The 57671-nt window shown below is 34.9% G+C and carries 49 protein-coding genes (2 of these 49 cut by a window edge); 33 read left to right on the forward strand and 16 right to left on the reverse strand.

What is annotated here, in order from left to right; all coding sequences use genetic code 11:
- The 3 genes from hypD to KKG99_00730 all read left to right on the forward strand — a co-directional run.
- Positions 1 to 234, forward strand: the final stretch of a protein-coding gene (gene hypD / locus KKG99_00720; protein MBU1011499.1) for a hydrogenase formation protein HypD. It extends 849 nt beyond the left edge of the window; only the last 234 of its 1083 coding nucleotides appear in the window; the start codon falls outside the window, past its left edge; it ends in the stop codon at positions 232 to 234.
- 15 nt (positions 235 to 249) lie between these two features.
- On the forward strand, positions 250 to 1266 hold the full coding sequence (gene hypE, locus KKG99_00725) for a hydrogenase expression/formation protein HypE (protein ID MBU1011500.1): 1017 nt from the start codon (positions 250 to 252) through the stop codon (positions 1264 to 1266).
- Between the two features lie 328 nt (positions 1267 to 1594).
- Positions 1595 to 1786, forward strand: coding sequence for a hypothetical protein (locus KKG99_00730; GenBank protein MBU1011501.1), 192 nt, complete (start codon positions 1595 to 1597; stop codon positions 1784 to 1786).
- A gap of 33 nt (positions 1787 to 1819) precedes the next feature.
- On the opposite strand, the gene KKG99_00735 is transcribed toward KKG99_00730, so the two are convergent.
- Positions 1820 to 2167, reverse strand: a complete 348-nt coding sequence (locus KKG99_00735) for a hypothetical protein (GenBank protein MBU1011502.1) — start codon at positions 2165 to 2167, stop codon at positions 1820 to 1822.
- Between the two features lie 270 nt (positions 2168 to 2437).
- On the opposite strand from KKG99_00735, the gene hypB reads away from it, so the two are divergent.
- On the forward strand, positions 2438 to 3232 hold the full coding sequence (gene hypB / locus KKG99_00740; protein ID MBU1011503.1) for a hydrogenase nickel incorporation protein HypB: 795 nt from the start codon (positions 2438 to 2440) through the stop codon (positions 3230 to 3232).
- A gap of 205 nt (positions 3233 to 3437) precedes the next feature.
- Positions 3438 to 4058, forward strand: coding sequence for a redox-sensing transcriptional repressor Rex (locus KKG99_00745; GenBank protein ID MBU1011504.1), 621 nt, complete (start codon positions 3438 to 3440; stop codon positions 4056 to 4058).
- A gap of 4 nt (positions 4059 to 4062) precedes the next feature.
- On the opposite strand, the gene arcC is transcribed toward KKG99_00745, so the two are convergent.
- Positions 4063 to 5007 carry a carbamate kinase gene (arcC, locus tag KKG99_00750; GenBank protein MBU1011505.1) on the reverse strand — a complete coding sequence of 315 codons (945 nt, stop codon included), beginning with the start codon at positions 5005 to 5007 and terminating at the stop codon, positions 4063 to 4065.
- A 136-nt stretch (positions 5008 to 5143) separates the two neighbouring features.
- On the opposite strand from arcC, the gene KKG99_00755 reads away from it, so the two are divergent.
- From KKG99_00755 to KKG99_00805, 11 genes are all read left to right on the forward strand, one after another.
- A complete protein-coding gene (locus tag KKG99_00755) occupies positions 5144 to 6670 on the forward strand; it encodes an SLC13 family permease (GenBank protein MBU1011506.1) in 1527 nt (508 codons plus the stop codon).
- 6 nt (positions 6671 to 6676) lie between these two features.
- Positions 6677 to 7576: a DMT family transporter gene (locus KKG99_00760; GenBank protein ID MBU1011507.1), complete on the forward strand. Its 900-nt coding sequence runs from the start codon at positions 6677 to 6679 to the stop codon at positions 7574 to 7576.
- Positions 7577 to 7600: 24 nt separating this feature from the next.
- A complete protein-coding gene (gene mtaB, locus KKG99_00765; GenBank protein ID MBU1011508.1) occupies positions 7601 to 8896 on the forward strand; it encodes a tRNA (N(6)-L-threonylcarbamoyladenosine(37)-C(2))-methylthiotransferase MtaB in 1296 nt (431 codons plus the stop codon).
- 9 nt (positions 8897 to 8905) lie between these two features.
- Complete coding sequence (locus KKG99_00770; protein MBU1011509.1) at positions 8906 to 10069, forward strand: prolipoprotein diacylglyceryl transferase; 1164 nt, start codon at positions 8906 to 8908, stop codon at positions 10067 to 10069.
- A complete protein-coding gene (locus tag KKG99_00775) occupies positions 10069 to 10860 on the forward strand; it encodes an inositol monophosphatase (GenBank protein ID MBU1011510.1) in 792 nt (263 codons plus the stop codon). The genes KKG99_00770 and KKG99_00775 overlap by 1 nt, the downstream gene beginning before the upstream one ends.
- Before the next feature lie 48 nt (positions 10861 to 10908).
- Entirely contained in the window at positions 10909 to 11241 is a 333-nt protein-coding gene (locus KKG99_00780; protein MBU1011511.1) for a DUF2061 domain-containing protein, read from the forward strand.
- A 16-nt stretch (positions 11242 to 11257) separates the two neighbouring features.
- On the forward strand, positions 11258 to 12619 hold the full coding sequence (locus KKG99_00785; protein ID MBU1011512.1) for a nodulation protein NfeD: 1362 nt from the start codon (positions 11258 to 11260) through the stop codon (positions 12617 to 12619).
- Position 12620: 1 nt separating this feature from the next.
- On the forward strand, positions 12621 to 13139 hold the full coding sequence (locus KKG99_00790) for an O-acetyl-ADP-ribose deacetylase (protein ID MBU1011513.1): 519 nt from the start codon (positions 12621 to 12623) through the stop codon (positions 13137 to 13139).
- A 164-nt stretch (positions 13140 to 13303) separates the two neighbouring features.
- Positions 13304 to 15745 carry a carbohydrate binding family 9 domain-containing protein gene (locus KKG99_00795; GenBank protein ID MBU1011514.1) on the forward strand — a complete coding sequence of 814 codons (2442 nt, stop codon included), beginning with the start codon at positions 13304 to 13306 and terminating at the stop codon, positions 15743 to 15745.
- A gap of 256 nt (positions 15746 to 16001) precedes the next feature.
- Positions 16002 to 18446, forward strand: coding sequence for a carbohydrate binding family 9 domain-containing protein (locus KKG99_00800; protein ID MBU1011515.1), 2445 nt, complete (start codon positions 16002 to 16004; stop codon positions 18444 to 18446).
- A 468-nt stretch (positions 18447 to 18914) separates the two neighbouring features.
- Entirely contained in the window at positions 18915 to 22172 is a 3258-nt protein-coding gene (locus KKG99_00805) for a CHAT domain-containing protein (GenBank protein MBU1011516.1), read from the forward strand.
- 25 nt (positions 22173 to 22197) lie between these two features.
- On the opposite strand, the gene KKG99_00810 is transcribed toward KKG99_00805, so the two are convergent.
- Positions 22198 to 22959 (reverse strand): hypothetical protein, encoded by a 762-nt coding sequence (locus KKG99_00810; GenBank protein ID MBU1011517.1) that lies wholly within the window; start codon positions 22957 to 22959, stop codon positions 22198 to 22200.
- A complete protein-coding gene (locus KKG99_00815; GenBank protein MBU1011518.1) occupies positions 22940 to 23530 on the reverse strand; it encodes a sigma-70 family RNA polymerase sigma factor in 591 nt (196 codons plus the stop codon). The genes KKG99_00810 and KKG99_00815 overlap by 20 nt, the downstream gene beginning before the upstream one ends.
- 150 nt (positions 23531 to 23680) lie before the next feature.
- Here KKG99_00815 and KKG99_00820 point away from each other — a divergent pair, with 150 nt between their 5' ends.
- Positions 23681 to 24526: a hypothetical protein gene (locus tag KKG99_00820; GenBank protein ID MBU1011519.1), complete on the forward strand. Its 846-nt coding sequence runs from the start codon at positions 23681 to 23683 to the stop codon at positions 24524 to 24526.
- Here the strand turns inward: KKG99_00820 and miaA are convergent.
- Complete coding sequence (gene miaA, locus KKG99_00825; GenBank protein MBU1011520.1) at positions 24518 to 25417, reverse strand: tRNA (adenosine(37)-N6)-dimethylallyltransferase MiaA; 900 nt, start codon at positions 25415 to 25417, stop codon at positions 24518 to 24520. The two genes, KKG99_00820 and miaA, sit on opposite strands and share 9 nt — an antisense overlap.
- Positions 25414 to 26829, reverse strand: coding sequence for a CCA tRNA nucleotidyltransferase (locus tag KKG99_00830; protein ID MBU1011521.1), 1416 nt, complete (start codon positions 26827 to 26829; stop codon positions 25414 to 25416). The genes miaA and KKG99_00830 overlap by 4 nt, the downstream gene beginning before the upstream one ends.
- A 203-nt stretch (positions 26830 to 27032) precedes the next feature.
- Between KKG99_00830 and KKG99_00835 the strand changes: the two genes are divergently transcribed.
- On the forward strand, positions 27033 to 27494 hold the full coding sequence (locus KKG99_00835; GenBank protein MBU1011522.1) for a hypothetical protein: 462 nt from the start codon (positions 27033 to 27035) through the stop codon (positions 27492 to 27494).
- On the opposite strand, the gene KKG99_00840 is transcribed toward KKG99_00835, so the two are convergent.
- Positions 27481 to 28074, reverse strand: coding sequence for a hypothetical protein (locus KKG99_00840; GenBank protein MBU1011523.1), 594 nt, complete (start codon positions 28072 to 28074; stop codon positions 27481 to 27483). The genes KKG99_00835 and KKG99_00840 overlap by 14 nt on opposite strands.
- A 178-nt stretch (positions 28075 to 28252) precedes the next feature.
- Between KKG99_00840 and KKG99_00845 the strand changes: the two genes are divergently transcribed.
- Genes KKG99_00845 through KKG99_00855 form a run of 3 tightly spaced genes read left to right on the forward strand, consistent with a single transcriptional unit; the run spans position 28253 to position 33010 of the window.
- The gene (locus KKG99_00845) at positions 28253 to 29230 is read left to right on the forward strand and encodes a lipoate--protein ligase family protein (GenBank protein MBU1011524.1); all 978 of its coding nucleotides are present in this window, start codon (positions 28253 to 28255) and stop codon (positions 29228 to 29230) included.
- 4 nt (positions 29231 to 29234) lie between these two features.
- Entirely contained in the window at positions 29235 to 30047 is an 813-nt protein-coding gene (locus KKG99_00850; protein ID MBU1011525.1) for a DUF1338 domain-containing protein, read from the forward strand.
- A 23-nt stretch (positions 30048 to 30070) separates the two neighbouring features.
- Positions 30071 to 33010, forward strand: coding sequence for an FAD-binding protein (locus tag KKG99_00855; protein ID MBU1011526.1), 2940 nt, complete (start codon positions 30071 to 30073; stop codon positions 33008 to 33010).
- Positions 33011 to 33534: 524 nt separating this feature from the next.
- Here KKG99_00855 and rpsA read toward each other — a convergent pair.
- Positions 33535 to 35580, reverse strand: a complete 2046-nt coding sequence (gene rpsA / locus KKG99_00860; GenBank protein ID MBU1011527.1) for a 30S ribosomal protein S1 — start codon at positions 35578 to 35580, stop codon at positions 33535 to 33537.
- Between the two features lie 503 nt (positions 35581 to 36083).
- Here rpsA and ychF point away from each other — a divergent pair.
- The 7 genes from ychF to coaE all read left to right on the forward strand — a co-directional run bounded on the left by ychF (position 36084) and on the right by coaE (position 41885).
- Positions 36084 to 37181, forward strand: a complete 1098-nt coding sequence (gene ychF / locus KKG99_00865) for a redox-regulated ATPase YchF (protein MBU1011528.1) — start codon at positions 36084 to 36086, stop codon at positions 37179 to 37181.
- A gap of 83 nt (positions 37182 to 37264) precedes the next feature.
- Positions 37265 to 38134: a hypothetical protein gene (locus KKG99_00870; protein MBU1011529.1), complete on the forward strand. Its 870-nt coding sequence runs from the start codon at positions 37265 to 37267 to the stop codon at positions 38132 to 38134.
- A gap of 161 nt (positions 38135 to 38295) precedes the next feature.
- Positions 38296 to 39171, forward strand: coding sequence for a gliding motility-associated C-terminal domain-containing protein (locus tag KKG99_00875; GenBank protein ID MBU1011530.1), 876 nt, complete (start codon positions 38296 to 38298; stop codon positions 39169 to 39171).
- A 250-nt stretch (positions 39172 to 39421) separates the two neighbouring features.
- Positions 39422 to 39886 (forward strand): DUF1573 domain-containing protein, encoded by a 465-nt coding sequence (locus tag KKG99_00880; GenBank protein ID MBU1011531.1) that lies wholly within the window; start codon positions 39422 to 39424, stop codon positions 39884 to 39886.
- Between the two features lie 27 nt (positions 39887 to 39913).
- Positions 39914 to 40225, forward strand: a complete 312-nt coding sequence (yajC, locus tag KKG99_00885; GenBank protein ID MBU1011532.1) for a preprotein translocase subunit YajC — start codon at positions 39914 to 39916, stop codon at positions 40223 to 40225.
- A 207-nt stretch (positions 40226 to 40432) separates the two neighbouring features.
- Positions 40433 to 41305 (forward strand): hypothetical protein, encoded by an 873-nt coding sequence (locus KKG99_00890; GenBank protein MBU1011533.1) that lies wholly within the window; start codon positions 40433 to 40435, stop codon positions 41303 to 41305.
- On the forward strand, positions 41298 to 41885 hold the full coding sequence (coaE, locus tag KKG99_00895) for a dephospho-CoA kinase (GenBank protein ID MBU1011534.1): 588 nt from the start codon (positions 41298 to 41300) through the stop codon (positions 41883 to 41885). The genes KKG99_00890 and coaE overlap by 8 nt, the downstream gene beginning before the upstream one ends.
- 117 nt (positions 41886 to 42002) lie before the next feature.
- Here coaE and KKG99_00900 read toward each other — a convergent pair whose 3' ends face one another.
- From KKG99_00900 to KKG99_00925, 6 genes are all read right to left on the reverse strand, one after another.
- Positions 42003 to 43016 carry an LruC domain-containing protein gene (locus KKG99_00900; GenBank protein ID MBU1011535.1) on the reverse strand — a complete coding sequence of 338 codons (1014 nt, stop codon included), beginning with the start codon at positions 43014 to 43016 and terminating at the stop codon, positions 42003 to 42005.
- Between the two features lie 296 nt (positions 43017 to 43312).
- A complete protein-coding gene (yidC, locus tag KKG99_00905; protein MBU1011536.1) occupies positions 43313 to 45271 on the reverse strand; it encodes a membrane protein insertase YidC in 1959 nt (652 codons plus the stop codon).
- A gap of 88 nt (positions 45272 to 45359) precedes the next feature.
- The gene (locus KKG99_00910; protein MBU1011537.1) at positions 45360 to 46967 is read right to left on the reverse strand and encodes a CTP synthase; all 1608 of its coding nucleotides are present in this window, start codon (positions 46965 to 46967) and stop codon (positions 45360 to 45362) included.
- A gap of 137 nt (positions 46968 to 47104) precedes the next feature.
- On the reverse strand, positions 47105 to 48565 hold the full coding sequence (locus KKG99_00915) for a glyceraldehyde-3-phosphate dehydrogenase (GenBank protein ID MBU1011538.1): 1461 nt from the start codon (positions 48563 to 48565) through the stop codon (positions 47105 to 47107).
- Between the two features lie 132 nt (positions 48566 to 48697).
- Positions 48698 to 49564 carry an RNA polymerase sigma factor RpoD/SigA gene (locus tag KKG99_00920; protein MBU1011539.1) on the reverse strand — a complete coding sequence of 289 codons (867 nt, stop codon included), beginning with the start codon at positions 49562 to 49564 and terminating at the stop codon, positions 48698 to 48700.
- 153 nt (positions 49565 to 49717) lie between these two features.
- Positions 49718 to 51178 carry a Do family serine endopeptidase gene (locus KKG99_00925; protein MBU1011540.1) on the reverse strand — a complete coding sequence of 487 codons (1461 nt, stop codon included), beginning with the start codon at positions 51176 to 51178 and terminating at the stop codon, positions 49718 to 49720.
- A 319-nt stretch (positions 51179 to 51497) separates the two neighbouring features.
- On the opposite strand from KKG99_00925, the gene dapF reads away from it, so the two are divergent.
- From dapF to KKG99_00945, 4 genes are all read left to right on the forward strand, one after another.
- Positions 51498 to 52286, forward strand: coding sequence for a diaminopimelate epimerase (gene dapF, locus KKG99_00930; protein ID MBU1011541.1), 789 nt, complete (start codon positions 51498 to 51500; stop codon positions 52284 to 52286).
- Positions 52286 to 52816: a GNAT family N-acetyltransferase gene (locus tag KKG99_00935; protein MBU1011542.1), complete on the forward strand. Its 531-nt coding sequence runs from the start codon at positions 52286 to 52288 to the stop codon at positions 52814 to 52816. Before dapF ends, KKG99_00935 begins: the two co-directional genes overlap by 1 nt.
- Positions 52817 to 52829: 13 nt before the next feature.
- Entirely contained in the window at positions 52830 to 53909 is a 1080-nt protein-coding gene (mltG, locus tag KKG99_00940) for an endolytic transglycosylase MltG (GenBank protein ID MBU1011543.1), read from the forward strand.
- Between the two features lie 184 nt (positions 53910 to 54093).
- Complete coding sequence (locus KKG99_00945) at positions 54094 to 54732, forward strand: HAD hydrolase-like protein (protein MBU1011544.1); 639 nt, start codon at positions 54094 to 54096, stop codon at positions 54730 to 54732.
- A 12-nt stretch (positions 54733 to 54744) separates the two neighbouring features.
- Here the strand turns inward: KKG99_00945 and KKG99_00950 are convergent, their stop codons facing one another.
- Positions 54745 to 55440: a toxin-antitoxin system YwqK family antitoxin gene (locus KKG99_00950; GenBank protein MBU1011545.1), complete on the reverse strand. Its 696-nt coding sequence runs from the start codon at positions 55438 to 55440 to the stop codon at positions 54745 to 54747.
- Between the two features lie 87 nt (positions 55441 to 55527).
- Here KKG99_00950 and recR point away from each other — a divergent pair, with 87 nt between their 5' ends.
- Entirely contained in the window at positions 55528 to 56145 is a 618-nt protein-coding gene (recR, locus tag KKG99_00955) for a recombination mediator RecR (GenBank protein ID MBU1011546.1), read from the forward strand.
- Between the two features lie 238 nt (positions 56146 to 56383).
- On the opposite strand, the gene ggt is transcribed toward recR, so the two are convergent.
- A protein-coding gene (gene ggt, locus KKG99_00960; GenBank protein ID MBU1011547.1) for a gamma-glutamyltransferase crosses the window boundary here: on the reverse strand, positions 56384 to 57671 show its 3' portion. 425 nt of this gene lie beyond the right edge of the window; only the last 1288 of its 1713 coding nucleotides appear in the window; its start codon lies beyond the right edge, outside the window — the gene reads right to left on this strand; its stop codon occupies positions 56384 to 56386.

The following is a 57671-nucleotide window of genomic DNA, read 5'->3' on the forward strand; positions in this document are numbered from 1 at the left end:
TTGAAAATCCGGGATAAATACAGAGAATATGATGCTGTTGTAATGATTCCTGTTGAAGTTGAACCCACGAAAGAAGATCAAGGTTGTATTTGTGGTGAGGTATTGAAAGGACTCAAAAATCCAAAAGACTGTAAACTATTTGCAAAAGCTTGTACTCCCAGTGATCCGGTTGGGGCCTGTATGGTATCGAACGAAGGAGCGTGTAATGCACATTATCGATTTAACAGAGATTAATTGTGAAATAAACTAATGAAAAACAAACAAGTATTACTGGGACATGGAAGTGGTGGTAGCTTATCACACGATTTGATAAGCAAACTTTTTGTTCGGTATTTCGATAATCCAATTTTAAGGCAGCAAACCGATTCAGCATTATTAAATATAAGCAGTAAATATATTGCCTATACCACTGATTCATACGTAGTTGATCCTATTTTTTTCCCTGGTGGAAATATTGGGAAACTGGCTATTGCCGGTACAGTAAATGACTTAGCCGTTAGCGGGGCAACTCCCAAATATATTAGTTGTGGGTTTATCATAGAGGAAGGATTTGCCTTGGACGAACTGGAAACGATCGTCAAAACGATGTCGGAAGAAGCTCAAAAGGCTGGAGTTTTAATTGTTACAGGCGACACCAAAGTTGTTGACAGAGGTAAATGCGATAAAGTTTTTATCAACACCAGTGGCATAGGAGTAATTGATGAAAATCAATTGGAGATAAGTTCGGGTAAAAATATTAAAATTGGCGATCAAATTATCATTAATGGCAGTATTGGCGATCATGGTATGGCTATTTTAAGTGCCCGGAATGAATTAAATATTCGCGCTGCTATCGAATCAGACTGTGCTTGTTTAAATAAAATGATTGGTGAAGTTATCAAAAGTGGGGCACAAATTAAATTTATGCGCGATGCTACCAGAGGTGGTGTAGCCACAGTGCTTACCGAGCTTGCAACCGGCAGTCCATATGGAATTGAGCTTGATGAAGTCAGGTTGGTTGTTAAAGAAACCGTCAGAGGAATGTGTGAAATACTTGGGTTTGATCCATTATATGTTGCCAATGAAGGTAAAGTTATCATGATTGTTGCTGTTGAGGATTCAAATAAAGTGATGCAGATTTTGAAATCAAATGAATTTGGCAAAGAAGCATCCATTATTGGTGAAATAGTTGACAAACATCATGGCAAAGGATGGATAACTACTTCAATCGGAGGAAAGAGAATTATCGATATGTTAGCCGGAGAACAACTTCCAAGGATTTGCTAGTATTTAATCAAAAGAATTCCTCGAAGTTCTGCTTCGGGGTAAGAATCCAGAATTCAGAATTCAGAAGAGGGATTAAAATATCTTCAAAAAAAAATCTGACTACTGACTACTGTATTCTGTATTCCAGATACCTCGCACCTCTGCTGCGGGGTAGTTCATTACCACAATAATTTTCTAAAAAACAGCTCTTTATAGCTGTTTTTTTATTCTTCATCTTCACTTCATAATCAGAGTGCAGTATTGCCTCAGAACTCTTTGATGAGGTTATCGAATTCTCTGATGAAGCTATGAATGATAAGAATTCAGCTCACAGGAATAAAAACAACAGATGGCTTTATTAAAAATTGAATCAGGCACTAATAATTTTGGGCTTGGACTCGCATTGTCCAAAAAAATTAGCGACTATCATCAAATAGAGATCCAAGTTGAATCGAAACTTGATTATGGAAGTACTTTCACTTTGATTTTTCCAAAGAAAAAACAAACAGGTATACCTGTTGAAGGTTTATTAAAAGTATAAAGGCAATTTCCAGTGATTTAATTACAGTAGTTATTAGTCGCCGTAGGTTGCATGAAATTTACGCAAAGTATCTTCCAGATTCTCGATCATTACATAATGACTTTCGCAACCAACCCTTGAACAAATACTTACAACGCCGCCGATCTCAATATTAAACTTTATTACTTTCCCATTGCATTCTTTGCAATCAACATTAGTATTCAATAATTCACGGCAGTGAGGACAATAAATTTCAGCATTACAACCCTGAACCAATTGGATATCTGTCACTTTATCGTAGCATCCATAAGTAGAGCAAAGCCATAATTTGCCTGTTTTTTCACCACATTTAACATTTACATAAATACTTGGTTTACCATTTAATTCTTTGTTGTAATCCATTAAAGAATGGTTACACTTGGTGCATTTTACATTTAAAGATACATTTTTAGGCATAGTGTCCTCCTTTTCTTGAGCTTAATAATCATTAATCAAAATAGTTCTTCTTTAGCTAATATACAAACATATCTTACGAATCCTATTATTCAACCTATATAATTTTGAAATATTGCTATATTTTACTGTTAAAAAAATATCATTGTTTATTTAATAACTTTAAATTATTGATCCGAAAATACTTTTATTGATTAATTTTGTGAAAACTTTAATAATATGTGTGGAACTTGCGGCTGCGGCGACGATTCAGTATCGATTAAACGACCCGGAGAAAATACAAACCTCAACGGATTACTTCCTTATGATCATTCACATGATCACAACTCTGACCATGGTCACAGCCATTCTCATGATGACAAACATAGAACTGAAATTCGTTTAGAAATAGATATTTTGCAAAAAAACAACCTAATAGCCATGAAAAACCGTGGTTATTTTGAAGCAAAAAAAATATTTACACTTAACCTGGTCAGCTCACCGGGATCCGGAAAAACAAGTCTGCTTGAAAGGACCATTAAGGAAAAATACGATGAAATGCCCTTTTATGTAATTGAAGGGGATCAACAAACGATGAATGATGCCAACAGAATTGAAGCTGCAGGAGCACCGGCCGTTCAGGTAAACACCGGAAATGGCTGCCATTTAGAAGCCGACATGGTTTATAAGGCTGTACTAAAACTTCAACCTAAAGAGAATAGTATTCTTATCATCGAAAATGTTGGAAATTTAGTTTGTCCATCAATGTTCGATTTAGGCGAATCTAAAAGAGTTGTGATTATTAGTGTTACCGAAGGCGAAGATAAACCCATCAAATATCCTAACATGTTTCATACATCGGATATTTGCATCATCAATAAAACAGACCTTTTACCTTATGTTGACTTTAATGTTGAGAAAGCTAAAGAATATGCCCTGCAAGTAAATCATCATCTTGAGTTCTTCGAACTATCAGCAAAAACAGGTGAAGGCATGAATGCTTGGTATGATTGGCTCAAAAAACAATTAAAGTAAAGTTTTACTATTTATTAGTTAGGACGAATACCCTTTCACGATCATAATATCTATCAACAGATTTAAGATTTTGTATTTAAAATCTATTGGATTTTTACAAGTTTCTAGCAAGTTGTGAAATTATTAACAATTTTTCTTGCATATTATTATCCCAAAATCTAAATTTGCGAAACTCTATCAAGTTACCAATTAATTTCGCGGTTGAATGAAGCACTTACCACACAAGACTATAGAACGACTAAGCCAGTATCGCAGAGCATTACTTATATGTGCCGCTAAAGGAAAAACACACATTTTTTCGCACGAGATTGCAAAAATACAACACATTACCCCTGTCCAGGTTAGAAGGGACATCATGTTGATTGGATACACGGGCACATTGAGAAAAGGATACAATATTCAAGAGTTAATTGATTTAATTGGGGATATCATCGATACGAAAGAAGGATTGAATGTTGCAGTTGTTGGCATTGGAAATCTTGGAAGGGCCATGATCAATTATTTCAATGGCAAGCGTACAAAATTATCTATTGTAGCAGGCTTTGACAGTAACCCAGATAAAATTGACCGGATTTATTCCGGTGTTAAAGGCTATCACATCGATCGATTAGCTGAAATAATTAAGGAAGAAAATATATCTATCGCCATTATTACGGTTCCTGCCGGTGCTGCTCCCGAAATAGCCGATAAACTTGTAACTGCAGGAATTCAAGGCATTTTAAACTACACTCCAAAACCTGTTCATGTTCCACAGCATATTTATCTTGAGGAATATGATATGATTACTTCTCTTGAAAAAGTTGCTTTCTTTGTGAAAACGCATTAATGGCTTAAACCATTACAATTCTTGTACCCCCATCGTCAACACCAAGTAGAGTACTCTTGGTTATAATTGCATCTTTACCGCTATGTTCAACAAAATGAATTGCCGCACGAATTTTAGGAGCCATGCTACCTTCAGCAAAATGACCTTCTTCCAAATACTTTCTTGCTTCAGAAATCGTAACCCGATCCAAGGTTCTTTCTTGAGGTGTGTTAAAGTTCAAACAAACTTTTGGGACATCAGTAAGAATGAACAATTTATCTGCATTGATCTGCGAAGCCAACAAAGCAGACGCTAAATCCTTATCAATTACGGCATCTATTCCTTGTAGTTTATTTGGTTCGACATAAAATGCAGGGATCCCGCCACCACCAACTGCAATTACAATTTGGCCGTCACGAGCAATTCGCTCAATTGATTTCTTATTTGATATAACAAGTGGTTTAGGGGAAGCAACAACTTTTCGCCATCCCCTGTCCTTTGGATCTTCCGCGAATTTCGAAGATGATTCCTTCATAATTGTTTCAGCCTCTTTTTTGGTATAATATGGGCCAATGGGTTTTGTAGGATTTGAAAATGCCGGATCATCTTTGTTTACCAATATTTGGGTAATAATGGTAATGATATCCCGATCCAAATCATGCAACTGTAAAACATTTCTTAGTTGTTGTTCCAAAATATATCCAATAAAACCCTGAGAATAGGCGACACAAATATCAAGCGGCATTTCAGGTAAACCGAACATTTTATTTCCTGCCTGATTAGCCAATAAAATATTTCCAACCTGAGGCCCGTTTCCATGGGTAATTACAAGATTGTAACCTCTTTCAAGCAAAGAAATCAATCGTTCACCCGATTCATAAGCATTTCTTTCCTGCTCATCAATTGTTCCTTTTTGACCTGCCTGTAATAAAGCATTACCTCCAAAAGCCACAACAGCTAGTTTTTTCATACGAATATCATTAAATTAGAGAAGTGCAAAATTAACAATTTAGCCTAGATTATAATCAACCAAAATAAATTATGAATAAATTTCTAGTTTTATTATCTGGGTAATTTTTCTACATTTGAATTTCAAGCCATTATTTATGCAAATAAAATCGCCACGATTCAATCTTAAAAAAAGCTTCGGTTTGTTCGGAGGTTTATTTTTATTTTTTTTAATTGTTTTTTTTGGTGACCTTGAACCGGGTCATCCTGAAGTAACTTACACCCTTGCTATCGCATTATTAATGGCTATTTGGTGGATCACTGAAATTGTACCTTTAGCTGTAACTGCACTTATACCCGTTGTTCTTTTCCCAATACTGGGAGTAATGGATGGGAAGGACGTTTCATCCACCTACTTCAACCACGTCATTTTTCTATTTATTGGTGGTTTCATTGTAGCCATTGCCATGCAAAAATGGAATTTACATCGTCGGATAGCGTTGAAAATATTGATGTATACAGGAATTAGTCCTGCACGTATTCTGCTTGGATTTATGCTTTCGACAGCCTTTCTATCAATGTGGATATCAAATACAGCCACTACAATGATGATGGTTCCAATTCTATTATCCATTATTCAAAAACTTGAAGAAAATATTGAAAAACAAAAACTTGGAAAATATGCCGCAGGTTTGTTTCTTGGGATTGCTTATAGCGCATCAATCGGCGGAATAGCAACTCTAGTCGGTACACCACCTAACTTATCTTTTATCCGGATTTTTCAAATTATGTTCCCAAATGCACCAGCAATTTCGTTTGCAAATTGGTTCGCTTTTGCAATACCAATAAGCGTTCTGCTATTTCTGGTAACATGGGTGCTTTTATATTATATGTACAGGCCGAAAGAAAAAACTTTATCATCCATTGATAAGTCTGCATTCAAAAATGAATACAAAAGCCTTGGGCCAATTAGTAATGAAGAAAGGATTATACTCATTGATTTTATTGCTTTGGCATTTTTATGGATTTTTCGATCGGATATAACATTGGGTTCATTTAAAATTCCTGGGTGGGCAAATATTTTCTCCAACCCATCATTTTTAAATGATGGAACCGTCGCAATTGGTATGTCGGTTTTGCTATTTTTTATACCAACTAAAAAAGAACATGCTAAAAAGCTCATGAATTGGAACGATACGAAAGATATTCCATGGCATATCGTACTATTATTCGGAGGAGGATTTGCTTTGGCCAGTGGATTTAAAGAATCAGGATTATCATTATGGTTTGGAACGCAACTCAGCTGGGTTGTAAGCATTCATCCCATCCTAATAATTTTAACAATTGCCCTCATGATGACCTTTTTAACTGAACTGACTTCCAATGTAGCAACTACAGAAATGTTACTTCCGGTTTTGGCAGGATTATCAATATCAACCCATACAAACCCCTTACTTTTTATGATTCCCGCTACGCTTTCAGCATCGATGGCATTTATGTTACCCGTAGCCACACCCCCTAATGCCATCATCTTTGGCACAGGAAGAATCAGTATTATAGATATGGCAAGAACCGGGTTTATCCTAAATATCATCGGAGCTATCACAATCACTTTAGCAACCTATTATCTAGGGAGTTATATTTTCGGGATAGACACAAGCATATTCCCAGCCTGGGCAAATTAACTTATGATGAAAAAACAATCGCAGGCATATCTATTTGCTTTGAGTGCAATTCTCTTTTGGTCCACCATGAGCTCTGCCTTTAAAATTACTTTAAGATTTATAGATTATACCTTGCTTTTGCTTTATGCAAGTTTATTCTCACTTTTCATACTGTTCACCATCCTTGTTTTACAAAAGAAAATTAACTTACTGAAAGATTTAAAACTAAAGGATTTTATGAGTTCAGCCATCATGGGCTTTCTGAATCCGTTCCTTTATTACTTTATTCTTTTTAAAGCTTACACCCTTTTGAGGGCTCAGGAAGCAGGGACTTTAAATTACATCTGGCCAATTGTATTAGTCCTTTTTTCAGTTCCCTTGCTTAAACAAAAAATTGGTTATAAAAGCATTATTGCCATCGTTATCAGCTTTTTTGGAATCATCATTATCTCAACCGAAGGTCATGTTTTAACACTTCAATTCAGCAATATCTTAGGAGTTAGTTTGGCTGCCGGAAGCGCTATATTCTGGGCTCTTTACTGGATATTTAACATGAAGGACAAGCGGGATGACATCATCAAATTATTTTTAAATTTTTGTTTCGGTTTTATTTACATTCTTGTTACTTGCCTTATCATAGGCAGATTTCAGTTCCCAACACAAAATGCGTTGGTGGGATCAATTTATATTGGGTTTTTTGAAATGGGAATTACTTATTTTCTCTGGCTCAAAGCATTAAGCTTATCAATCAATACAGCCAAAGTCAGCAACCTTGTCTATCTTTCGCCGTTCCTGGCTCTCATCTTTATCTCAATAATAGTTGGTGAAAAAATTTTAGCATCAACAATTGTCGGTTTATTTTTTATCGTTGGAGGAATTCTTATGCAAAAATATATTGACATCTCGCCTAATAAAATATTGAAGTAAACCATTATCTTTGTGATCAACATTATGAACAGAGTAGCATTTCAGACATTCGGCTGTAAGTTAAATTTTTCCGAAACTTCAAGTATTTCAAAATCCTTTCTGAAAGAAGGATATGAATCAGTTGATTTTAAGGAAGAAGCAGATGTATATGTAATAAACTCTTGCACAGTTACAGGAAATGCCGAAAAAAAATGTAAAACGGCAATCAAACAGGCGCACAAACGAAATCCAAATGCACGTATCGCAATCATTGGTTGTTTTTCGCAAATCCGACCGGATGAATTAGCCGGTATGGATGGAGTGGATTTGGTTTTAGGCAATAATGACAAATTTAACATTCTTGACCATCTCAATAATTTTGAAAAAAACCATCCAACTGAAACAGTTATTTCTACCTCCGATTTAAAAACAGATTTAAGTTTTTATCCTAGTTACTCTTCGGGAGATCGTACTCGTTCATTTTTGAAGGTCCAGGATGGTTGCGACTATTTTTGCAGTTTTTGTACCATTCCTCATGCCCGGGGACGAAGCCGATCAAATACCATAGAAAATACCCTAAAAGTGGCAAGGGAAATTGCTGCAAGCGAAATCAAAGAAATCATCTTGACTGGAGTAAATGTTGGCGATTTTGGAAAAAGAAATAACGAATCATTTTTTGATTTATTAAAACAATTAGATCATATTGAAGGGATTGACCGTATCCGAATTTCATCAATAGAACCCGATTTACTTTCGAACGACATTATCCGATTTGTGGCCAACTCAAATAAATTTTTACCGCATTTTCATATTCCTTTGCAATCGGGCAGCAAGAAAATTTTAAAAGCAATGAAGCGTAAATATACACCTTCCTTATTTGCCGATAGGGTTTCGGTGATTAAAGAAGTAATGCCACATTGCTTAATTGCTGCGGATGTTATTGTAGGCTTTCCTGATGAAACAGAAGAAGATTTTCAAGAAGCATACGAATTTATTAGAGATACTGACATTACATATACACATGTATTTTCTTATTCAGATCGACCGGGAACGCATGCATCAAAGAGCGAGGTAAAAGTACCTCTTCAAATTATTCGCGAAAGAAGCAGAAAACTACAGCAATTATCCAATCGTAAGAAATTACAATTCTACAATGATCATATCGGATTCATCACCAAAGTATTGTTTGAGTCAGATAATAACGACGGCTTTATGCATGGATTCAGCGAGAACTACATTAAAGTAAAAACTCCTCACAATTCTGATTTGATTAACAAAATCATTAATGTAAAGCTCTCAAAAATCGACACGGATGGTGTTTTTCTAATTGATTTTTTATAATACGAAATTATGTATCCCAAGATCAGCGATTTTATAAATGACGTATTTGGAACCAATATTAACCTGCCCATCCAAAGCTATGGATTTTTTGTCGCACTTGCTTTTTTGGTTGCTACCTTAATTCTTTACTATGAGCTAAAAAGAAAAGAGAAGGAGGTTGTAATACCTGTTCGGTTTAAGAAAGTGTTGAAGGGAAAACCAGCCGGCATTATTGAACTTTCGATTTCATTTATCCTTGGGCTTATTATCGGGTATAAAATAATCGGAGCAATTTTAATCTACTCCTCTTTTGCAGAACAACCTGGCGACTATATTTTTTCGTTAAAAGGGAATATATGGGGTGGTCTTGCATTTGGTGCATATTCATTGTATTCGGCTTATCGAAACAAGAAAAAAGACCAATTAGAAGTGCCTATTTGGGAAGATGTAAAAATTCATCCCTATGAACTTACAGCCAGCCTTATTTTTATTGCTGCAGTTTCCGGAATTATTGGTGCAAAAATTTTTCATCAACTTGAAAATATTGATGAATTTTTGGCGGATCCTCTTGGGTCATTGTTATCATTTAGTGGACTTACGTTTTATGGAGGGCTGATCGTTGCCGGCCTTACCCTCTTATTTTATGCCATAAAGAAAAATATTCCGAAAGCACATCTGGCAGATGCTATTGCACCTGTTTTAATGATTGGATACGCTATCGGGCGAATTGGTTGTCAGGTTGCAGGTGACGGTGACTGGGGAATTGTAAATCTGGAACCAAAACCAGAATGGCTCTCTTTTTTACCTGATTGGTTATGGGCCTATGATTATCCTCACAATGTATTGAATATGGGCGTATTTATTGATGGATGCGAAGGAACAAACTGTTTTCGTCTGGCAAATCCGGTTTTTCCAACCCCTGTTTATGAAACCATTACTTGCCTTATCATGTTTTTAGGTTTATGGCTTTCACGAAAAAGAATAAAAATTCCGGGTGTTTTATTCTCAGCTTATTTAATTTTGAATGGAATCGAACGGTTTTTCATTGAAAAGATTAGAGTAAATGAAACTTACACCATTTTTAATTCTCAAATCACCCAGGCAGAGATCATTTCTATTCTGCTAATTATTGCAGGGATACTAAGCATTTTTCTATTTGTAAAGCATCACGATAAAAATAAAATTACTTCCTGATGAATATAAAAATAATCACCAATCAGGTCTGCAATTTAGCCAGGGCTGTAGGAAAGTTTATCCAAATTGAAGCGCATCAATTTCGGATAGCCGACATTGAATTTAAGGGCATACACAATTTAGTGACTTATGTTGATAAAACTGCGGAAGAACGTTTGATCACCGAACTGGCTAAACTCATTCCTGAGTCAGGATTTATAGCAGAAGAAAGCCCAAATATAGAGACAAAAACTGAATTTAACTGGATTATCGATCCACTTGACGGCACAACTAATTTCATACATGGGGTTCCGGTTTACTGCATCAGTATTGCATTAGAATACAATTCAGAAATCATTCTGGGAGTAGTATATGAAATAAACCGGGATGAATGTTTTTATTCATGGAAAGGCGGAAAGGCTTACCTTAACAATAAATTGATACAGGTTTCGCAATCCTCAAAATTAAATGATTCGCTGCTTGCTACAGGATTTCCTTATTACGACTATGGCAGGCTGGATGAATATCTACAGTTGTTCAAGTATTTTATGCAACACACCAGAGGTGTGCGACGATTAGGATCTGCAGCCGCCGATTTAGCCTATGTTGCCTGTGGCCGGTTCGACGGCTTTTATGAATATGGCTTGCAATCGTGGGATGTAGCAGCAGGTTCCTTTATAGTTGCACAGGCCGGAGGAATGAATACAGATTTTAGCGGCAACTCAAATTACATTTTTGGGAAGGAAATTATTTCTACTAACACCCTACTCAATCAAGAATTATTGTCGGTCATCAAACATTATTTTGCATAAATGGCTAAAAAATAGTACCCTTGTATATTATTCTATCAACATAAATCTATGAACAAAGACAAAGAAATAAGTGTAAAACTAGGTAAAGAGAAGGATAGTCCCGCAAGAAGTATGTTAAAAGCTTTTACATGGAGAATTATGGCAGCGGGTGCTACTTTCCTCATCAGTTTTGTAGTATTCGCCAGATATACTGAGAAAACTATTGATGAAAGTATGGAAAATGCAGGTTTGATAGCCGGTATTGAATTTATAGGGAAAATATTTCTTTATTATATTCACGAAAGATTATGGACTAATATCCGCTGGGGTAAATACTGGAGCAAGGAATATTGGCGACAAAGAGCATGGAGGAAACTATACAAAAATAAACACAAAGATTAATTTTAAAAATAATTCTATGAGAACGCTATTTAATTTTTTTACTCATTGTTTGGTGGTGATTGCTTTTGTTTTTACTTCCACAAATGGTTATGCACAAACTGATAGCATTCAAAAGATATATAAATTCGATATTAAAGAAGAAATTGCCCCCCCTATCTGGCGATTAACTAAAAATGCTTTTAAAGAAGCAAGGGAAATAAATGCTGATTTGATTCTGATACACATGAATACCTACGGCGGCATGCTTGATGCTGCAGATTCAATACGTACTATCATTCTTCAATCCGAAATCCCTGTTTATGTTTTTATTGATAATAATGCCGCATCAGCAGGAGCGCTTATTTCCATTGCTTGTGACCGAATTTACATGAGATCGGGAGCGAATATCGGAGCTGCAACCGTTGTTGACCAGAGCGGAAAGCCATTACCGGACAAGTATCAATCATATATGCGATCGCTCATGCGATCGACCGCCGAAGCTACAGGTCGCGATCCTGAAATTGCACAAGCCATGGTTGATCCTAAAATATATATTGAAAATGTAATTGATACAGGAAGCGTACTCACTTTTACCACCTCAGAAGCAATTGCAAATAATTACTGCGAGGGTAAAGCCGAAAACATCAACGAAGTATTACGCTTGGCAGAGATTGATAATTATGAAATAATTGAACAAACCATTTCTTCGCTTGATCGCATCATTGGATTTTTTATAAAGCCATATATTTCAGGTATTTTAATAGTAATTATTATCGCTGGGGTTTATTTTGAATTACAAACACCCGGTGTTGGGTTTCCATCCTTTGCAGCTATAGCAGCAGCCATTTTATATTTTGCACCTCTTTACCTTGAAGGTTTAGCCGAAAATTGGGAAATTGTTCTCTTTATTATAGGTTTGGTTTTAGTGGCAATTGAAATTTTCGCCATTCCAGGATTTGGATTTATCGGGATTTCAGGCATCATATTAATTGTTGCAGGGCTTACCCTGAGCATGGTTGATTCAATAATATTAGATGGACAACTTGTTAATTTCACCAGGCTGTATGAAGCCTTCTTCACAGTCGTAACTGCTATCTTTTTATCGGTTGTATCTTCGATTTGGTTTAGTAAGAAGTTATTTACATCTACGATATTTGGACATTTAGCTTTGGATTCTACACAGAAAACCGAAAATGGGTTCAGTACTTCAGATGCTGAATACAAACAAATGATTGAACGCTTGGGCGTGGCCCAGACTAATTTACGACCTGCCGGAAAAATTCAAATTGACGATAAATATTTTGATGCCACTGCATTGACCGGATTTATCGAAAAAGGCACCAAAATAATGGTAGTAAAATACGAAACAGCGCAATTATTTGTTGTTAAGGCTGAATAAAATGGGCGTTTCAATACAATTACTTCAGGGTGACATCACCAAACTTAAGGTTGATGTTATTGTGAACGCTGCCAATAACAGTTTACTTGGAGGTGGTGGTGTAGATGGAGCCATTCATAGAGCAGCCGGGCCTGAATTGCTTAAGGAGTGTAAAACCCTTAATGGTTGTGAAACAGGCAAAGCTAAAATCACAAAAGCTTATAAATTACCTTACCTTTATATTATTCATACAGTTGGGCCAATTTGGACAGGTGGACAATCAGGTGAAAGAGAACTATTAAAAAGTTGTTATCATGAATGCCTGAAATTAGCTAAAGTGATGGGATTTAAAACAATTGCCATCCCTAATATTAGTACCGGAGTATATGGATTTCCGAAATTGGAAGCTGCTGAAATTGCTTTAAAGGAGGTTAGCATTTTTACCAAACTAAATGAAATTCCACTCACAATTTACTTCGTTTGCTCTGACATCGACAATTATGAACTTTATAGACAAAAACTATCTTCTTTTCGTCTCTAAAATCATACCTTAAGTCTATAAGATTTACATATTGATATATCTCTATTTCTTATTCAAGAAAGGAATAATGAATTCCTTTACCTTTGCAACTTTAACAGAGTATTCAAGTTGCATTAGCACAATTATTTCAAATAAAAATCAAATACAGATCCTGTTTTTTGGATATGGACAAACTCTTAATCAGACTATCAATTTTAGGTATTGCCATTTTATTAAGCCTGCCCTCTTATTCAATAATTATAAGAAAAAAGCTTTTAGTCAATAGAACCATTGAAGTTCCAATAATAGATGGAGTTCTTAATGATAAGGCTTGGATAAATGCTGCGGTGGCAAATAATTTTGTACAAGTAGATCCATACAACGGTGCCCCAAGTACTTTAAAATCTGAAGTTAAATTCATCTATGATGATGAAGCAATTTATATTGGAGCTATGCTGTTTGACACAGCACCAGATAGCATTATGAATGAATTATCTAAACGCGATGAGTTAGGTGTTTCGGACAATTTTGGGGTACATATTGATCCCTTTAATGACGCTTCAACTACGTATAGTTTTTTTATTAACCCTGCAGGAGTTCAAATGGATGGAAAGCTGGCAGCAAACAGCAATCATGAAGATAGAAATTGGGATGCGGTATGGGAGAGTACAACACAAATTGTGGAAAATGGATGGGTGATTGAAATAAAAATCCCATATGCTGCCTTACGCTTTCCAAAAAAAGACATTCAACTTTGGGGCATTAATTTCTTCAGGGAAATTAAAAGGTACAGAGAAAAAAATTCCTGGAATTTTGTAGATAAAGGAATTTCAGGTACAACAACTCAAGCCGGTCAGGTGGAAGGTATTACAAACATTATTCCACCACTGCGATTATCGGCAGTACCATATATATCAGGATATATTGAAAATAATGGCGAAAATGTTGGTTGGGGGAAATCTTATGGATATGGGATGGACATAAAACTTGGAATTAATGAAAGTTTCACACTAGACGCGACACTTGTTCCTGATTTCAGTCAGGTCCAATCCGATGATAAAATTGTGAACCTTTCACCATTTGAAACATTCTATCAGGAACGACGGCCTTTTTTTACTGAGGGCACAGAATTATTTAACAGACAAGATCGCCTTTTTTATTCTCGCAGAGTAGGAAGTCAACCGATTAATCGATCAAACATTTACGATGAATATGATGATGATCAAATTTTGTCAAACCCTGATGCAAACCAATTAATTAATGCCAGTAAAATTTCAGGAAAAACAAAATCTGGACTAGGATTGGGAATTTTCAACGCGATGACAAGCAATACTTATGCAAAAGTGGTTGAACCAAATGGAGATGAAAAACAAATTATAACACAACCTTTCTCGAATTACAACATGGTGGTTCTTAACCAATCTTTAAATAACAATTCATTTATTTCCTTCTATAATACAAATGTATACAGAGGGAGGCATGAATACATGGCCAATGTTTCTGGAACAGAAGTACGGTTGGTTGACAAAAATAATTTCTATGCACTTAGTGGACATTTCCATTTAAGTCAAAAATACTATCCTGATGATGATAATATAATTGGGCACAGTTATCGAATTAATCTTGGTAAAATCAGCGGTAAATTCAAATACAATTATTCACAATCTGTGATGAGCGATACATACGACCATAATGATTTGGGATACCTGAGAAATAATAACATTATCAAACATCGACTAAGTTTTGATTATAATGAATATAGTCCTCTCTGGAAAGTAATGAATATGTATCATAATGTGGCATTTGAATACTCTTCTATTTATCGTCCAAGGGAATTCGCATCTTTTCAGATTAGTACAACGTCGCATACAACACTAAGAAACTATAATTCACTGAGCTTACGCACAGAATTTGAACCTAAAGGATCTGAAGACCATTTTGAACCAAGAGTTGATGGTTGGATATATAAAAGGCCAGCCACCTATCAAATTAATTTTTCAAGATCGCCCGATTATCGAAAAAAATTCTCGACAGACTTCAGATTTACATATGAAGGGACTAATGAAGCTGGAAGAGAAAATATTGATTTTAGCTTAACCCCGAGGTTAAGAATTAATGATCAATTTTCAATTAAACTTACTTCTTCACTGAAATTCAATAATAAATCATACGGCTATGTTACAAACAGTTTAGGGAGTAATGATGAACAACTTATCGTTTTTGGTCAACGCGACGTGCAAACAATTACAAATACTTTGGAATCAAACTATATATTTAATAACACCTCTTCGCTGAGCATACGTATGCGCCATTATTGGATACGGGCTACCTATAACAATTATTATTATCTACAGGAAGACGGGACTTTAGAACAGAATGAATATGCCGAAAATAATGATTTTAATGTAAATGCTTTTAATATTGATATGGTTTATACCTGGAATTTTGCCCCCGGGAGTGAGCTTTTATTGGTTTACAAAAACGCTATATATGCCAATGTTGACAGCTCGATAACCAATTACTTTGATAACTTGAAATACACTTTTGATTCACCAATCATCAATAGTTTTTCGATTAAAATTTTATATTATATTGATTATCTAAAATTAAAAAGAAGATCAAAATAAGTATACTAAATCTGATCTTTAGTATGTAAGATTTCAATATTCGTCTATCTCTTTATTTGAATTAACTTTAACCACGTATTTAAATTAGATTTTATCCTAATTTCAAGGCCAATTATAAAAATCGGCATCATATCTTATTGGTTCTGGGCGAAACTTAACTACTAAGGATAAGATCCTGTATTTTTGAACTTTATAAAATATTTTATGCATTTAACCTTCGGAAACAAAAATGACAAACCTTCACTCAAACTTAATTATGATCAACAAAAGTCTTAAGATTTTCATTTTTGGGATTGCCATTCTGTTGAATCAACCCACGTACTCACTGAATCAAAAAAAAGTCTTACAAGCAAAAAGAACGAATGAGGTTCCTATAATCGATGGTGCATTGAACGATAAAGCATGGGTAAGCGCGACTATTGCAACAAATTTTATTCAAATTGAACCTTACAATGGTTCGCCTGCTTCACAAAAATCGGAAGTAAAATTCATTTATGATGATGAGGCTATATACATAGCCGCGATGCTGTATGATACAGCCCCCGATAGTATCGTGAGCGAGCTATCAAAACGAGACGATTTGGGTATCTCCGATAATTTCGGGATACATATTGATCCATTTAATGACGCCTCCATTGCTTATAGTTTTTCGGTAAATCCAGCCGGGGTGCAAATGGATGCCAAGGTTGGGGAAGATAGCCGTCATGATGATAAAACCTGGGATGCTGTTTGGGAAAGTAAAACCCAAGTTGTGGAGAACGGATGGATTGTTGAAATCAGGATTCCTTACTCCGCTTTACGATTTCCAAAAAAGGATATACAGCGTTGGGGTATTAACTTTCTCAGAGAAATAAAACGGTATAAAGAAATTGACTCATGGAATTTTGTTGATAAAGAAATTGCCGGAACAAAAACCCAAGCCGGTGAAATAGAAGGTATTTCGAACATCATTCCTCCTCTTCGACTATCTGCCGTCCCATATTTATCAGGATATATCGAAAATAATGGTGAAAATATTGGATGGGGCAAATCGTATGGCTATGGGATGGATGTAAAGCTGGGCATTAATGAAAGTTTCACACTTGATGCTACTTTAATCCCCGATTTCAGCCAGGTTCAATCGGATGACAAAATAGTCAACCTGTCACCATTTGAAACCTTTTATCAGGAACGTCGGCCATTTTTCACCGAAGGCACTGAATTATTTAACAGGAATGATCGTATCTTTTATTCGCGAAGGGTGGGTACTAAACCGATCAACTATAACAGTGTAAAAAATGAGTACGATCAGGATAAGGTTATATCAAATCCGGAAACGACCCAATTAATCAATGCAACTAAAATTTCGGGAAAAACACATTCAGGGTTAGGATTGGGAATTTTTAATGCAATGACATCAAATACTTATGCAAAAGTGATTGACGAATTGGGAAATGAAAAACAATATCTTACTCAACCTTTTACCAATTATAATATGGTTGTTGTCGATCAATCCCTTAAAAACAACTCATTTGTTTCATTCTATAATACCAATGTATATCGTGGAAGTAATGAATACATGGCCAATGTGACGGGGACAGAAGTGAGATTTGTAGATAAAAGCAATTATTATGCTGTAAGCGGTCATTTTCATCTAAGTCAAAAATACAATCCAAAGCAAGACAATGTGTTTGGGCACAGCTACCAATTCAGTGTCGGTAAAATAAGTGGTAAATTTAAATACAATTATTCTCAATCGGCTATGAATGATACATACGACCATAATGATTTGGGTTATTTATCACACAATAACAATCTTAATCATGACTTAAATTTTTCTTATAACGAATATCGACCTTTCTGGAAAGTAATGGACATGTCGAATAGTATTAGTTTTGAACATTCTACGCTATACAAACCCAGAAAATTTTCAAGATTTTCAATAAGTACAAGGTCACGGACTACACTTCGTAATTACACTTCACTGAATCTAAATACTACTATTGAACCGAAAGGATCTGATGATTATTTTGAGCCAAGAGTTGATGGCTGGGTTTACAAAGAGCCTGCAAGTCATAATTTCAACTTCTTCATATCACCAGATTATCGAAAAAAATATGTAACTGATATCAAGTTTAATTATACCGGAACAACAGAAAAAGGGAGAAATAGTATTCTGTTTAGTTTAAGTCAAAGAATAAGAATTAGTGATCAGTTTAATATGATAATAACTTCTGAATTTAAAAATGACAATAAATCATATGGATACGTAAATGACAGTATAAATACCAACAATAATCAGGTAATTATATTTGGACAACGGGATGTAAGAACAGTAACCAACACCATTGAATCTAGTTACATTTTTAATAATAAATCTTCTTTGAGTTTACGTTTGCGACATTATTGGATTCGAGCTCAATATCATAACTACTATGATTTGCAAGTAGATGGATCCTTAATTCAAAATAATTTTAAGGAGGATAACGATTTTAATGTAAATGCTTTCAACATTGATATGGTTTACACCTGGAATTTTGCTCCCGGAAGTGAGCTTTTATTAGTTTACAAAAACGCTATATATGCCAATGTTGATAGCTCGGTAAACAATTACTTTGATAATTTAAGATATACTTTTGATTCACCAATCATCAATAGTTTTTCGATCAAAATTCTTTACTATATTGACTACCTGAATATTAAAAAAAACAAACGTAAATAGAATTCACACATAATATAAAAGGGGTATAAATATTCCCCTTTAATATTATCCCCAACATGGAAGAGGTTATTCTTCATCGGGTGGTGGTGGTGGTGGTGGTGGTGGTGGATCCGGAGGAGGTGGTGGTGGTGGATCTGGAACCAGATTCAAGATTTTGGCCTTTCGCCAAATTAAATAATTCTCTTTCATGGCAATTGATTTAAATATTTTTCTACTCTATCCTAGCTTTTCGAATTCCGCTAAAAATGCTGACATTTCATAGTTTTATACCCTAGTTCGTCATTTGTCCACAAAAACCCCCATGTATTTTCATTACAAAATTATAAACGGCACATTATCTGCGATTAAGATAATTTTGCTTTAAAACACACATGCAACTAACTTAAATATAGGAATATTATATCTTGCTAAAAAAAAAATTATAAATTAGCCTGCCAAAACCTATTTTGATTCGCTAACATGATATTTATGATCCCCCAGATAAAAAGATCAGTCTTTTTGATAAGCATTTTGTTTTTAATGTTTTATGGATCGAACTTAAAGTCCCAAAATAATCATCTTGACACGCTCAGATCAGTCAGTTATTTTATTAAAAACCAATCGGGTACACTCAAATCTAATCCCGATTCAATAAAAACTTATTACTATAACACTTTGGGGAAAGCTTATTTATTAAATGATAAAGATTTTCAGCAATTAACATTATCTTATATTGCACACTTTTTTGTACAATTAAGGATTCCGGATTCTTGTCGAAAATACGTTGATCTTGCCACTTCTTATACTCATCAAAATAAGATAGTAATCTCTGCAGCCAATTATGAACTGAACAGATCACTCTACACCTCCTTTTTTTATTTACAAGACTACCCTAAAACAATTCAGTACATAAAAGAATCTTTTAAATATCCAATTCACAACTACCCCAATAAAGAATATGAAAAACTTACAGCATTTGAGCTCTTAAGCAGTTCATTTGAGAAGCTTGAGAAATATGACTCTGTGGCTGTTTATGTTGAAGAATCGGATAAAATCCTGAAACTTATGCAAAATCCATATAAAGATTTTCTTTTAAGAAACATATGTAAAAAAGGAAGTATTCTAAGTGCTAAAGGTAAAAGTCATGATGCTCTAAATGAATTATTAAAATCAGAATCATTAATTGATAATCACAATCCATCCCAATTAGCTGCATATATTTATAATAAAATCGGAAATATTTATTATACTATCAGAGAATTGGACAAATCTATTCAATATCACGAAGAAGCCCTTCGTATCTATCAACTCTTGAATTTCCCCCTGAACTCTTATTATACTTCAAAATATTCGGATATAGCCCGTTCATACCTTTTAATGAATAGAAATGAAGAAGCCTTATCTTCATTTATAAAGGTTATTCCGATAAAATCCGAATTAAGTGATCCGACTATTATGCATTCTTATCAAAATATAAGTGCGGTATATATGCAAATGGATTCACTGGAACAAGCCAATAATTATCTAAAAAAATCTATGGTTGTTCTGAATAAATATTATAAAGGGAAGTCTCCGATTACCTATGCCAACGCCATATTTTATTACGGCCATTTCTTAATTGAACGACTTTGTAATCCTGAAGGCGTAAAATTAACAAATCAAGCAATAAAAATCTACAAGGAGCAATTTGGAGAAAAACATCCTGATTTAGCGGATTGCTACCAATATCTTGGCTTAGCCAAATCACTCATTGATCAGGATATAGACAGTGCACTTTTTTATTATCAAAAAGCACTAATTACAAATGACTTAACATTTAATGAAACCTCATTATTTCAAAATCCAAAAGTTGAAAATGCACTATCTAAAAAAATCCTACTTAATATTTTACGAAATAAGATTGATGCACTTACTATAAAAATCCAGAAATCGAAAAATTTACAAGAAAGTATAGCTTATACAGAAGTAATGAATTCAACCCTATTGCTGGCTATAGAAACTGTTGGGAACATTCGTAATTCTTTTACATCCCTCGATAGTAAATTAAAGATGAATGAGAAGTCAGAATATTTTTTTTCAAAATTGATTGCCTCATCCTTTCTTCTTCATAAACTTACCAATGAAAATAAATACTTGTATGATGCGTATGTATATACTGAAAAAAGTAAGCTCGCCACATTAAATGAGTTAATTAATGAGAATAGCGCTAAAATATCCGGGGGCGTTGCACCTGAATTGATAAAACAGGAAAAAGATTTACGGATTAGAAAAGGGGAACTTACAAATGAATTATACAATGCTCAAATATCAAATAATTCTGATCAAAAAAGAAAAGAAATATTATCAAATGAGTTGTTTATTATTGATCAGAAAATAGATATTCTAACGTCGAGATTAGAAAATCAGTATAAGAATTATTATAAATTGAAGTATCAGAATCGACAACTTGATATTGAATCAATTCAAGAAATGATAGCAGATGAACAAGCGATTATTGAATATTATCTTTCTGATTCTATAATCTATGAATTTATAATTACAAAAAATGATTTTTCAGTATTTGAAAAGAAAATTGATTCAACTTTTCTAAATAATATTTATGCTATCACAAAAATCTTTAAGACCAATACTTTTACGCACTTTGATTTAAAGCAATTTTACACTTTTAAAGAAAAGTCATTCCAATTATATCAAATCCTGATTGAGCCATTAGGTACAATAATAAAAGATAAAGAACTTATCATCATACCGGATAAAGAATTATTACAATTACCATTTGAGGTTCTCCTTACAGATCAAGATTTGAGTATTTCAAATTTTCGTGGACTTTCTTATTTAATAAAGGATTATCCTATTAGTTATTCATATTCAACTGAATGGTTATTTGTTCAGAGAACTGTGAATATAGCAAAAAAGAATCTATTAGCGATTCTCCCTTCGTACGACAAGTTAATTGATTATGAGAGTTTAATTCTACATGAGAACAAAAACTTTGAGAAAGATTTGTTTCAACCTATACCTGCTGCTATTGAAGAAGTTAAAAATATCTCCAAATTGATTGATGGTAAAATTCTTGAATCAGAAAATGCAACAGAAGAAAATTTTAAAAGAATGGCTGGAAATTATTCAATCTTGCACTTTGCAATGCATACTGTTATTGATAATAATAATCCAATGTTCTCAAAGTTGGTTTTTACTCCTCAACCAAACGACTCTGCTACCAAAGAAGACAATTTGCTTAACACCTATGAAATATTTAATTTAAATCTTAATGCGCAAATGGTTATCCTTAGTTCGTGCAATACAGGAAATGGAAATTTGCAGAAAGGCGAAGGTATCATGAGCATGGCCAGAGGATTTATGTATGCCGGATGTAAAAGCTTAGGGATTACCTTATGGTCGGTTGATGACAATTCAAGTGCTGAATTAATGAGTTACTTTTATGAATTTCTAGCCAACGGAATGACTAAATCGATGGCTTTGCTATCGGCAAAGAAAAAATATCTTCAACTTGCCGATCCAATTAGCACCCATCCTCATTTTTGGGCTTCACATATTATAATTGGAGATACAAAACAACTTGAACTAAGAAACAAAAGCATGCTAAAATACCTTGCCATAAGCATTTTTATACTGGTATTCCTTTTAATCTGCCTTTACATTCTGCTTCGGCAGACGAGAAGTGGTGTCTTAAGTCCCCGAAGCTTGCTCAGGAAGAAAGGGTTCATATCTCGCCCTGGGGTTTAATACCATTTGTTATTCAGAAAAAGAATTATTGGAGTTCTGAAATAATTTCTTCAGCAAGAGTCTGGTAATAGCCTTTTCGATTTGCAATAAGATTAAACTGATCGATCGCACTCTTTATTTCACCTAATTTTAATGTGCCCAAAGCTTTATACCATTCCGAATGCTCAAGGTAATACTGGTCATTTGAAACAATAACAGCGTCAAATTGAATAATAGCACTATCTATTTCGTTCAATTCGATGTATATCGCACCCAAATAAAACTTTGCTGCAAAATTTTTGGGTTCAAATCTTATTAAGGATTCAAATACAGGCTTTGCCAAACCATATTCATTTGATTTGTAGTTTTGGTATGCCGCAGCAAATTTAGACTCATAATCAGATTGTTCATATTCACGGGTAGTATATTCAGGAGCATATTTTTTATAATATTTAGTAAAGATATTCTCACTTTTTGATGAGCCTGAACCGTTCATTATCAAAAAAAAGCTTAACGAGATTAATAATAGAAGGGAGGCAGCGATGAGGGTATATCTATTGAAGCTAATACTCCTTTTTCTTTCTGTAGATGGAGCAACTTCTTTATGAATATTATCAAGTTCGTATTTAAATTGCTCTAATTCATCATCCATGATGATGGTATTTACTTTTTTTTGGAATACCAATTCCCGCTTCAGCGAATTATTTTGAGCCACCTCTGCTTCAAATTCTTCTCTCTGATGAGGTGACATCTCATCAGCTAAATAAACCTGAACCTGTTCAAAATAATTAATCTTCTTTTTCATCATCTTCAAAATCATTAAAGCGGGGGTCGCCTTTAATTCGTTTTATTAATAATTCTTTGCATCTGTATTTCTTTTTCCTGGCCATTTCCCCATCCGTAAAGTTCAGCCTTTCTGCTATTTCATCATACGATACCTTTGCAAGGGTCATTTTTAGCAAATCTTTGCAAATCGAACTCAGGTTATGAAAATGCCAACGATACAAAAAATATTGAACACTATAATCGTATTCCTTCTCTACTTCAACAATTACTTCACCTTCCTCCATTTCTTCAGGCTCAAGACTTGTCGTGTTTTCTATCTTTTTCTTTCTAAGTTCCTTCAACCATAGATTCTTGCAAATTGAATACAAATATGTTTTAAAAGAACAAGTTAATTCAAATTCATTGTTTCGAACTTTCTGAAAAACAATTAACATCGCCTGCTGAATTAAATCTTTAGCATCATCTGCTTCTCCATTATTATGAGTCACATAACGTAAAATCACAGGCAAATGAATTGCGTAAAGATTTCGAATGAACGAATGATCATTTTTTTTAAAAGCATGAATAATTTCTTCTTCCGAAATTCGAATCACTCTTCTTATCTTTATACCTGAATACTAAAAATGTCGCACAAATCTATGAAACTTTAACAATTAATCTAACATTTTACAGATTTAACTGGCTAACCCATCAATCAAACCATTGCAATTACTAACTTTGATGTAAATATAACAGATAACAATATGCATATAATAGCTGATAGTGGATCCAGCAAAACGGAATGGGTTTTATGCGACAAAAACCGGGTTACTAAGAAAATAGAAACGATAGGATTCAACCCTTACTATTATGCGTCTCATGTTTTAGAGGAAATTATCCATACTAACCTCCAGCCGATCATTCGGGATAATCCGGTTTCAGATATTTATTTTTACGGTTCCGGTTGTTCCACTGAAAATAATCAGAACATTATCATCAATGCTCTAAGACCATGTTTTCAAAACTCAAAAATTCATATTTATCACGATCTGATAGGGGCTGCCCGTTCATTATTTGGCAATGAAGCAGGAATTGCAGGAATACTGGGTACCGGGTCTAATTCTTGTGTTTATGATGGAACCAACATCACGCACAATATTCCGTCCTTGGGCTATTTTTTTGGGGATGAAGGAAGCGGAAGCAATATTGGCAAACGATTTATAAACAATTACTTAAAAGGAGATTTACCCGATTCATTAAAAAAAGATTTCGACAATCATTTTGCTTATTCCTTCGAATATATCCTAAATCAGATATATAGTAACGAGGGCCCGGTTAAATTTTTTGCTTCTTTTAATCCTTATATAAAAGATCATATCAAGTCGAAATATTACAAAGATCTGGTGTACTCCTCATTCAGCGATTTTTTTAGATTAAATATCTGCAAATACACTGATTATCAAAAATTGCCAATAAAATTTATTGGCTCAATTGCATATATTTTTTCTGATATTTTGAAAGAAGTTGCCTCTACATATGGAGTTATAATTCAAGGAATAGATAAAAATCCAATGGAAGGTCTGATTAAATTTCATTCAACATCAGAATAACCTGATCACTTTTTCAAATTCTGATGGATGGAACCATTGGTAAGATGGGTCTTTCCTAAACCAGGTTAATTGGCGTTTCGCATATCTCCGACTGCTGGTTTTAATATTTTCTATCGCTTTTTCAAGGCCAATACTACCTGAAAAATAATCGAATAATTCCTTATAACCTACCGTATTAAGGGCATTCAAATTTCGGTATTGATATAAATTTTTAGCTTCATCAACTAAACCTTCATTAATCATCTGATCAACGCGCAAATTGACTTTATCATACAATATATTTCGGTCCAAATTCAATGCAATTTTAATAATTTCGAATTCCCTGTTCTTTTTATTATTGGTTCTTTGTTCCGAATACTTTATTCCCGTTGCCATGCAAACTTCAAGTGCCCGAATGATACGTTTTGGGTTGGATTGATCAATGATTTTGTAAAATTCAGGATCTAATTCTTTAAGTTTGTTTCTGATAGAATCAATACCCTCTTTTTTATATAAAAGATTTAGTTCTTTTCTCAATTCTTCATCTACATCCGGTAAGTCATCAATTCCATTGCAAACTGTATCGATGTATAAACCCGAGCCACCAACCATAACTAAGTAATCATGATTTTTAAATAAGGAGCTTAATAAATTTATCACTTCCAATTCAAACCGTGCAGCATTATAATAATCATGAATTGAGATATTGCCTACAAAGTGATGTTTTACCTCTTTTAATTGCTCTGCATTAGGTTTTGCAGTTCCAATCGATAGTTCCTTATAAATCTGACGGGAATCTGCTGAGATGATTTCTGTTTTAAGGTACTTGGCAAGTTGAATGGCAAAATCTGTTTTACCAACCGCTGTTGGTCCAGCGATGACGATTAATTTTTTTGAATGGTTCGAATTCATTTTGTTCGCGCATCTGTTAAACCCAATTCCTTTCCTATTTCAAGCATCAATGTAAATGCAGCATCAAAATCATTGTGTATAATTCCGTCAAGAATGGCCTCACGGATATCTTTTTTAATAATTCCAACTTCCTTACCGGGCATAATATTGAAGGTTTCCATGATAATTTCACCAGAAATGGGTGGTTGCCAATTTCTCATTTTATCCTTCTCTTCGATCTCAACCAATTTCTTGCGAACAAGTTCAAAATTCTTCATATACTTTCGAACTTTTGTCTCATTCTTAGAGGTTATATCGGCTTCGCATAAAGTCATTAAGGCATCAATATCGTCGCCTGCTTCGTATAAAAGCCTTCTTACCGCAGAATCAGAAACTATTTCTTCGGCAAGTACAATTGGCCTTAAATGCAATAACACCATTTTTTTGACAAATTCCATTTTTTCATTCAATGGAAGCTTCATTTGCTTAAATATCTTTGGAACCAATTTGGCCCCTAAAAATTCATGTGCATGAAAGGTCCACCCAACTTTGGGATCGAATTTTTTAGTTGCCGGTTTTGCGATATCGTGCAATATAGCTGCCCATCTTAACCAAAGATCATCTGTTTTTTCCGCAATATTATCAAGTACTTGTAAAGTATGGTAGAAGTTATTTTTATGCCCTTTTCCATCAATAATTTCAGAACCTTTTAAATCCATAAATAATGGGAAAATAATATGCAATAATCCCGATTCATCAAGCATTTTAAATCCTCGAGAAGGCTTATCAGATAATATAATTTTGCTTAATTCCTCATTAACGCGTTCATTTGAAACAATCTTAATTCGATTCACATTTCGCTTAATCGCTTCAAATGTTTCAATATGAATATCAAATTTAAGTTGACTGGCAAAGCGAATGGCACGCATCATCCTCAACGGATCGTCCGAAAAAGTAATATCAGGGTCAAGCGGAGTTCTGATGACTTTATCGTGAAGATCCTGTAACCCGTTAAACGGATCAATCAGTTCTTCATAATTCTCCTTTTGCAAACTCATCGCCATCGCGTTGATGGTAAAATCGCGCCTGTTTTGATCATCCTCCAGAGTTCCACTTTCAACAATCGGCTTTCTTGAATCGGCCCGATAGGATTCTTTTCTGGCGCCCACAAATTCAATCTCCATCCCATCATATCGAAGCATGGCTGTTCCAAAATTCTTGAAGTATTTTGGTTTGATATCAGGATCAATTCTGTGTGCAAGTTCCCGTGCAAAATCAAGTCCATTTCCCAATACTAAAATGTCAATATCCTTTGATCTTCTTTTTAACAATAAATCACGAACATAGCCTCCTATAACCCAAACCGGGGTTTTAGTTTCGAAGGATACTTCCGAAATCAGTTTAAAAATATTATGATTTAAGTGATTTATCAAAACGATTTTATTTTCAGCTACAAAGCTATTAAAAAACTAGTAGTTAGATTGTGTTAAAATATTTTTTCGATGTTTTACTTTTCTACACACAACAAAAGATTAAGGTATAAAACTTCTTAAACAAAATTAGCATTTATCAATTTTTACTTCAATCGAATTTAATTCCTAATTTTGTAGTGATTTAATTTTAAACTTAATGATCGATGGACGAGGAACAAAAAAATTCTTTAAAAAAGAATATGGATGAATTAATCCGTTTATTCAAAAAAATAAAGGATAAAAGTGTTTTTCATAATTTGCCCGGGATCGATAAAATGTTTATCCAAAATTTCGACCTTTTGGTTCAAAATTATGATGAGATAAAAGACGATCTTTCAGAACAACTATTAAGTCAGTTCGGTGCTCCTATTCATAAAATGATTGCTGATATTGTTGTAAAACTAAAGAAAGAATTGGGTGAAAATTTAACGGAAGAGATTGAATTACCCGAAAAGAAACTCCGCGAAATAAAAAAGATTTTAATCACTCCGGAGCCCTTAAATATTGATATCGAGATTAAATCAATCGACAGCCAACTGAACAAAGTAGGATTAAGCCCTGAACAAATTGACCGATTACTCGACAGGCGTTCTGATCTGGCTAAGAAAAAGGCTAGTAAGAGTTGAATTCATTCTTGATCGTAATATAACCTGGATAAACAAGTTCTCTTGTACCCACCATTATTGTAGGTTTTGCCCTTAAACTTAAATGACTTGGTTCGTTGCCTGCACCAACCAGATTAAAAACCAGATTTAACAAACTATTTCCCGATTCTTTTTTAAATACTTCTTTCAAATCAAAAGTCAATAATAAAGGTAAGGTCCCTGTTTCATTGGCCGGTATTTCCAATCGTTGAGACAAAACACCCTGTGTTATTTCGGTTTCATCAATAAACAATTGCCAATCCAACCGATTCATTGCAGCCTGATTTTGATTCGGATTTTGAACCTGAATATTCAGAATAAAGCTCATCGGCAGTTTATTTGATGAAAGTGCTGCAGTTAATTTGGCAGCATCCAAAAAACTTAAATCCGACATTGATTTTTTTTCCTGAATATTTACCCCTGCTAATTTCAAGTTTTCGATGGTATGCAAACGAAACTTGCAATTCACAAAAGAAGTTAATTCTGTTGCCTGTTTCAGCACATCACATGAAACCGATGTTACAAGCAAAGCAATAATTACGATGATTCTAAATTTTGTCATGGCTATTTCAGTTAAATATTCCGACCTAAATTAATACTAATTAAACTGATTTGGCAGAAACCGGTCTCAAAATTTCATTTTTATTTTGTTGTTGGTATACACCCGTTTCTTAGCTTTGTGTATCAGAGATCTATTATTTGATCACCATTTTAATGACATTTTAAAATTCGCTCAGTCAATGCTGTACATCTCACGATCAGAAACCGACCCCTATTTCAATATTGCGGCCGAAGAGTATGTTTTAAAAGAACTGACGGACGATGTATTTATGTTATGGCAAAATGAGCCATCAATCATTGTAGGTAAACATCAAAACACGCTTGCCGAAATAAATTACGAGTACGTTCAGAAACACAAAATCCCTGTAATTAGAAGGATTACCGGAGGAGGAACAGTTTATCACGACCTGGGGAATTTGAATTTTAGTTTTGTTAAAAGTGGAAAAAGGGACGAGCTTGTGAATTTCAAAGCTTTCACCGACCCCATTATTGCTGCATTAAAAACCATGTCGGTTGATGCCAGATTTGAAGGCAAAAACGATTTACGTGTGCAAGGGAAAAAAATTTCAGGAAACGCCGAACACGTTTACAAAAACAGGGTACTTCATCATGGCACCTTGCTTTTTTCGTCGGAGCTCGACAAATTAAATGAATCCATATTGGCTTCAACCAATAATTTTGAAGACAAAGCCGTAAAGTCGAATCGCAGTGAGGTAGCCAATATCATCGATTTTTTACATTCACCAATGAATATTCAGGATTTTCGAGAGGAGATTTTAAAACAGGTGATGATCAATGACAAAGAAGCTAAGATTTATACTTTTACGGATGAAGACAAAAATAAAATTACAGAATATGTAGAATCAAAATATTCACGTTGGTCGTGGAATTATGCCTATTCTCCCAAATACACACTTACAAAAAACATACGGATAGCCAACTTTAAGGCTCCTATTCAAATAATTGTCAAAGATGGAATCATCATAGATATTATATTTGATAAAAGAAATTCTATAAATCAATTTGCGAAAGAACTAAAAAAAGCATTGATCGAATCAAAACATGAGCCGGATGAAATAAAATCGCGGTTGATGTCTGCTTCATCTTTATTTAGCAGCGAATCAGAAATTTTAACTTTATTACAAACTTTATTCTAACATTATGGAACCAGATCATATATTTAATAAATTATGGAATGATTACGCAAAGCTTAATCCTTCTGTAAAAAGAATAAAAGAATTATTTGAACAGGAAAACGAAACGGTATTAAACGACCATATCGCGTTCAGGACCTTCGATCATCCCTTAATGAATTTAGATGTATTATCCGCATTATTCCTGAAGCATGGATATCAAGAAAAACAGGATTATCATTTCAAAGAAAAGCATCTTTATGCAAAACATTATGAGCGCAAAGATATTCCAAACGCACCACGTGTATTTATCAGTGAGTTAAAGCTGAAAGAAATGAGCAAACAACTGCAGCAATTAGTGAATGACGTCATTAAACCTGTGCCTCCTAAAACTTTTGCATCCGAAGAATTGCTTTTCAGTGGACGTGTTTGGGAACTTCCTTCTTTTGAAGTTTACAATACTTTAAGAATTGAATCGGAATACGCTGCCTGGCTTTATGTTTTTGGGTTTAGGGCCAATCATTTTACGGTAAGCATAAACGCTTTAAAAACATTAAATTCCGTTGAAAAAGTTAACGAATTTTTAAAACTTAAGGGTTACCTCATCAATGATTCAGGTGGTGAAATTAAAGGTTCACCTGCCGAACTTTTAGAACAATCAAGTATAAAATCTGAAACCATTAAGGTAGATTTCAAGGAAGGGATTTTCGATATCCCCGGCTGTTATTACGAATTTGCAAAACGCTACCCCGATACCGATGGTAAATTATATTCAGGCTTTATTGCTAAATCTGCAGATAAAATTTTTGAGAGTACCGATTTTTACAGTAAGGAAGATTAATATACGATTCAGATTTAAATACCATGACTGAAGAAAAATTTAATCAGCTTCAAAATCAATTTAAGGGTGATATTTTCAGGGATGAGTCTATGCGCATCTTATACGCTACCGATGCCTCCGCATACAGGGAGCTACCACTGGCCGTTGTTCGCCCTAAAGATGATGCCGACATAAAAACCATCATTGATTTTGCAAAACAGCATGGCACATCACTCATTCCCCGAACAGCCGGAACTTCTCTCGCAGGGCAGGTTGTTGGTAAAGGAATTGTTGTAGATGTATCTAAATACATGACCCAAATTATCGAATTAAATGAATTAGAAAAATGGGTCAGGGTGCAGCCAGGTGTAGTTTTAGATGAACTGAATCAGCTTCTTGCTCCCAAAAATTTATTTTTTGGTCCTGAAACTTCTACTGCTAATCGATGCATGATCGGAGGCATGGTTGGGAACAATGCCTGTGGTGCCCACTCACTCATTTATGGAAGCACCCGGGAGCATACAATATCTGTTAAAACCATTTTAAGCGATGGTTCGGAAGTTGAATTTGGGGAGTTAAGCAAAGCAGAGTTTGCTAAAAAGTGTGAAGGTGATTCGCTTGAAAATAAAATTTATCTGCAAATTAATAACATACTTTCCAAGCCGGAAAATCAGGTTGAAATTCGCAACGAATTTCCTGATCCGGATGTGGAACGCAGAAATACAGGCTATGCCATTGATTTACTCCTCCAATCAAATATCTTTAGTGAAACCCATGAAAACTTTAATTTTTCAAAACTTATTGCAGGTTCAGAAGGAACACTGGCATTTATTACCGAGATAAAGTTAAATCTGGTTCCACTACCCCCAAAAGATAAAGTACTGGTCTGTGTTCATTTTCATACTTTAAGAGAAGCGTTGAAGGCCAATGTTCATGCATTAAAGCATCTTCCTGCAAGTATCGAATTGATGGACCATACCATCCTGGAATGCACCAAAGGCAATATCGAGCAAAATAAAAACCGCTTTTTTATTGAAGGTGATCCCGGTGCAATTCTGATAATTGAATTTATGGCGGGCTCTCGTGAAGAAATAGCGGAGAAAGCGGAACGCTTAATTCAGGATTTTAAAAAGCATCGGATTGGCTATCATTATCCTTTGGTTTGGGATGAGCATATTCCAAAAGTATGGAATCTGCGGAAGGCCGGACTCGGACTGCTTTCAAACATTCCGGGCGATGCAAAAGTTGTTTCGGTAGTTGAGGATACAGCCATCAATCCAAAGGTATTGCCTGAGTTTATTGAGGAATTCAAACAGATGCTGGACGCTCACAATCTAAGCTGTGTTTACTACGGACACATTGCCACCGGTGAACTGCACCTTCGTCCGATGCTTAATTTAAAGGACCCGAAAGATGTTGAACTGTTCCGGACCATCGCACTTGAAACTGCCAAACTTGTCAAAAAATATAAAGGCTCGTTAAGTGGAGAACATGGCGATGGACGGCTTAGGGGCGAGTTCATTCCATTGATGTTGGGTCAACACAATTATGATCTATTAAAGCAAATTAAAGATACCTGGGATCCCGATCATATTTTTAATCCTGAAAAAATAACAGACACCCCTCCCATGAATACCGGTCTTCGTTATGAGGCAGGGTTAAAAGAAAAACCGATTAAAACCGTTTTTGATTTTTCAAAAGAACAGGGAATTTTGAGGGCTGCAGAGAAATGCAACGGATCGGGCGATTGCAGAAAATCGGAACTGATTGGCGGCACCATGTGCCCCAGTTTTATGGCTACCCGGGATGAAAAAAACTCAACCCGTGCAAGGGCCAATATTTTACGTGAATTCCTTACTAAATCAAATAAACAAAACCCATTCGATCATCAGGAAATTTATGAAGTGATGGATTTATGCCTTTCGTGCAAAGGATGTAAATCCGAATGTCCTTCAAGTGTGGATATTACAAAGTACAAAGCTGAATTCTTACAGCATTATTACGATGCAAACGGAGTTCCGATTCGAACCAGATTGATCGCCTATATTTTTTCAATTAATAAAATCGGAATGTTATGGCCCGGATTATTTAATTTTTTCATTTCCAATCCGGTATTATCAAAATTGATAAAATCAATGCTGGGGTTTGCACCCAAACGGAGTATTCCTAAACTGTATAAAATCACTTTAAAAACCTGGCTCTTAAAGGAAAGCAAAAATAATCAACAGGAATTTAACAAAGGGAAAGTCTATCTTTTTGCCGATGAGTTTACCGATTATAACGATGTTGAAATCGGAATTAAGGCTGTGAAATTATTGAACAAACTGGGTTATGAGGTGGTTATTCCCAGACATACCATCAGCGGAAGGACTTTTCTTTCAAAAGGATTGCTTAGGAAAGCTAAAAAGTTCGCGAACAAAAATGTGACTCTTTTGAGCAATTTAATTTCTCAGGAACATCCCCTTATTGGCATCGAACCTTCAGGGATCCTGACATTCAGAGATGAATATCCTGAACTGGTGGATGAACATTTGGTTGAAAATGCAAAAAAACTAAAAGAAAATTGCTTGCTTTTCGATGAGTTTTTTGTTAGGGAAATAGCAAAGGGCAATATTAAAGCCGGTGATTTTACAAATGAGCCATTAAAAATTAAAGTTCATGGTCACTGCCATCAAAAATCGTTGGCAAGTATGAAACCAACTCATCAAATGTTATCCTTGCCGGGTAATTATGAAATTGAAGAAATAAAATCGGGTTGTTGCGGAATGGCCGGATCATTCGGCTTTGAAAAAGAGCATTATGACTTATCGATGAAAGTTGGAAGATTGGTATTATTTCCTGAAATAAATAAAGCTGATGACCCTATTATAATCTCAGCTCCCGGAACGAGTTGCAGGCATCAAATTAAGGATGGTACCGGAAAAACCGCTTATCATCCAATCGAGATCATGTACAAGGCCTTGGCAGATAACAATGATGAATGACGAATGATTAATGATTATTGAAATCCAAAATTAACAATCAAATACTTTCATGTCACATCGAAACGGCCGTTGAGCATCGTAGAAATGAGTCGAGATGTGATTAAAAAAAGTTCCTGACATTTATCCGCCTTTGGCGGAAGCTCATTCGGTCCGATTAAAAAGCCTTTTTGGACAGCAATTATTTTGATTAAAGTTTTGAGAAGTCCCATTTGTAAATGAGAGAAGTCCCATTTTGAATGAGAGAAGTCCCATTTTGAATGAGAGAAGTCCCATTTCTATTTTACTCAAAAGGTATTTCCAATTTACCCAATTGGCTTGAGGCTATAAGTAAAAAGAAATTCTTTTGTATGCATTGCCTCAGTACAAAAATAATTTATCAATTGTAAAATATTAGTTTCATTAACATCAAAACTTACATTAAATATTTTGACTTAACATAGAACCTCAACCTAACAGGGAAAATATAATTGGCAAAAAAAAGTCCCGACTAAAAATCGGGACCTTTATAGTATGTTAGAAGAATTTTACTTTTCTTCTTTCTTTGCTTTCTTGGCAGCAGCTTTTTTCTCTGATGCTTCCATTTCAGTTTTCAAATTAGCAAGTGCATCAAGATCGCCCAAAGTGGTTCGCTCGATATTATCGCTCATTTTCTTAACCGCTTTTTGGTTTGAACGTTCAGTAGTTTTAGCCTTTGCATTTTCTTTTACCTTTTCAGCAAATGCCTCATCCTGATGAATTTTCGCATGAGAAAGAATGATTTTCTTACTTTCTTTTGAAAATTCGATCACTTTGAATTCCATTGCTTCATCAACTTTAGCAACCGATTTATTTTCTTTTGCTAAATGACGTGAAGGCACAAAACCTTCAACACCATAAGGTAATGAAATTACAGCGCCTTTATCATTCATTGAAAGAATGGTACCGCTATGAACTGAATTCAAGGTAAATACGGTTTCGAAAACATCCCATGGATTTTCTTCCAATTGTTTGTGACCCAGACTTAACCTTCTGTTTTCTTCATCTACCTCAAGTACCAGAACTTCAATTTTCTCACCGATTTTTGTAAATTCAGCAGGATGTTTGATTTTCTTGGACCATGATAAATCTGAAATATGAATCAATCCGTCAACGCCTTCCTCTAACTCAACAAAAATACCGAAGTTGGTGAAGTTTCTCACGGTTGCAGTATGTTTTGAATCTTTAGGATATCTCTCGGTAATGTTTGACCATGGATCCGGGATTAATTGTTTCATGCCAAGTGACATTTTACGCTCTTCACGATCAAGGGTTAAAATTTGTGCTTCGATTTCATCACCAACTTTCAAGAAATCTTGTGCAGTTCTTAAATGTTGTGACCACGACATTTCAGAAACGTGAATCAAACCTTCAACACCGGGAGCTATTTCGATGAAGGCACCATAATCAGCAATTACAACAACCTTACCTTTAACTTTATCGCCAACCTTCAGGTTTTCGTCGAGTGCATCCCATGGATGAGGAGTTAATTGTTTCAAACCAAGTGCAATACGTTTTTTGTTATCGTCAAAATCAAGAATAACAATTTTCAATTTTTGATCAAGTTCAACAATTTCTTCAGGATGGTTAATTCTACCCCATGACAGGTCGGTAATGTGAATTAATCCGTCAACGCCACCCAGATCAATAAATACACCATAAGATGTAATATTTTTAACTGTTCCTTCCAATACCTGTCCTTTTTCCAGTTTAGAAATAATTTCAATTTTTTGGTGTTCAAGTTCGTCTTCAATTAAAGCTTTATGCGATACAACAACGTTTTTGTATTCGTGGTTGATTTTAACAATTTTAAATTCCATTGTTTTGTCAACATAAACATCGTAATCGCGAATTGGTTTCACATCAATTTGTGAACCCGGAAGGAATGCTTCAATTCCAAAAACATCAACAATTAAACCACCTTTGGTACGGCATTTAACATAACCATTGATAACTTCTTCTTTTTCGAAACAAACATTGATTCTGTCCCAAGATTTTAAAGTACGGGCTTTTTTATGAGAAAGGATTAACTGTCCGTTTGGATCTTCCTGACTTTCAACGTAAACTTCAATTTTATCGCCAATTTTTAAATTTGGGTTATAACGCAATTCACTCAATGGAATAACGCCGTCCGATTTAAATCCAATATTAACAACAACCTCACGTGCATTTTTTGCAACAACGGTTCCGTCAACAACTTCATGTTCTACTATTGCACTAAATGTTTCATTGTAAACATCTTCAAGCCTGGTTCGCTCTGCAGCTGAATAGGCTTCATGTTTTTTACCGATAGAATCCCAGTCAAATTCGGCTGGTACCTTTACTTCGGCTTTTTCTTCTTCAACTTCTGTTGCTTCTGGAACTACCGCTTCAATTTCTGTCTCTACTGCTTCTGTTTCAGCTTTAGCAACTTCTTCTTCTTTAGCTTCGGCAACTTCCACTTCATTCACTTCTTCAGCAACTACTTCAGCAACCTCTTCTTGTTTTGCTTCTTCTACAACTTCAGTTACATCTTTTACCTCATTTTCTACTTGTTCAATACTCTCTTCAGCCATCACTTTTTCAGTTTCTTCAGCAGCATTCTCGAGGTTTTCTTTAATTTCTGTCATTTAATTTACTTTTAACTTCTGTTTACAATTGTCCGGGTAGTTGTTTCCAGAATGGGTTAATAATCATTTTTAAGTTTTAAGATTTTGGGAACGAGTACGTTCTCACAATTCCGGGCCTCTCAAAATTAGGGTGCAAAAATAAGCAATTTATTCGTGAAACTAAATTTTTATTAGCGAAAGTGCAATAAAAATTCTAAGCTGAACGAATCCCGATAGTGAAACGTATCGGGATTAATGAGACTAACCTGCCAGCCGGCAGGCTGGTACTCCGCCACCTGCCGGCCGCAGGCGGGCTTGTGGCGAATAGATTTAATAATACTCCTATGGATAACCCGATGCTTGCCGCGGGGTAGTTCATTTTGTATTCAAAAATAATCAGGCACTTAATATCGTAGCTACAAATACTTTATCTTTGTGGCCTTATATTCACTCACCAAATTCTAAATATTATGGCATTAAATTGCGGCATTATTGGGATCACAAATATTGGAAAAACCACTATATTTAATTGTATATCAAACACCAAAGCCGAATCCAGTAGTTTTGCATTCAGTGCCACAAAATCGAATATTGGAAAAGTGGATGTTCCCGACGATCGCTTATTCAAAATTGATGCTCTCATTCATTCCGCTAGAGTAGTTCCTGCCGTTATTGAAATTATTGATTTACCCGGGCTTGCTAAAGGAGCCAATAAAGGTGAAGGGGTCGGGAATAAATTCCTTGCAGATATTCAACAAATGGATGCACTGATTCATGTTGTGAGATGTTTTGATGATGATAATCTTGCCCATATTGAAGGCTCTGTAAATCCTGTAAGAGACCGTGAAATTGTAGAACTTGAGCTTCAAATCCGTGACTTGGATTTGGTTGAGCGAAAAATCCAACGCCTTGAGAAATTGCTTAGAGCCGGTGATAAGGATGCAAAAAAAGGAATTGAAATTTTGAATATTTACAAAGCACATTTTGAAGATTTTCAGAATGCCAGAACTGCACACGTTTCGGAGGATGATCGCAGATTTATTGAAGATTTATATTTGTTAACAGCTAAGCCTGTTATTTACGTTTGTAATGTTGATGAAGCTTCGGCTTCGACCGGGAATAAATACTCACAAGCTTTTACTGAAAGTGTAAAAGATCAGGACTCGGAAGTATTGATTATTGCCGGTGCTTTAGAAGCTGACATTGCTGACCTGGATGACGAGCAAGATCGACTTGCTTTTTTGCAGGATGCAAACTTAACAGAACCCGGGGTGAATAAACTTATCCGATCGGCTTATAAAATTTTAAATCTTCAGTCTTTTTTTACAGCAGGGCCAATGGAGGTCAGGGCCTGGACTATTAAAAAAGGGATGACAGCCCCGCAAGCAGCAGGAGTAATCCACAGTGACCTTGAAAGAGGGTTTATCAGAGCAGAAGTAATGAAGTATGATGATTTTATCAGTTTGGGTTCCGAACAGGCTTGCAAAGATAAGGGCAAATTTCACGTTGAAGGTAAATCCTATATTGTTGGTGATGGTGACATTTTACATATTCGTTTTAATGTTTAATATTGTTCGTCTATTTTATCACGGTTAGTTCCCTGTATGCCGACAGGCAGGCATCTGACCGTTAAGAAATAAAAAATAAACAGATGAAAAAGCTATTGATCCCTTTCTTTTTGTTTTCCTACGTATTATTACAATCGCAAACAGGAACTGAAATTTATTTATTTGATTTGAAGGTTGAAAATAATCAAATCACCTTATCAAATCCACAAAATATTACCGGGCACGAAGGTTATGACAATCAGCCCAGTTTCCATCGTACCGAACCTGTTATTTATTACGCTTCGTTCGATAATGAAGGTAGAAGTGACATAAAATATTACAATTATCAAACCCGGGAAACAAAAAATTTGACTACTACTCAGGAAAGGGAGTACTCACCTACCCTTACCCCTGACGAGAAATTTATTTCATGCATCATACAGCGCGACAATGGCGCTCAGGATTTAGGGAAATATCCTGTTGAGGGAGGTCAACCCATCATTCTCAGTAACAAATACCTTATTGGCTATCATGCCTGGATTGATGAATCCAAACTATTGGCCTACGTTTTATCAGAGGACATGGGCGAATTGCACTATATTGATTTAAAATCAGGAGAAGATTTAATAATCACCACAAAAATCGGACGATCCTTACACAAAATTCCCTCTCGAAATACGATGAGTTACATTGATAAATCCTTGCCTGAGAATTGGCGAATTAATTCATTTGATCTTATAACAAGGAAAACCTCTACCATCGCATCCACCCTCCCATTAAGAGAAGATATGTGCTGGACCCGAAACGGACTAATAATCATGAGCGATGGTAATCAACTCTACTTTTTAAATCCGGAATCATCCAACGAATGGAAACCGGTTCAAATTAAAGGTGAGATTTTTGGGATAAAAGGGATCACACGTCTAGCAATTAATTCAGAGAACAACAAATTGGCCATTGTTGTAAGTGAGTAAATATTTTGGATTAACTTATCTAAATTAAACTACATCCATTATTAAACGATATTTCATTTTCTGTAATGAATAAATAGAGCATAAATAAGGATTGATAATAAACATCCTCGTTTTTTCGTTTAATAATTGTTAAATTCGCATTATAATCAATCAATTGCCACATGATTAAATATAAATTAGTCTGTACGATTTTTTTATTTTCATTTTTAGTTTCCAACGCTCAGTTAAATATCACCTTTACTCAATTGAAAATGGGATGCTCAGGTATTTGTGATGGCCAAGTTAAAGCCACGGTTAGTGGAGGAATGGCTCCGTATCGGTATGATTGGGGTAGTGCTTCGGTCAGTGTAAATGATTCGACGGTAGCGATAAATTTATGCGAAGGACGATATAACATGAGTGTTTACGATGCAATAAATAATCGACTTGATACAAATGTTTATGTAAAAGTTTACAGGGCTCCGAACATTGAACTTTCAACAGATCCTGAAGATCCCTGGTATATTCAAAATCCGACAGGTATCTTTCGATTCACAAATCTTTCAGAAGATAGCATAGTTGTAGAAGGATGGAAATGGGATTTTGGTGACGGTGTTACATCCTTTGACCAATCTCCTTCGCATACTTTCGATCATATTGGAAATTTTGATGTTGTTTTCACTGCGAAATATCAAACGAGTTGCGACACTAATTTGTATTTTTCTATTGCTGTAAAAACCGTTAGATTGATCATTCCTAATATTATTACACCAAATAATGATGGGGTAAACGATGTTTTTATCATTACACAGGATAATCCGGGTTCAAATCTTAAATCCGGTTCTGATTATCCCAAAATAAACGACTTTTACAAAAGCAATGAATTGATTATTTTTAACCGTTGGACACAAAAAGTTTATGAACAGAAAAATTATCAGAATGATTGGGATGGAGGGAATTTGAAAGATGGGGTATATTTCTATGTACTAAAATGTCAGGGAGAATTTGAAGATGATGTTTTTAAAGGATCTTTAACCATAATGGGTAGTGGTAAATAATGAAACTCCTCCCGCAGAGCAACAGGGTATCCTTTGGAATAGTATTTAATTTTTACGTCACAAGCCTGCCTGCGGCCGGCAGGTGGCGGAGTACCAGCCTGCCGGCTGGCAGGTTAGACTCATTCATCCCGATAAGCTACGCTATCGGGATTCGTTCAACTTAGAATTTTTATAGCGCTAGCACTTATAAAAATTTAGTTTCACGAATAAATAAGGCTTCTAATTCAATGATAATTTATACTTTTGCATCATGAAGCGAAATAACACATTTTCTTTTCTTTTTATTTTCTTGATTTTTCTATTGACCATGGTTGGATGTAATTCTCAATCGCAGCGTTCTGAGAAAAATGTGGATTCAGCAAATGCTCAAAACAGCTCAAATGAAGCTGTTAATTCAGATGAACCACCAAAAATAGTATTTATTGAAAACGAATATGATTTTGGTGAACTTAAGGAAGGAGAAATGATAACACATGCTTTCAAATTCAGCAATTCCGGTGGTTCCGACCTGATAATCTCTGATGTAAAAACATCCTGCGGATGCACGGCAAGCGACTTCCCGAGAGAACCCATAAAACCTGGAGGAACCGGTGTTATTAAACTTACCTTTGACAGCCGTGCGCAGATAGGGTATCAAAACAAAACGGCAACCATTGAAACAAATGCTTCACCAGACAAGGTTTTTATTCGAATAAAAGCAACCGTAAGAAAGTAATAAATTAAACATAAAACAAAGTTCACAATGACAATCTCAAACATCTTATTATTCATGCCTCAAGAAGGCCAAGAAGGAGGCGGACTTATGTCATTCCTCCCGTTAATTTTAATTGTAGTCGTTTTCTACATGTTCTTCATTCGGCCACAAATGAAAAAGACAAAAGAACAAAAGAAATATCGTGAGTCGCTAAAAAAAGGGGATAAAATAATTACTATTGGAGGAATCCATGGGAAAATCCTTGAAGTCCGGGATAAAACTTTCATCATTGAAGTTGATGGGGGAAACAAACTTACTATCGAAAGATCTGCAGTAGGTGGAGACGCTCCATTAGCCTAATCTTAACTACAAACAAATTCCATAATCAGGAATTCTATATTGTTATAGGATTCCTTTTTTATTAACTTGCAGAAAAAAACAGTGAAACTAGCCATTTCATATATATTGGAGAGTGCAATGAGAATGAAGAATTTAAGAGACAAAGCCCGTCTTTCTATTTTTCTTATCTGCCTTTTAATATCTGTATCCATTTGGCTATTAATTAAGATGTCAAAAGAATATTCATCTGACGTTCCCTATGAAATTAATTTCGTTAATCCACCTTCCGATCAGATCATAACAAAAGCATTTGATTCAGTTGTTTATCTAAAAATTGATTCCAGAGGCTCTGATTTATTAACTGAGATTTATTTTAAAAAGAAAAAGTCTCTCATTATTGATCTGCAAAATGTAAAAATTTATAATACCGGTTCAGGCTTTGGCTATTATATTCTAAGTTCATCGCTATTTAACCAAATCAGAAATCAAAATGAGTTTCCAAATTCCATCAGCAAAATTTCACCTGATACGCTTTACATAAATCTTGAAAAAACCATCAGTAAACAAGTGGATGTTCTTCTTAACATGGATATAATTCCTAAGCAACAACATTATGTTTATGGAAAGATTACGCAATCAGTACAAAAGATTACGATCAGTGGGCCACCATCATTGATTGATTCCATTAATTCTATATCAACCGAATATATAAAGCTTGTCAATATTCAAAGTGATCAATTATTTGGACTCAAACTTGTTAATCCATATAGAGAAACCCAAGTTCATCTTTCATCCGATTCAGTTCAGGTGCAAATTCCAATTGAACAATTTACTGAGAGTTCTATGATTGTTCCAATACAAATATTTGAGAAAAACGATTTACGAATTAAATTATTCCCTGAAACTGTTACCGTCAAATTTTTGATAGCGCTAAAAGATTTTGACAGAATAACCCCTGACATATTTTCTGCTGTTATTCATTATGATGAGCGATCATTAAACTCTCAGAAAATAGAGTTAGAACGTTATCCAACCTTTATCGAAATTATTGATTTTCAACCAAAATCTGTTGAGTACTTAATTCTGCTTAACAATGTTTAAGATAGGATTAACCGGAAATATGGGCAGTGGTAAGACAACTGTTGCCAGGATTTTCCAAGTGCTAGGCGTACCAATATTTTATGCCGATATTGAAGCAAAAAAAGTGCTTGAACGTGAAAGTATCATTCTCCGGTTAAGTTCTTTTTTTGGGTCGAATATTATTGATAACAGCGGTAAAATTGACAGGAAACAGATGGCTTTATTGGTATTTAATAATAAAAATGCTTTAGATTTTCTTAACAAGATAATTCATCCGGAAGTAGCCAATTTATTTCAAAGTTGGATTATTACCAATTCAAAAGCTCCATATATTATTCATGAAGCTGCCATACTTTTCGAAAGTGGGTTTGATAAATACATGGATACCGTGATATACGTTTACGCGCCTGAAATAATGAGAATAGAACGAATTATTGATAGGGATAAGATAAGTTCTGAAGAAGTGAAACAAAGGCTGGGAAATCAGTGGGATGATGAGAAAAAGCTATCGTTTTCCGAACATATTATTAAAAATGATGGCAATAATCTTTTAATCCCCCAGATTTTAAAAATTCACAAAATATACCAAAGTAATATTTAGTTGAGGGCTTAAATCAATTCTGAGATTTTTATGGTATAATCATATTAACAATATTTAATAATGAAAAAAGGCTGCATTTCTGCAGCCTTTTATTATAATTATCTTTATCTACTTTAATTAAGGAGCCTGATAAAGGTTTCCTGAAGTTCTAAAAACACCTTCGGTAGTAATAGAATACCAGTTAGTATAAAGAGTACCTCCGCTTTCTGCCCAAGCACCAAAACGCAAATAAGCCCAATTAATGTCTATACTTTCTCTAGGATATTCAAAAATCCCAGGAATATCAAGTACCCATGGATAATTTTTACGTGTTTTGTAAGTGCTGTTTGTCAAAGGTTGAGAATAATCATCAGCAGTCATAAATAAGCCAACGTCAGCTAAATCAGTTGGAGGATAATTAACTTTATGTACTTCACGACCTCTACCTTCATTTATAAAATCAGCAATCAAGAACGGATTAAAATTAGCTTGGTTGATGAGGAAGTCCGTAGAAAGTTTTTCAACACCAGGTCTTGGTGTAATATGAATCTCTAAAGTATCATTTGGTGCGTAGATACTATTACCTGTACCGTACTGTGTATTATTAGCCCATCTTGGCATAATATCACTAACATTATCGGTTACGATAACAACTGGATTTGTTTGTCCATTTTCCCAACCATCTGTTGTAGTAGTATAACCGGCGAGTACAGAATTTCCAGTAACGACAAATCCTGTTGTATCCAAGCCTGTTAATTCGAATCCGAATCCATTATCGGTTCCGGCTCCTGTAGCTCTAAAAATAAATGTACCAACAATATCAGTAATAAAATTACTGGCATTGGTAACAGTTCTAAATTGATACGATACCACTAGGTCATTAAAATCATAATCGCCTTTAGCAGGCCATAAATCTTCAAATGCCAATGTTGCGTAAGTGCTCGGATAGTAAGAAGATCCGTCTTTCAGGGTACTGGTGGAATTCATCGGAATTCTCCAATCAAAATTTGCGGGTATAATCAAATCCTCCATATTCTTTACTTGAATATCAAGGTTTTCATCTTCCCCAATCTTATGAACATCTTTATTACAAGCACTCAAAACTATCGCAAAAACAACTAAAAGATAAAGAAATGGTTTGAGAGTTTTCATAAGTTTAATTTTAATCTTAATTAATAACTATTGTAAATTAACTTGTAAAAGTATAAAAATATATAATACAATGCAAGAAATTCTATAAGTATTTTACCTATAAACCAAAAAAAAATTAGGTAAATAACCTATTGCAATAAATAAATTTTTCTAAATTTATTTTAAATGTCTGTATTTCATTAGGATACCCTTATCAACTGGGATTTATTCTAATCATTAAAAACAATGGTAAACTCCATCAAAAAAGGAAAAAAATAAACTTACTACTGACCAAAACCTACAACTAATATTTTCGGTTATTTCTTTGGAGATGAATAGCCTCGTTTTTTGGCTGCGTCCTCCAATCTTTTCTGAAAGTTTGATTTCACAACAGGTTTTTTCTTATTAAGTTCGATTTGTTTTAATATTTTCTTCTCATCTATGGTAGCCCTGATCACGTACATTTGTCCGAAAGTGATGACATTGGCAAGGAAATAGTAATAACTCAACCCCGAAGCATATCCATTGAACATCCCTAAAAACATGATCGGCATCAGGTACATCATGGTCTTCATTCCGGGCATTTGCTGACCTCCTGAGGCCATCATATCATTATTCATTTTTGTATAGATGATGGTAGATACCGTCATTAACAATGTAAACAAACTAATGTGATTACCATAAACACTGCTTAAAATTGGAATTTGAGCTGTCCATGAAAATATTGAATCATAAGAAGATAAATCGGTTGCCCATAAAAAGGATTGCTGCCTCAATTCGATAGATGAAGGGAAAAATCGAAACATTGCAAACAAAATAGGCATCTGTAAAAGCATAGGTACGCAACCTGCCATAGGATTAACCCCTGCCTTTTTATAAAGAGCCATAACAGCTTGCTGCTTTTTCATGGCATCTTCCTTCTTTGGGAATTTCAAACCAAGCTCATCAATTTCGGGCTTTAAAACCCTCATTTTAGCCGTTGATTTGTAAGTTTTATAGGCTATTGGGAAAAGAACCAATTTTAACAGAATAGTCAAAACTAAGATTATTATTCCATAGTTCCACCCAAACCCACCTAAAAAGTTGAACACGGGTATAACAGCATAAATATTTATCCATGCTAATGGTGCGAAACTCCAACCTAAAGGAATTTGTCGTTCGAGTCCAAGATGATATTTGCGCAGGATACTATACTTATTTGGGCCGAAATAAAATGACATTTGAATTGATTGGTGGTCCGAAACAGCGTAAGGAATTCCTATTGTCGATTTCATGGATTTCAAATACCTTGGATCATTTGCATAACCAGGATCGGTGAAACCACTAATTTCAGCATTTACAAATGCATCATTGGCAATGAGTGCTGTAGAAAAAAATCGCTGTTTATATGAAATCCATTTTACCTTTGATTTTAAAACTTCACTATCGTCCTTTGTTTCCGAGAGGTAATCCACATCATCGCTGGCATATTTATAAAAAACGGTTGGCCCATTCCAACGATCAATGCTTCTTTCCTGTTTAAGAATATTGGTTTCCCACTCCAGATTTAGATAATTAGCATTTGTTGCTAATACGTCCTTTAATCCAACTATGTTGATTTTATAATCGAACATATACTTATTTCCCGAAATTGTATATAAAAACTCAATATACCGGTTCGGGTTATAGGCTCCTTCTCCATTATCAGTGTATAAACGCATACCAAACGACACGGACTCATCTCCTTTTATTTTTATAACATCTTCGCCTGAATGATCCACATCGGGCCAAAAGGGTTGAAAATAAAAATCCTGTGTATTCAAACGATAATTGTCTATAAAAAATGATATCCCGAATTTATTGGCATCTGAATCGAATAAAATAAGGGGTAGTGAATCATAGGTTTGATATCCGGTTAATTCAGCAGATAGGATACGTGCGCCTTTATTTGTGAATTGAAGTTTGAGAAGTTCGTTTTCAATGGTAGTTATTTTTTCGTCACCAATTGCCGAATTGGCAAATACACTGTATTTTGATTTCTGAACAGAGGTAAGAACCTCTTGACTTCCAGAAACATTTGCAATCTTAGTATCCGTATTTTGAGATTCACCCGTAGGTGCAATTTTCGTTTTATTGATAGAATCCTGCCGCAGATAATTAGCCTGATTTACCGCCGAGATCGAATCCTGAACTCGTTGCCTTTCATTAATTTCTTCTTTAGATGGTTTTAGTAAAATACTCCATATGATAAATATGGCTCCAAGGAGTAAAACTCCAATTATATTATTTTTATTCATTTATTCTAAAAGTTTGACCAGGTTTGTTGCCTATGCTTAAAAAATTCAATTATATCAAGAACTGTTCCTTTGTATTTATTATGCCAAATCATGATTTACCTTCAAGTGCTGCTTTTACAAAATTTACAAAAATTGGATGTGGGTTTGCTACAGTACTGCGAAACTCAGGATGAAACTGTACTCCTATATACCATGGATGATCTGACAGTTCTATAATTTCCACCAAATTATTTTTTTTATTAATACCACTGGTTTTCATCCCGGCAGCAATAAATTCGTCGAGATATTTATTATTAAATTCATAACGATGTCTATGTCTTTCGGATATTTCTTCCTCACCATAAACACCGAATACCTTTGATTTTTTAGTGATGCTGCAAGGATAAGAGCCTAAACGCATAGTACCACCTAAATTAGTGATCCGTTTTTGTTCTTCCATTAGGTCAATTACCGGATATGTTGTCTTGGGGTTCATCTCTGTTGAATGTGCATCTTTATATTTTAAGACATTTCTGGCAAAATCAATAACAGCACATTGCATTCCTAAACAGATGCCAAGAAATGGTACTTTATTTTCACGGGCATATTTGCATGCTAAAATCTTACCTTCAATCCCACGATCACCAAAACCCGGAGCAACTAATATCCCATCCAAACTACTCAGTTTTTTTAAAACATTCGTTTCATCCACTCCTTCTGAATGTATCATTTCCAGAATGACTTCACATTCATTCATAGCACTGGCATGCACAAATGATTCAGTAATCGATTTGTAGGCATCTTTTAATTCAACATATTTGCCAACCAATCCAATGGTTACCTTTTGCTTAGGGTGTTTTAACTTATACAGGAATTTTTCCCAATTCACCAAATCAGGCTCATTTTTAAATGGAGTGAGCGTTTTATTTAAAACCTCTTTATCAAGTCCTTCTTCTCGCATTAAGACCGGGACATCATATATTGTTTCAGCATCAATTGATTCAATAACAGCCGATGGGGTAACATTGCAAAATAAAGCGATTTTCCTTCTAAGTACCTCATTAAGGTGCCTGTCTGTTCTACAAACTATAATATCAGGTTGTACTCCCTGCTCTAACAATGCTTTTACCGAGTGTTGAGTAGGCTTTGTTTTCAACTCTCCTGCAGCAGCTAAATATGGTACCAAAGTCAAGTGTATAACTGCACAATTTGCCCCTAACTCCCACCTCATTTGTCGAACCGTTTCGATATAAGGCAAAGATTCAATATCCCCAACAGTTCCTCCTATTTCAGTGATAACAAAATCAAATTTACCCGACTCACCTAGCAACTTGATGCATCTTTTTATTTCATCGGTAATATGTGGGATGACTTGAACAGTAGAACCCAAATAATCCCCTCTTCTTTCTTTATTTATTACTGTTTGATAAATTCTTCCTGTAGTAATATTATTTGCCTGTGAGGTTGGAACATTTGAAAAACGCTCATAATGACCGAGATCAAGATCGGTTTCGGCTCCATCTTCAGTTACATAACATTCGCCATGTTCATAAGGATTTAATGTACCGGGATCTACATTGATGTAAGGATCCAACTTCTGAATGGTGGCACGAAATCCTCTTGCCTGCAACAACTTGGCTAATGATGAAGAGATAATCCCTTTACCTAATGAAGAAGTTACACCTCCCGTTACAAATACATACTTTGTGTTTGACATAATAAAAATATTTTCAACATTTTTATGAAATAACCCTATTTCATAAAATAAAAATTACCCCTTGGGGTATTTTGTTGGCAAAATTATAAAAATACAGAGCCTTTTGAAAGAAAGGCTCTGTATTTTTCAATATATCTTTAATAATATCTGTAACTCTTGACTTTAGCGATGTGTTTTGCCAACCTGATAACCTGAATAGTATACCCAAATTCATTGTCGTACCAAAGATAAACTACGATGTTTTTACCATCGGATGAAACCTTAGTGGCAGGGCTGTCGAATATACATGCAGCTGAATCGCCAATAAAATCTGATGATACAGCTTCTTCAGAACTGGAATATCTGATCTGCTCTACCATCGTACCTTTTAACGATGCGTGCAAGATCAGGTCATTTAATTCTTTGACTGAAGTTTGTTTTTTTACGGTCAGGGTTAGAATTACCAATGAAACATTTGGAGTTGGAACACGAATTGCATTCCCTGTTAATTTACCGGCTAAACTTGGGATTACTTTTACTGCTGCCGAAGCTGCTCCCGTATCAGTAATTACCATATTCGTAGGAGCTGACCGCCCTCTTCTGACCTTGCTATGAAAATTATCTAGCAGGTTCTGATCGTTCGTATACGAGTGAATAGTTTCGAGGTGCCCCCTTTCTATCCCAAGACTTTCCTCCAGCACTTTCAGAACAGGAACTGCCGCATTTGTGGTACAAGATGCTGCCGACCAAATCTTATAATCATCCGGATTATGTTCACGATGATTCGCTCCGTAAACAATATTTGGAATATTACCTTTCCCTGGTGCTGTGAGTAAAACTTTTGCAATACCCTTTGCTTTTAAGTGACGCGATAAACCATCATAATCTCTTAAAATACCTGTGTTATCAATCAATAAAGCATTTTCAATTCCATATGCAGTATAATCAATATCTTCAGGACGACTGGCTTCTATCATTTTGATGGTATGTCCATTGGCAAAAATGGTATTATCATCAACATTCTCAATTGCAACACCTCTGAATGGACCATGAATCGAATCCTGACGAAACAATGAAGCCCTCTTTTTCATTGATTCACCGGTGTTATTTCTCGCCACGATTGCCCGAACCCGCAGTTGTGTTCCATTACCCTGAATAATTAATTCACGAGCAACCAATCGACCGATCCTGCCAAATCCATACAAAACTACATCGACTGGTTTATCATAAGTTGGTTTTTTACCTATCAAGTCCGACAACTTATCTTGTATAAAATCGTCGATGTTTTTATAATTTGCTTTTTCTTCAACCCATTCAAAGTTCAAACGACCTATATCGATTCGAGCATTTATAATATCAGCTCTAAATATAGCTTTCGCCAAATCCAAAGAATCTTTAACCAACAATGTTTTTGCTACAATTTGTATGGATTTAAAATGTTTTAACAAAACTTTACTTGCGGTTCTATCAAGCAATTGACTTCTGAATATGATTAGCTCAACAGCTTTATCATAAAACAATTGACTAATAATTGTTATGAATTCGTTAGCAATCTTCTCATCACTTACCCATTTATTTAACGATTTTTCGAAATGATGATTCTCATTTGACTGGTTCATGTTTAGTTAGGTTTTGAGGTTAATATTTGATCTTAAGAATGAAAGAAACACACACCCAAAAATAAACAAAAAAGGATTACCAATAAAGAATTTTATTAGTAATCCACTGTTAATAAGTTAATAAAAACCCACCTATTCTCCCAAATATACTTTTAGTAATTTGCTTCGAGAATTATGCTTTAATCTTCGTATTGCTTTTTCCTTAATTTGACGAACTCTTTCTCTTGTAAGGTCGAATTTAGCCCCGATTTCTTCCAAAGTATACTCATGGTTAGTACCAATTCCAAAATACAAATTGATCACGTCTCTTTCTTTTTCAGTGAGGGTTGCCAATGATCGTTGAATTTCTCTGCCCAATGATTCTTTCATCAGAAAAGAATCGGTAGGCAGGGTATCTTCAGGCATAAAAACATCCAAAAATCTCAGATCATCATCATTGGTTAACGGAGCATCCATTGAAACATATTTTGTTGAAATTTTAAGTGCTGCATCAATTTTATGTCCCGGCATTTCCAAAGAATCTGCAATTTCATCAGCTGATGGTGATCGCTGAAGTTCTTGCTCCAATCTGGAAGAAACCTTTTTAATCTTATTTAGTGAACCAACCTGATTTAATGGCAACCGCACTATTCTTGATTGCTCAGCCAGTGCCTGTAAAATAGATTGTCGAATCCACCAAACTGCATAAGAGATAAATTTGAAACCCCTTGTTTCGTCGAATCTTTTGGCAGCCTTAATTAAGCCCAGGTTACCTTCATTGATACAATCCGGTAAACTTAAACCTTGGTTTTGATATTGCTTTGCAACAGAAACCACAAAACGTAAATTTGCTTTCGTTAATTTTTCAAGTGCAACCTGATCACCTGCTTTAATTCTTTGAGCTAAAATTACTTCCTCCTCAGCAGTAATTAATTCTTCCTTCCCTATATCCTGTAAATATTTATCGAGAGAAGCCGTTTCTCTATTTGTTATTGACTTCGTTATTTTTAATTGCCTCATGTTTTCCTTTTTTATTCAAAATCTCCTATCAATCAGTACATTATTTAATAATTACCGATTTAAACAAATATAATGAGAAATATGCAGACTTGAAAGTTTTAATTCAATTATTTTCAATAAAATACAGATTTATTTATAATTGATCCAAATAAATTAATTGGTAAATCCATATATAATGCGCATTCCGTTAGGATAAATACCTTCAATTTGATACACTCCGTTTTTTGACTCGGAGATCGCTGTTTCTAAGTCGGGTTTTGAATTGATTTTATAATTGTTAACCCTTAAAATTATAAACCCTTCCCTTACTCCACCATCCTTCAATTTTCCTTTATTTAATTGTGTTATTACCAACCCATTCTCAATATTTAATTTAGCCTTGACTTCAGTTGAAGCCTGCTGGAAATAAGCACCAAATTCTTCAACTAAAAATTTCTCATCAGATTTAATAACTCCCAAATCTCCATTCTCATTTTGTAATGTAACCGTAAAAATTTTAGGCTTGTTTTTTCTTAATACCTTAACGCTAACTTTGTCACCAGGGTGATGTTGACTTATTGTTTCCAGTAATGCAGATGAACTCTTAATTTCAACATTATCAATTTGTACAATGACATCTTCGGCAATTATTCCTGCCTTGTCGGCTCCGCCATTCTTAGCAACTGAATTAATATAAACTCCTTGAAGGGTTTCAATGCCATGCTCTTTTGCAAGTGCTGGGGTAATGTCTTGAATTGAGACTCCAATATATGCTCTTTGAATTTCACCATAATTAAGCAGGTCATCCATCACTTTTTTGACAATATTAACAGGTATTGCGAAAGAATATCCTTCATAAGAACCACTTCTTGAAGCAATTGCAGCATTTATACCAACCAATTGCCCGCTTGTATTTACCAATGCACCACCACTATTCCCCCGATTAACTGCCGCATCGGTCTGAATAAATGATTCGATAGAAGCAGTGCCTCCAAGAATATTTATATCTCTGGCTTTTGCACTTACTATCCCTGCAGTGACTGTTGAAGTTAAATTAAAAGGGTTACCAACTGCTAAAACCCATTCACCAATCTGAACTTCATCAGAATTTCCATAAACCAAAAATGGCAAATTCTTGGTTTCAATTTTAATTAAAGCAAGATCAGTTGAGGCATCCCTTCCTATGAGTTTAGCTTCAAATAATCTTTTATCATTAAGGGTTACCTCAATTTTATCGCCACCTTCCACAACATGATTATTTGTAACAATATATCCATCTTCAGAAATAATTACACCCGATCCATATCCTACCATGGGAGTTGATTGACTAGGCCGCTGTCTACCTTCCAGATATTCTCTCAGAGATCCAAAAAAGTCATCATAAGTATCAGTTTTACGTTTGAATTGAGTGCGAATATGCACCACTGCATGAACTGAACGATCAGCAGCTACTCTAAAATCAGGTCCTGTCACCGCATCTGCAGCATTAAATGATGTTTGAGATACGGGCAGATTGGATTGAATATTTTGCCGGTGAACTGTGTCATCCTCTTTTTTAATTATCACAAAAACTATAATAACTGCAAATAATGCGCTCAAAAGTGCAACTAATGTAAATTCTAAAAACCTTTTCATCTGTTACTGAATTTTTGATTGAACTACTAATTGGTAATCTTCCATTTTGGCAGTATAACCAACGTCATTTATCATTTTTTTAAACTTTAACAAAAAACGTTCCTCATTGTATAAAAGTATTTTGAATTTCTGTTAAAAATTGTTAAGATCCATTCCCAGGTTCATCTATCTGAATAAAAGATTTATGCTTATCTTTGTTATCATTGTATATTTAAGTAATTTACTACTTAAATTTTTATGCTAAATTAAAAATCGGAAACACCATATTTTTCAACGATATTTAATTTAAAATTATCAAACATGACATTTTAACATAAACATGACATTAGCTTTTCATAAATATCAAGGTACCGGCAATGATTTCATTATTATTGATGGCAGAGATGAAAGCCTTCCCATAAGCAATTCCATAATCAAAAAACTTTGCGACCGAAAATTTGGAATTGGAGCCGATGGGTTAATGATTTTAAAGAAACATAAGGATGTTGATTTCAGGATGATTTACTATAATGCTGATGGAATGGAAGGCAGTATGTGTGGGAATGGAGGAAGATGCATTCTTGCTTTCGCAAAAGAAATTGGACTCGCCAAAAATTATTTTCATTTTATGGCTTTTGATGGACTGCATGAGGGCGAAATACTGGAATATTATGCACCAGAATCAATGGTTAGGCTCAAAATGTCGGATGTAAATGAATTCAAAAAAGAGTCAAATTACTATTTAACCGACACCGGATCACCACATTATATTGAATTCCTAAACAATCTCCAATCAAAAGATATATACAAAGATGGGAGCGAGATAAGAAACAATGAACAATTCAGAGAAAAAGGGATCAATGTAAATTTTGTTGAAGAGTCATCGGATCACCTGTTTGTTAGAACGTTTGAAAGAGGTGTTGAAGACGAAACACTTTCGTGTGGAACAGGAGTTACTGCCTCGGCACTAGCATTTGCCATTAAACAAAATATCAAAAAAGGAAGTGTACAAATTCAAACTTTAGGCGGCAAACTAAAAGTTAGTTTCGAAAGAGAAGCAAATGTCTTCAAGAACATTTGGCTGGAAGGTCCTGCAACTTTTATATTTAAAGGAGAAATCTCAATTTAATGGAATTAAAAAAAGGCAATATCAGTTTTAGGGCCGTCGAACCGGAAGACGTGAAAATCCTTTTGAAATGGGAAAACAATGTTGACACATGGCATCTGAGCAGCACCCTTATCCCTTTCTCACGATTTGATATCGAACAATATGTAATGAATTCCAACAAAGATATTTTTACAATTAAACAATTACGATTAATGATTGATCTTTCAGAGAAGGATCAACAGATTACAGTTGGTTGTGTTGATTTATTTGAGTTTGACCCCATCCACAAAAGAGCAGGGATCGGAATTTTAATCGATGAAGCTTATCGTAGAAAAGGAATTGCTGCTAACTCCTTAGATTTACTATCTGACTATGCTTTCAACATATTAAATCTTCATCAACTATTTTGTAATATTGAAGAAGACAATAAAAACAGCCTTTCCTTGTTCCAGCATCATGGGTTTAAAATTGCAGGGTTAAAAAACGACTGGAATTACAAATCGGGCAATTGGATTAATGAATACTTATTACAACGAATCAATAACAAATAAACTATCTAAAACCATGGCCTATTATCATACAAAGTATAGTTCATTTAGGAAAAAATCAAAATTTCACCGAACAATCATATTTATTCTCCTCCTATTAATTATTATAGCATTAGCTATTGGTTATTTTATTTACCAAATAATTAGCGAACCAAATGTTTGGACAAAAGATGAAACAAAAGTTTCAATTTATATTCCCACAGGATCAAGCTTTGATGAAGTCAAAACAATCCTTTATAAAGACGGTTTAATTATTCATCGTAAGAATTTTGAATGGTGGGCCCAAAAGAAAAAATACCCTGAAAATATTAAGGCCGGTAAATACCTTCTTCTCAATGGGATGTCAAATAATGAATTGATCAACCATCTCAGATCAGGTAACCAAGAACCGGTAAAACTGATCTTTAATAACATCAGGGATATTGAGCAATTAGCGACGAGGGTTTCTGAACAGCTGGAGCTTGATTCGGCTTCAATTATCAACTTATTAAATGACAGTACTTATATCTCAAATTTAGGATTTAACAAATTCACCATCTCAAGTTTATTCATCCCTAACACCTATGAGTTTTTCTGGAATGTGAGTGCTGAAAATTTTATCAATCGCATGATTCGTGAATATGAGAATTTCTGGAATGATAAGCGAAAAGCCAAAGCAGCTGCATTAAATATGACTAAGATGGAAGTTGTAATACTGGCCTCTATCATTGATAAAGAAACTCAAAAAAATGACGAAAAGCCAATTATTGCAGGAGTTTACATCAATCGAATAAAGCGAAACTGGTTACTCCAAGCCGACCCGACTCTTATCTTTGCATTGAACGATTTTGGTGTTAAGCGGGTATTAAATGTTTATAAAGACATTGATTCGCCCTATAATACTTATAAATATCCGGGGTTGCCGCCCGGACCGATATGTATTCCTTCAATTGCTTCGATTGATGCCGTATTAAATTATCATGAGCACGATTATTTATACTTCTGTGCCAAAGAAGACCTTTCTGGCTATCATAATTTTGCCAGGACCAACAGTGAGCATAACCGAAATGCTCAAAACTATCAAAGAGCTTTGGATAAATTAAGAATCTTTAAATAAGATTATATTTATTCCTTTCATGTTAACTTCATTTTCACCTGCCGATTTTCTCTATATTTGCGTTTGAAATAAATAATATTAAAACCCAGGGCAAGTTCTGGGCCCTTTCTTCCGGATCACGCTCCGGGGAATTAAACCACCCTTTCTCGTCTGCCGAAGCGGAACGCGAAGGCAAATTAAAAATATGGATGGAATAAAAACAATTATTTGGGATTGGAATGGAACTTTGCTGGACGATACTATCATTTGTAAAAGTATCATCAACAATTTACTTGAACAACGAAATTTGCCAAAACTAAGCCTTCAGAAATATAAAGAGATTTTTACATTCCCGGTCAAAGATTATTATCATAAAGCCGGATTTGATTTTACTCAAGAAGATTTTGAAATTCCTGCAAATGAATTTATTGTCAGTTATACCGATAAAGTCAAACTCGCAAAATTACATCAAGAAGCTACTAAAGTTCTTGAATATTTCAAATCCGGAAACATCAAGCAATTCATCCTCTCTGCGATGGAGCAAAACTCACTTAAAAAATCAATTGAGCAATATGGGATTTATCATTATTTTCAAGCAATTTATGGGATTAGCGATCATTATGCACATAGCAAAACGGCAAATGCAAAACGGTTAATCTCCGATTATGATTTAAATCCTTCTGAAGTTTGTTTGCTTGGCGATACGGTTCATGATCATGAAGTTGCCGAATTGATAGGCTGCCAATGTATTTTAATTGCCGATGGGCACCAAACAAAAAACCGATTGATCGCAACAGGAAGAATTGTGTACGACAGTTTAGGTGTACTTAAACAGAATTTTTGATCTTGATCTTTGTCAGATTTTTAATTTTCCATTTTGATAATATTCTTCTTTATTTACTTTTCCATCTTCCGAAAAAGATTTCCAAATTCCTTCTTTTAATGAATTTAAGTAATTACCGCTGGTTTCAACCTGTCCATTCGGGTAAAACATTTGAATAAGCCCTTCCTTTAAACCTCGCACATAAAATCCTTCGAGTTTTTTAGTACCGTCGGTATAAAACTGCTTCCACTCCCCGTCTTCAACATCATTTTTATAATTAAGCTCTTCTGCAACATTTCCATTGGGGAAAAACTGCCGCCAAAGTCCATTTTTCTGATTATTTATATAAATCTCTTCCGACAATAAAACCCCATCATATTCGCTATAATATCTCCAAACACTATCTTTCTTTTGATTTAAATAGTTGCCTTCAGCCATCAACTTTTCGTTACGATGAAATAATTTTGCATATGATTTCTTACCCTCATTATAAAAAACTGACAGCGCCCTTAATTTGCCATCCGGGTAATAATATTTAAAAGTATCGATCGGGATATCATTTTTAAAGGTGCCTTCATATTTTAAATACCCCATTTCATCAAACGACTTCCAGTAACCTTGTTTACGGCCCAGATCATCCTTATTATTTAATTGGGTTTGATTTTGACTCATCACTGAAAAGCAAAAAAGGACGAAAAGAATTAAAAAAGAAGATTGTTTAAGTAACATGCTTTAACATTTTAATGATTCATAAAATTAATCTTTTTACCAGAATATGTTTTAAGTTAACTTTGTTTCAATCTTAAAATGCCATAAATAGTGAATAGTTACTCCTCAAAACTACTTGAAGATGCAGTGAATGAGTTTGCAAAACTACCCGGTATTGGCCGTAAAAGTGCATTGCGGCTTGCACTTCATCTATTAAAACAACAAACTGACGATGTCGAACAATTTGGGAAAAGCATCATCAGAATGCGAAATGAGATGAAGCAATGTACTGTTTGCCATAACATATCCGATGTGGATACCTGTGAAATTTGTGCAAACCCCAAACGCGATCGTTCAATTATTTGTGTGGTTGAAGATATCAGGGATGTAATGGCTATCGAAAACACCTCTCAATTTGTTGGCTTGTACCATGTTTTAGGAGGCATTATTTCCCCGATGGAAGGTATAGGCCCTGACGACCTTCAAATTAGAAGCCTTGTTTCACGAGTTCAAAGTGGTGAAATTAAAGAAGTAATCATGGCTCTGTCAACTACCATTGAAGGAGACACCACCAATTTTTATATTTTTAAGAAATTAAAGGATACCCGGATTAAAATTACAACCATTGCCCGTGGTATCTCAATTGGCGACGAACTCGAATATGCGGATGAAATTACGCTTGGTCGGTCTATTTTAAACAGAACGCCATACCATTCAGGTCTGTAAAAGGTATTTAGCGTGAGTTCGACATAATATAAAATCATGATATTAGACGCTAGACATTAGATGTTAGATGTTAGATTTTGACTATTGATTAAAACCCTTCTTGAATCTTGTGTCTTGTGTCTTGTGTCTTGAATCTTGAATCTCGTGTCTAACTTCTAACTTCTTTTAGTTCAAAAGGCTAAATTTCAGTCATGCTGAACCAGTTTCATGAGATAAACTTAGAACGAACTGAATGATTTTAATAAACGGCGACACCGCCATCTCCACTACTTGAATCAGCAGCCCCTGACATGATACCTTTTTCGCGATCATAAACAATCCCCATTAAAGCACCTATGTTTTCGACTGATCTGAATTTATGCCCCATCAATTCCAACACTTTCTTTGTATCTGCCGATATCCCCCATTTCTCATAAATTACCTGGTCAGGCAACCATTGATGGTGGATTTTACCCGCTTCGATGGCCGTTTTAATGTCCATTTTATGATCGAGCACATTCAAAATAGCTTGCATTACAGAGTTAATAATTGTACGTCCACCGGGACTGCCAATAACCATGTACACTTTTCCATCCTTGGCTATAATAGTTGGTGTCATACTCGATAACATCCTTTTTTCAGAGGCAACCTGATTTGGATTTGTTCCGATTTGTCCATCAGTTTTAGTAATGCCGGGAACCGGGTTAAAATCTCCCATTTCATTATTTAATAAGAAACCCAGATCTTTGGCAATAAGTTTGCACCCATAACTATTTTCGAGGGTATAGGTTAAAGAAACAGCATTCCCATCCTTATCCAACACTGATAAATGGGTGGTATTTTCTCCATCGTATAACTGCCCAAACATAGTTGAGTCACTTAAAGAGGCTTTTTCCATATCGATGGATGCTGCCAATTTTTTAGCATAGGTTTTTGATAAGAGTTTATCCAATGGCATATCGGGATTGAAATCAGGATCACCCAAATATTCGGCCCTGCTCGCATAACCTCTGCGCATCACTTCTGTTAGAACATGAATATAATCTGCAGAATTAAAGCCCAAATCCTTAAGATCAAAATCCTCGAGCATATTCAACATCTCTATCATGGCAACGCCACCTGAACTTGGCGGAGGCATCGAGTAAACCTCATATCCTCTATATTGTCCAACAACCGGTTTGCGTTCGATGGCCTCATATTTTAATAAATCTTCTTCGGTGATCAGACCACCTTCTTGCTGAACATATTTTGCCAGGAGTTTCGCGGTTTTCCCTTTATAAAAACCGTCCCGACCATGATCCCTAATGCGTTCAAGGCTTGCACCCAAATCAGGCTGTTTCCATAATTTACCAGGCTCTCGGTAGCTTCCGTCCTCTTCAAGCATGAACTTTGCGAATTCAGGTAATGATTGAGCATAGGATTCCTTAAAAGCAATTGAGTGATTGTAAAGGGTCCAGGTAAATGGAAAACCATTATTGGCTAAATCAACCGCCGGCTGAACTACCTCTTCCCATCTTAACTTTCCATATTTTTGTTGAGCCAAATAC

It is taken from the genome of Bacteroidota bacterium (assembly GCA_018816945.1).
Lineage (GTDB): Bacteria > Bacteroidota > Bacteroidia > Bacteroidales.

Bases quoted from the DNA above. Each gene is read 5' to 3' on its own strand.
- hypE (MBU1011500.1), top strand. From the start codon at position 250: ATGAAAAACAAACAAGTATTACTGGGACATGGAAGTGGTGGTAGCTTA.
- KKG99_00730 (MBU1011501.1), top strand. From the start codon at position 1,595: ATGGCTTTATTAAAAATTGAATCAGGCACTAATAATTTTGGGCTTGGA.
- KKG99_00735 (MBU1011502.1), bottom strand. From the start codon at position 2,167: ATGGATTACAACAAAGAATTAAATGGTAAACCAAGTATTTATGTAAAT.
- hypB (MBU1011503.1), top strand. From the start codon at position 2,438: ATGTGTGGAACTTGCGGCTGCGGCGACGATTCAGTATCGATTAAACGA.
- KKG99_00745 (MBU1011504.1), top strand. From the start codon at position 3,438: ATGAAGCACTTACCACACAAGACTATAGAACGACTAAGCCAGTATCGC.
- arcC (MBU1011505.1), bottom strand. From the start codon at position 5,007: ATGAAAAAACTAGCTGTTGTGGCTTTTGGAGGTAATGCTTTATTACAG.
- KKG99_00755 (MBU1011506.1), top strand. From the start codon at position 5,144: ATGCAAATAAAATCGCCACGATTCAATCTTAAAAAAAGCTTCGGTTTG.
- KKG99_00760 (MBU1011507.1), top strand. From the start codon at position 6,677: ATGAAAAAACAATCGCAGGCATATCTATTTGCTTTGAGTGCAATTCTC.
- mtaB (MBU1011508.1), top strand. From the start codon at position 7,601: ATGAACAGAGTAGCATTTCAGACATTCGGCTGTAAGTTAAATTTTTCC.
- KKG99_00770 (MBU1011509.1), top strand. From the start codon at position 8,906: ATGTATCCCAAGATCAGCGATTTTATAAATGACGTATTTGGAACCAAT.
- KKG99_00775 (MBU1011510.1), top strand. From the start codon at position 10,069: ATGAATATAAAAATAATCACCAATCAGGTCTGCAATTTAGCCAGGGCT.
- KKG99_00780 (MBU1011511.1), top strand. From the start codon at position 10,909: ATGAACAAAGACAAAGAAATAAGTGTAAAACTAGGTAAAGAGAAGGAT.
- KKG99_00785 (MBU1011512.1), top strand. From the start codon at position 11,258: ATGAGAACGCTATTTAATTTTTTTACTCATTGTTTGGTGGTGATTGCT.
- KKG99_00790 (MBU1011513.1), top strand. From the start codon at position 12,621: ATGGGCGTTTCAATACAATTACTTCAGGGTGACATCACCAAACTTAAG.
- KKG99_00795 (MBU1011514.1), top strand. From the start codon at position 13,304: ATGGACAAACTCTTAATCAGACTATCAATTTTAGGTATTGCCATTTTA.
- KKG99_00800 (MBU1011515.1), top strand. From the start codon at position 16,002: ATGATCAACAAAAGTCTTAAGATTTTCATTTTTGGGATTGCCATTCTG.
- KKG99_00805 (MBU1011516.1), top strand. From the start codon at position 18,915: ATGATCCCCCAGATAAAAAGATCAGTCTTTTTGATAAGCATTTTGTTT.
- KKG99_00810 (MBU1011517.1), bottom strand. From the start codon at position 22,959: ATGATGAAAAAGAAGATTAATTATTTTGAACAGGTTCAGGTTTATTTA.
- KKG99_00820 (MBU1011519.1), top strand. From the start codon at position 23,681: ATGCATATAATAGCTGATAGTGGATCCAGCAAAACGGAATGGGTTTTA.
- miaA (MBU1011520.1), bottom strand. From the start codon at position 25,417: ATGAATTCGAACCATTCAAAAAAATTAATCGTCATCGCTGGACCAACA.
- KKG99_00835 (MBU1011522.1), top strand. From the start codon at position 27,033: ATGGACGAGGAACAAAAAAATTCTTTAAAAAAGAATATGGATGAATTA.
- KKG99_00840 (MBU1011523.1), bottom strand. From the start codon at position 28,074: ATGACAAAATTTAGAATCATCGTAATTATTGCTTTGCTTGTAACATCG.
- KKG99_00845 (MBU1011524.1), top strand. From the start codon at position 28,253: ATGCTGTACATCTCACGATCAGAAACCGACCCCTATTTCAATATTGCG.
- KKG99_00850 (MBU1011525.1), top strand. From the start codon at position 29,235: ATGGAACCAGATCATATATTTAATAAATTATGGAATGATTACGCAAAG.
- KKG99_00855 (MBU1011526.1), top strand. From the start codon at position 30,071: ATGACTGAAGAAAAATTTAATCAGCTTCAAAATCAATTTAAGGGTGAT.
- rpsA (MBU1011527.1), bottom strand. From the start codon at position 35,580: ATGGCTGAAGAGAGTATTGAACAAGTAGAAAATGAGGTAAAAGATGTA.
- ychF (MBU1011528.1), top strand. From the start codon at position 36,084: ATGGCATTAAATTGCGGCATTATTGGGATCACAAATATTGGAAAAACC.
- KKG99_00870 (MBU1011529.1), top strand. From the start codon at position 37,265: ATGAAAAAGCTATTGATCCCTTTCTTTTTGTTTTCCTACGTATTATTA.
- KKG99_00875 (MBU1011530.1), top strand. From the start codon at position 38,296: ATGATTAAATATAAATTAGTCTGTACGATTTTTTTATTTTCATTTTTA.
- KKG99_00880 (MBU1011531.1), top strand. From the start codon at position 39,422: ATGAAGCGAAATAACACATTTTCTTTTCTTTTTATTTTCTTGATTTTT.
- yajC (MBU1011532.1), top strand. From the start codon at position 39,914: ATGACAATCTCAAACATCTTATTATTCATGCCTCAAGAAGGCCAAGAA.
- KKG99_00890 (MBU1011533.1), top strand. From the start codon at position 40,433: ATGTCAAAAGAATATTCATCTGACGTTCCCTATGAAATTAATTTCGTT.
- coaE (MBU1011534.1), top strand. From the start codon at position 41,298: ATGTTTAAGATAGGATTAACCGGAAATATGGGCAGTGGTAAGACAACT.
- KKG99_00900 (MBU1011535.1), bottom strand. From the start codon at position 43,016: ATGAAAACTCTCAAACCATTTCTTTATCTTTTAGTTGTTTTTGCGATA.
- yidC (MBU1011536.1), bottom strand. From the start codon at position 45,271: ATGAATAAAAATAATATAATTGGAGTTTTACTCCTTGGAGCCATATTT.
- KKG99_00910 (MBU1011537.1), bottom strand. From the start codon at position 46,967: ATGTCAAACACAAAGTATGTATTTGTAACGGGAGGTGTAACTTCTTCA.
- KKG99_00915 (MBU1011538.1), bottom strand. From the start codon at position 48,565: ATGAACCAGTCAAATGAGAATCATCATTTCGAAAAATCGTTAAATAAA.
- KKG99_00920 (MBU1011539.1), bottom strand. From the start codon at position 49,564: ATGAGGCAATTAAAAATAACGAAGTCAATAACAAATAGAGAAACGGCT.
- KKG99_00925 (MBU1011540.1), bottom strand. From the start codon at position 51,178: ATGAAAAGGTTTTTAGAATTTACATTAGTTGCACTTTTGAGCGCATTA.
- dapF (MBU1011541.1), top strand. From the start codon at position 51,498: ATGACATTAGCTTTTCATAAATATCAAGGTACCGGCAATGATTTCATT.
- KKG99_00935 (MBU1011542.1), top strand. From the start codon at position 52,286: ATGGAATTAAAAAAAGGCAATATCAGTTTTAGGGCCGTCGAACCGGAA.
- mltG (MBU1011543.1), top strand. From the start codon at position 52,830: ATGGCCTATTATCATACAAAGTATAGTTCATTTAGGAAAAAATCAAAA.
- KKG99_00945 (MBU1011544.1), top strand. From the start codon at position 54,094: ATGGATGGAATAAAAACAATTATTTGGGATTGGAATGGAACTTTGCTG.
- KKG99_00950 (MBU1011545.1), bottom strand. From the start codon at position 55,440: ATGTTACTTAAACAATCTTCTTTTTTAATTCTTTTCGTCCTTTTTTGC.